Genomic DNA, 53,636 nt, shown 5'->3' with positions numbered 1-53,636 from the left:
CGATCTTCGCGTCGGTGTCGTCGAGACGGACAGGATGTCGCCGCGCTTCACCGGCTGGGTGTCGTCGACGAGCACCTCGCGCACGGGGCCGCCGACCAGCGGCGTCACCTGCGCGACATTGGCGCCGACATAGGCATTGTCGGTCTCGACATGCTGCGACGCGACGAGCGCGTCATAGGCATAATAGCCGGCGCCGAGCACCGCCACGCCGGCGGCAAGCCCGAGAACAATCGCTTGCGCTTGCCCTTGCGCGCGGTCTCATCCTCGGGCCTTCCTCCTCGATGATGGTATGGACGTCATGCTCGATGATATGGGTGGTCTTGGACATGGAGTGCGTTCCTTCAAGATCGGAAGCCGCCGCCGAGCGCGCGGATGAGCGCGACATCGAGCGCGAAGGCACGGGTCTGGAGCGAGGCGACGGCGCGGCGGGCGGCAATCAGCGCATCCTCGGCGACAAGCACGTCGAGATAGGTGGCAAGGCCGCCGCGATAGCGATTGTTGGCCACAGTACAGGCGGCGCTGGCGGCGCGTTCGGCCTCCTGCGCCCGGTCCAGCCGCTCTCCGAGCGCCCGCTCGCTCGCCGCTGCATCTGCCACCTCGCGAAGGGCCTGCGCGAGCGTCCCGTCATACTGGGCAACCGCGATCGCGTAATCGGCTTCGGCCGCGCGATACTGACCGCGCAGCCTGCCGCCATCGAAGATCGGCAGGCTGATCGCCGGGCCGACCGTGCCGAGGTTGAACCGGATTTGAACACATTGTCGACGCCGAGCGCCTGCAGGCCGATCAGGCCGGCGAGATTGACGTTCGGGTAGAAGGGGCGCGGGCTTGCTTGATCCGGCTTGCCGCGCTTCGGCGCGGAGCCGCGCGGCGATGATATCGGGCCGCCGCCCGATCAACTCGGCCGGCAGATTGGCGGGGAGCCCGAAGACACTGCTCGCCGCCGGCGCCGGCCGTTCGACGGAAAGCCCGCGGTCGGGACCGGCGCCGAGCAGAACGGCGATGCGGTTGCGGGTGAGCGCGAGGCTTTCCGCCAGGGCGGCCAGTTCGCTCTGCGCGGACGCCAGGGCCGAGCGCGCACGCTCGACGGCGCCGTCATTCTCGAGGCCCTGCGACTTGCGGCCCGCAATCAGCTCGAGCGTGCGGCGCGCACCCGCACCGCGTCGGCCGCGGCGTCCTGCTCGGCGTAAAGACCGGCGAGATCGGCATAGGCTCCGGCGATCCCCGCCGACACGGCGAGACGCGCGGCGGCCGCCTCGGCGGCAGCCGCTCGGCCTCCGAGCGGGCCGCGGCGAGCGCGGCGCGGTTCTTGCCCAGAAATCGAGATCCCAGTCGAGACTGAGTGCGCCCTGACCATAATCGGGCCAGCCGCGCGGCGAGAAGTCGCCGGGGATCAGATAATTGTAGCTCTGCTTGGTGGCGCCTGCCTGCGCGTCCGCGGACAGCGACGGCAGCAGCCGGCTGCGCGTCTGACGGACCAGTGCGTCGGCCTTGGCGAAGCGCGCTTCGGCAACGCGAAGATCGGTCGCGCTGGCAAGGCCCTCCGCGATCAGGCGGTCGAGCTGCGGATCGCCAAACTGCGCCACCAGCCGTCCGATGGCCATGCTGCTTGGGCGGCGGCAAGGCTTCGGCCACTCGCCATCTGCTCGGGCCGGGACATCGGACGCAATTCGGTCCTCGACGGCAGAGTTGCGCAGCCGCTGAGCAGCGCGGCGAGCACGAGCCCGGCCGCTCCCTCAACAACCGAGCGCCCAAATCGGGTCGATCCTAGCAAGAAGCAATCCCCTGCGAAGTCTAAACTGTACAGGACGGTCGGCTATCAATCGAGCCTTGCAGCGTCAAGCGAAAGCTGTACAATGCGGTTCATAAAAGGAGGATGCAGAGGGTGCGATCACGGCCGGACGAAAAGCGCAGGGCCATCCTCGACGTCGCGACGGTGCTGTTTCGCGAGACCGGCTACGAGCGGGCGACCATGGCGGAGATCTCGGCGCGCGTGGGCGGCTCGAAGGCCACGCTCTATGGCTATTTCAAGTCGAAGGAAGAGCTGTTCGTTGCCGCGATGATCGAGGCATTGGGCGAACAGAGCCAGGTCATGCTCGACCTGCTCGATCCATCGGTTCCGCAGGTCGATCGGGTTTTGCGGCGGTTCGGCGAAGCCTATCTCGACTTCATCATGCGCCCCGACGTTCTCGCGGTGACGCGCGCCGCGGTCGCGGAGGGGGCACATGTCGAAGTGGGCGCGCTGCTTTACGAGCGCGGTCCAAGCGCGGCTGGGAGGCGATGCGCGCCTATCTCGCGGATTTACGCGAGAAGGGCGCCATTCGCGCGGTCGATCCTAGTCTCGCCGCCGGGCATCTCAAGGGCATGCTCGAGGCTGGCATCGTCGAGCCCATGCTGTTCGGGGCCGGACCGCATATCGGACGCAAGCAGGCCGTCGCAGGCGCGGTCGAGCCTTTTTGCGCGCCTATGGCGCCACCGATTAGGACCGGGTCCACTCACCTGCATAGGTGAAGAAGGCATCGAGGAAATGGGCGGCTGATGCTTTCATGCGCCTTGAGATGTGGCGCTTCCGCATAGCCTTTCGCCCGGTAACCGCTCGGCGAGCGCAGCGGCCATTTCCTCCTTGGAGGCGAAATTATAATAGAGGTTCGCACGGGCCATTCCTGCGCGGTCCGCGATCTCGCCCATGGTCGCATTGCGCACGCCCATCAGGCTGAAAGCTTCACTAGCAGCATCTAGAATCGCGGTCACAGTGCGCTGGCGGCGGTGGGGCTTGATAGCGTCCTCAAATTTCGACTCACGTCTTAAAATCAGACTATCATCTGAAACCGTAACTTTCGTTGTGGAAGGCCAATGTTGCCCAATGTGACGGATGCCGGATTTCCGCGTTCATCTATGTGTGATAATGTCCTTTATCACACATTCAAAAGGATGCCGGCATGATCGAGGATGAGGACGAGGCTTTCGCCGACAACTACGCCGAGCGCGACCAGGCCAGGGCGCTGCGCGAGCAGGCCCGCGCGGGCGGGCCTGCGCTTCGAGGCGTATTTACCCCCCTGCCCTGGCCGACTGGCTGTTTGGATCATATCGAGCGCGGCATGTTCGCCGATCCTTCCGAGGCGGTGTTCGCGATCGTCGGCAACTTCCGCGACCTGGGAACCGCACCAGGATTTGCGGAACGAGCTGCTACGCCGGATGCTGGACGTATCGGCCGCCAAGCTGGAATCGGCTCGATCGGGCGAAACGGTGTTCGCCGAGCTGCGCGAGAAGATGGCCGCGCCGCGCCCCGAGGCGGCGCGCTGGGAGAAAGTCCAGCGGTGAACCAGCTCGCCCCCCTGCCCTCGCCCGAGCTGGCGTTGCCGGCCCTGGTCGCGGCGGCCGACGATCGCGCGCGGCTTTCGTTTCCTTGAGTTTTTCGCCGTCACCATTCGCAACCCGCATACGCGCCGCGCCTATATGCGCGCGGCGGGCGACTTCCTGGCCTGGTGCGAGCTGCACGGCGTCGCCTCGCTCGCTGGCGTGCAGCCGCTTCACGTCGCGGCCTGGGTCGAGTCGCAAGGGGGCGAGTTTGGCCCCGCCCAGCGTCAAGCAGCAGCTCGCCGGCGTGCGCGGCCTGTTCGACTGGCTGGTGACGGGCCCAGGTGGTGCCGGTGAACCCCGCCGCATCGGTGCGCGGGCCGGCCTATAGCCAGCGGCGCGGCAAGACGCCGGTGCTGGTGCCCGATGAGGCGCGGCTAGTGCTCGATACGATCGACGTTGCCACCGATGCCGGCTTGCGCGACCGCGCCTTGATCGGGTTGATGGTCTATAGCTTCGCGCGGATCGGCGCGGCGATCACCATGCATCGTCGAGGATGCTTTCGTGCAGAACCGTCGCCTATGGGTGCGGCTGCACGAAAAGGGCGGCAAGCGCCACGAAATGCCGTGCCACCACAATCTAGAGGAATATCTGTTGGCCTATATCGACGGGTGCGGCTTGCGCGACGATCGCAAGGGGCCGCTGTTCCGCACGATCGACAAGCGGACTAAGCGACTAAGCGACAGGCCCCTCCCCCCAAGCCAATGCCTTCGCGATGGTGCGCCGGCGCGCGGCCGCTGCCGCATCGGCACGGCGATCGGCAATCACTCATTCCGCGCGACCGGGATCACCACCTATTTGAAGAACGGCGGCACCTTGGAGACGGCCGCGACGATGGCGAACCACAGCTCGACGGCGCACCACCCAGCTCTATGACCGCCGCCCCGATGACGTGACGCTGGACGAGGTGGAGCGGGTGTTGATCTAGGCGGCGAGCGCCGGCGCACAGGCCCAGCAATCGCCCTGCCAATGTAACCCTACCCGTTCCGCGTTGGCGACGACCGGCGGTGCGCCATCGCGCCAGAAAGCGCGCATCCTGGCGCGATCGTCCAGCCCGGTTTCCGTGGCGATCGAGCGCGCGGCCTGGATGAACTGCCCATGCCCGAACAGATAGACCAGCACGGCGGGCGGGAGTGCGGCCAGGTGCGCTAGGGTGCCTTCCACGCGCCGGAGGAAGCCGGCGAAGCTCTCCGCCCCTTCCCCGTCGCAATGATCGGGGTCGGCCGCCGTCCAGTAGCGTTCGACATGGGGCCGCCGATCGGCGGCGGCCGTGCCGTTCCAGCGCGCGGGTTGCAGATAGGTGAACTCCGCAATGTTCCACGTCTCCACCGGCACGCCGGGAAAGCGGGCGATGGTCGGCGCGGCCGTCTGCCGGGTGCGCTGGAACGGCGATGTGACGATCAGCGACGGCGTTTCGATCCATTCCCGCGCGAGCTGGCCCGCCTGCCCTGCCCCGCGCTCCGTTAGCGCGATCGACGCCACATCGGCGCTGGCAAGGCCGGTGTTGGCGGTGCTTTCCCCATGCCGGATGAAATACGGCCCTCATGCTGGTTACTGGCGCAGGCGATCGGGCGTCCAGCCTTCGGGCAATTCGTCGCCTGGCTCGGGCAGCCGATTGGGCACCTTGTCGAGAATACGGCCCAGGCCGCTGCCGGTGCGGCCCTTCGCGCGGCGCGTGAAGAACTCGGCCGCCGTCTCGACAGCGCCGATCTTCTGCGCGACCGCCGTTGCGATCCATTGATTGAGGCTTACGCCATCTTCTTTTGCCAGTCGCGCCGCTGCTGCCTTGATCGAGGTTGGCAGCTTGAGCGGGTAAGTCGCCTTGCTCATTGTCATAACTCCTTCAACAGTTCGGCGGGCTGCATCAACCGGATTCCGAAGCGCGGGGCCGCGCCCCTGAAATCACGATATTGTAGGTCACAAGCGCATCGGCTCGCCCGTAATAGCCGCTTCCAACACCATTTCGTCGTCCGGGTCGCGCAGTTGCGGCCGCCATAGCAAATGAACCTCCACCGGCTCGACAAGCGCCGCCAGTTCGTCCAGCAGCTCATTCACGTCCTGCAATGACAGCCCCGTCACTTGCCGTTGTTCTGGCCTTTTCAGCACGTCCTCATATTCGAGGAACAGCGACGGCGTGGCCAGTATCTTCAAGCGGCCATACTCGACGGCCCCGCAGCAGGGCGAAGCTGGCTCCCGTTTGGCTCCGCAGCGCCGTGGCGATAACCGAGGTGTCCAATACGACTCTTTTCATCGCCGCCAATGTAACATCCTATGGGATGTTTTTCTAGACCGGCTTGGAGCGCCCTCCCCTTCCCGGCGCAATCCTCATACTCAGCAAATAACCGACTAAGCGATTAAGCGCTTGCCGCTGGCGCAGCACCGTGGCCGTACTCGCTACGCTCCCCAAGCCCGCAAGCGGTCTTGGCCCAAGGTGACGACCCACATGGCGGGGCGAGATCGCAAGCGGATCTCGCGAGCGATTTGCCGGCATGCGCCGGCGCGTCGTTCGTTTGGGCGGGGAGAGAGCTTCCGCCCCCTCTCCCACGCAACGACAATCAGCGGGACCGAGGCTCAGTCGCTTCGCTCCCTGCGCCCGCACCACTCCCGCAGATTCTCGCTATACCGTGAGGACCGCGCGCAAGTGGCTTGAGCTGGCCGGAGCGCCGCTTTGCCCGATCGAGGATCATGGCCGGATGGAGCATGAGCCGCTGGACGATGACGCGAGCGAGGACGGGGAGGATTAAGCGCCGCCGCCCTTTCATTCGGCCGCAATTCGCCCTATGGCCACATGCAAACATGCGATCATGTAAGGACATTCACATGCCAACAATCGCGATTATCAGTCAGAAAGGCGGCGCGGGGAAAACCACCCTCGCCTTGCACCTGGCCGCCGCCGCCGAGGATTCCGGGCATACCGCGCTGGTGATCGACCTAGACCCGCAGGCGACGGCGAGCCAATGGGCGCATGGCGGCAGGATGCGCCCCCGGTCGTGATCGACAGCGCGCCCCCTCGCCTCGCCGCCAAGATCGAAGCAGGCGACGGCGCAGGGCGCGCAGTTCATCGTGATCGACACCCCGCCCCATGCCGACAGCGCCGCCAGCGCCGCCGTCGAGGCGGCCGACCTGGTGTTGATCCCCTGTCGGCCTAGCGCGTTCGACCTAGCCGCGATCAAGACGACCGCCAGCCTTGTGAAAATGCGCGGCAAGCCCCGCTTTCGTGATCTTCACCGCAGGAAGCCCGACCGCGCCGCGCATGTATGAGGAAGCCGCGCAGTCGTTGCAGGATTATGGGCTGGACGCCTGCCCGCACCATATCGCGACCGCGCCGCCTTCCGCCATGCGGCGGCCGGAGGGGAAAACCGCAATGGAGATCGAGCCAAGCGGGAAAGCGGCCGACGAGGTGCAGCAGCTTTACAAGTGGACATGCGGGCATGTAAATATGCAAGCATCTAGGAAATGGAGGGCCAGTGCATGAGCCGGAAGGGATTCATTGCTTGCATTGCGGGATCGCGACCCCCGCGCCGTCGCCGGCGTCGGCCGAGCCGGAGGGGAGGGCGGTCGCGCCCGATCGCCGCCAGCACCGGCCCAGGCCCCGCCAGCAGCCCGGTTGCGCCGAGCCGTCAGGGCAAGAAGGCGATGACGGGCTATTTCAGCCCGGAAATGTCGTTCGCCATGCACATGACCGCCCGCAAGCATGGCATGAGTCTACAGGATGCAATGGCCGAGGCGTTCAACGACTGGCTGCGAAAGATGGGGGAAAGTCCTGTAGGCAAGTGAGCATATCACATGCAAACATGCGGACATGTGAACTTGCTCACTTGCCGGCAAAGGCCGGGATCAGCGCAATGGCTTGCGTTCGTGCCGTTTCTTGCAGAATCCGAGGAAGGCTCCGGCAGGGCTTTTGAGTTCGGGCTTGCCCATGTCGTGCCACCACGACACCCATTCGTCATAGAGCGCGTAAACGTCATAGCCTGGCGCGGCGGTCTTGGCGTCGTGCATGGTTTCCGAGTCGATATAGGGCGCATCGTCGCCGGCGCTGGCGCGATCGGCGGCGACGCCTTGAGGCCGGAGCGGTTGCGGAACAGGATCACGTCATCGTCCATCGTCACCGCATAGTCGGGAAAATGGCCGTGTTCCGCGTCATGCTCGCAGACCTTTTTGACCAAGGCCCGGAAAACCCGGATCGGGCTGTTGGAGCCGCATTTCTTCTGTAGCAGCTCTAGCCCGATCTTCCATTCGTCCTTCATGCCGCAATGCTTGCGGGCCAGCTCATACATGCGCCGCTCGAACGGCTTGCGGAGCCGGAAATAATCCCGGTGCAGGGTCAGGACGTTTTGCTGATAACAGAGCGATAGACCCATTCCGACAGGGTGATTTCAAGATCGAGCATCCGGCCATCGAATGTCTTGCGCGTGATCTTGGCTTCTTCGATCAGGCCGAAAATCCGCGTTTCCTCTATGCCGCCGGTCTGGATATTGGTCCGCACCGTGGTTCCGCGCAGGCGGGTGAGGGCGTCGGCCATCAGCCTATAGCCTTCACCGCTGGTTTGCCGGTTGGTGGCGACGAGCATGTCATAGGCTTGCAGGCGAACGGTGCGGCTAGGTTGCTCGCCCTGGTTCATCTTCGCGACGAGCTGCGAGATGCAGTAGATCAATATGTCCTTGTCATGGATCGTCGCCAGGCCCTTGCCCGAGGGGATAATCTCGATGACGTTGCCGTTATGCTCGTAGCGCCGTGTCCGGTTGTCGGGCTTGGTGGAGAGCGAGAACACCGGATGCTCCATCGAGGCCATGTCGTCCTTCGGGATCGCGTCCAGCACGTCGCAGATGAACAAGTCCTGGTTGGGATGCCGCACCGGCAGCAGGGGCGTGCGATCGTCGCCGTCCACGGCGGGGGGCGGGGTGTCGAACAGGGAAGGGGAGGGGTCTATCGTCATTTCAGTGACAGAGAGCTACTATCGTCATTTCACATACGCAAGCGGATATCGTCATTTCAGATTCAGGGGCCGTGCTATCGTCATTTCGATTACGCTTGCGGGGCAGGGGCGGTGCCTGGCGCTATCGTCAGAGTGGATTCGCCTTTTCGTCACTCTGGATTCGCTTTTTCGTCAGAGCTGATTCACCGCGAGGCAAAATCATCCCAAAAACCGAGGATTTCCGCGCCTTTCCGCGCATGGCAAATTTCCGTAACACATCACTAAACCCATATTTTAACACTCGGCGGGCTGTGGATAACTTTCCGGCGTCGTGGTTTCACCCACCGTCCCACCACAAAAGAAAGAAGAAAGCACCGCCTCTTGGGGCTTCGCCCCGCCGGCTCACGGCCTTCGGCCGCCCCGGATCGCTAAAGCGATCCTCCCACCCGGCATCCCCATAATGAGCCGGCTTTGCCGGCACGCTTTTTGTTGGTGTATGGGATTTGCCCAACCGCCGCGCCCATCCTGCCAGCTTCGCGCCCAGCTCCACCGTCGCGAATTGGCTTTCCAAGAAGCCGAGCGGAGAGGGCGGCGATCCATTCGAAAGGGCAGGGCAGGCGGAAACGTCGCGACTGGCGCGCTTCCGGGGCGCCCAGCCTCATTTCGGGCGTTTGGAAGGGTCGGGAAGGTCGAGCGTCCCATGCCGCTCTACGGGCTTCCCAGGGCAGGGCGCTTTTCTGCGTGTAGATCCTCGCCGCGCCGTTTAAACGCCGCCGCACCTGATCGAACCGGCCGCGAACTCGCGATCGGCATGATAGGCGAGCTTGGTGGCGACGATCGGGCGCTGGCCCGCGAGGAACAGGAGCTGCCAAGTCGGGCCGCAGCGTGCGGACTTCATCGGGGGTCAGCAGCGGGCGGCCGACATGCTGCACGCCGAACGAGATTCCGGTTTCCTCCGCATCAAGGCGCGGCTCATGGTCTCGAACATCACCGTTTCCTGGCCGAGCAGATCGGAGACGAGTTTCGCGCTGTCATGGTCATTGACGCTGAATATCTGCAATGCCCCGGCGTTCGAGAAGAAGGTGCCGGCGCGATCACGGTAGAGCGCGCGGAGCTGGTGAATATCCTGGCAGATCGGCCAGAGCTGGACGCCGTAGCCCGCCATCAGGCCCATAGCGCGTTCCACCGGATCGAGACGGCCGAGCGCGGCAAATTCATCGAGCAGGAACAGGACGGGGCGGGCAGGGGCCGCGCCGCCGCGCGACAGATCGGTGAGGGCTTGCGCGATCATCAGGCCGCAGCCAGCGGGCATAGGCGGCGATGCGATCGGGGGGCAGGACGAGGAACACGGTCGCCGGCGATGCCTTCATGTCGGCGAACGCGAAATCCGAGCGGCCGAGAACCTGGCCCATGCGTGGGGAATCGAGGAAATGGGTATGGCGCTGCGCGGCCGACAGCACGCCCGAGGCTTCCTTGTCGGACTTGCCGAGGTGGCGATTGGCGGGCGCGCGCGACCAGGCCGCCTTGTGCCTGCATGTCAGAGAGCAGGGCGGCGAAGGCTTGCGGGGCGAGCGTCAGATGATCGCGCAGCGTGGCGAGGGTGCGGGTCGCGGGCAGCTCGCTGGCGACGATATGGAGGATCAGGCCGGCGATCAGCGCCTTGGCTTCGTCGTTCCAATGCGCCTCGCCGGCTTCGCCGGGAGCGTCATAGACCAGCGCGTCAGCGAGCGTCATGGCGTCGTCGGCCAGATCGAGGCCGGCGGGGTCGATGCGATCGAGTGGATTGAACGCGGCCGAGGGTAGGCCGGTGATGCCGAACGGGTCGAGGACATGGACCGGGCCGAACCGGGCGCGCTCGCGCGCGGTGACGATCGCGTTCTCGCCCTTGGGGTCGATGCAGATGACCGGGCCGGGATAGTCGATCAGGTTGGGAATGATCGTGCCCACCCCCTTGCCGGTGCGCGTCGGCGCGATCGTCAGCAGATGGGCGGTGCCGGGATAGCGCAGCAGCTTGCGGGTTTTCATGTCGCGGCCGATCAGCAGGCCGGTATCGGCGCGGGCGAGGGCGCGTGTCTCGTTCGCCGTGGCGAAGCGGGCCGAGCCGTGGGTGTCGTCGCTGTCGGGACCGCCATAGCGCAGGATCAGCGGTTGAAAGAGGGCGCGCAGGGTGACGAGGATCACGACCAGGCCGGTGAGCATCATCACCGGCTGATAGATCAGGGAGTCGCGCGGCAGGCCGAGCAGCTTGCCGAGCAGGAGCGGCATCCCGAGGCCCAGCACCAGGCCGACGATCAGGAACAGCATCGCCACGCCGAACAGGTGCCGAATGAGCGCGATCGGGCTAAGGGTCAGGGCGGTGATCGCCCATATCGGATTGCGGCGCGATAGGCGGGCGACGTTGCGGAGCGCGCGGCCGAGCTGGCGGAACCATTCCACGACTATCACGATGCCCCCCGTTCATCGTGCGCGTCGGCTTCCGCATCGAACGCGCGTTTGCCCCGCCGCTTCCACAGCGCCAGCGTGTTGCCATCCTCGCGCGCCCGCGCCCTGGCGGCAAGATCGAGCATCGCGCCGTAGAGCGTCGCGCGATCGTCGTCGGTGAGATCGACCAGGCCGGCTTTCTGGACGAGGCCGCCCAGCTCTATGAGGTGGCGGGTGCGTTCGCGTCGGGCCACGACCCATCCCCTCGTATCGGTGCGGCGCGCGGCAGCTTCAACGCGGTACGTCGCCTGTCGCAGCTTCGCCGCCGCCTTGTCGGTTGCCAGCATCGCCCTTGCGAGCCTTGCGCCCGCGCCGCTGAAAAAAGGCCGCGCCCTTCACGCGCCACGCCTCCTTTCGTCCGCGCTGGTCGATTCCACGGCGGCGATGAGCGCGCCGGCCAGCGTGTCGAGGTCGAGCGCATCGGCCCCGGTGAACGTGACCAGCTCGCCGAGCTGCTGCACCTTCTTCGCCTTGAGCGTGCGCGCCTTGTCGTTCAGCGCCCGCAGCTCTGCGTCATAGTCGCGCACCTTCCGCATCTTCTCTCCCTCGCGCTCATGAACAAGAAGCCGCAGCGTAGCACGGTCGCGCGCGCTAGGAGCGTTTCGATTAAGAAATGCGGCGAAGTCAATCATGCGAACAGCAGAGAGTTTGAGTGCGCGCTTATACGTCGTTGCCGACGTGCGCTAAGAAGGGCAGTATGGTTGCCATCATGGCGATCTACCATTTCTCGGCCAAGATCATCAGCCGCGCCAACGGATCGAGCGCCGTTGCCAGCGCGGCCTATCGCGCGGCGGAACGGCTGCACGATGACCGACTCGGGCGCGACCATGATTTCTCGAATAAGGCCGGCGTCGTTCATTCGGAAATCATGGCTCCGCAAGGTGCGCCAGAGCGTTTAAACGATCGCGCGACCTTGTGGAACGAGGTCGAGGCCCGCGAGAAGCGCAAGGACGCGCAGCTTGCCCGCGAGGTCGAGTTCTCGATTCCGCGCGAGCTGAACCAGCAGCAGGGCGTCCAGCTTGCCCGCGAGTTCGTCGAAAAGCAGTTCGTGGAACGCGGCATGGTCGCGGACATGAATGTGCATTGGGACCTGGGGAAGGACGGGCAACCCAAGCCGCACGCGCATGTCATGTTGTCGATGCGCGAAGTAGGGCCGGAGGGCTTCGGCCAGAAGGTGCGCGAGTGGAACAGCACGGCGCTCTTGCAAGAATGGCGCGAGGCCTGGGCCGATCACGTCAACGAGCGGTTGGCCGAGCTGGATATTGACGCCCGCATAGATCATCGGACGTTGGAGGCGCAGGGGATCGACCTAGAGCCGCAACACAAGATCGGGCCGGCTGCGTCGCGGATGCCCGACCAGGGGCTTGAGGCCGAGCGGGTCGAGGACCATGCCCGGATCGCGCGCGAGAATGGCGAGAAGATCATTGCGCGGCCCGAGATCGCATTGGATGCGATCTCGCGCCAACAGGCGACGTTCACCCGGCGCGACCTGGCGCAGTTCGCGTTCCGCCACAGCGACGGCAAGGATCAGTTCGATCAGGTGATGAGCGCGGTACGGACCTCGCCCGAGCTGGTGGCGCTGGGGAAGGATGGGCGCGGCGAGGATCGCTTTACCTCCCGCGACATGATCGACACCGAGCAACGGTTGGAGCGCGCCGGCGATCGGCTTGCAGGACGGGAGGCGCATGGTCTCCCGGCGATGGAGCAGTCCTTACGGTCCACCGCCGGGAGTGAGGGCCTTAAGCTGGGGAGCCAGCAGGAAGCCGCGCTGGCGCATATAACAGGGGGCAAGGATATTGCCATCGTCGTCGGCTATGCTGGCACCGGCAAATCGACCATGTTGGGCGTTGCGCGCGACGAATGGGAGCGGGCCGGCTATCAGGTACGCGGTGCGGCGCTGTCGGGGATCGCGGCCGAGGGCTTGGAAGGCGGCTCCGGCATCCAGTCGCGCACGATCGCCAGCATGGAATATCAGTGGGGCCAGGGCCGCGAGCTGCTAGGCCCGCGTGACGTGCTGGTGATAGACGAGGCCGGGATGATCGGCACGCGCCAGATGGAGCGCGTGCTGTCCGAGGCAAGCCAAGCAGGGGCGAAGGTGGTCCTTGTCGGCGACGCCGAGCAGTTGCAGGCGATCGAGGCCGGCGCGGCGTTCCGGTCCCTTGCCGAGCGCTACGGGGCGGCCGAGATCAACGAGGTTCGCCGCCAGCATGAGGACTGGCAACGCGACGCGACGCGGGCGCTGGCGACGGGTCGAACCGGCGAGGCGATCCATGCCTATGAGCAGCACGGCATGGTCCACGCGGCCGAGACGCGCGAGGCGGCGCGGGCCGAGCTGATCGACACATGGGACGCGCAGCGGCTTGCCGATCCCGACAAGACGCGGATCATCCTCACCCACACCAATGCCGAGGTTCGGGATTTGAACCTGGCCGCGCGCGATCGGCTGCGCGACGCCGGCGAGCTGGGGCAGGACGTGCGGATTTCGGCCGAGCGGGGCGTGCGGGAGTTCGCCAGCGGCGACCGCATCATGTTCCTCAAGAACGAGCGCGGACTAGGCGTGAAGAACGGCACGCTGGGCCAGGTCGTGCGCGTGTCGCCCGACAGCATGGCGGTGCGGCTTGACGATGGCCGCCGCGTCGCATTCGACCTGAAAGATTATGCCCATGTCGATCATGGCTATGCCGCGACCATCCACAAATCGCAGGGCGTGACGGTCGATCAGGGGCATGTGCTGGCGACGCCGGGGATGGACCGCCATTCCGCCTATGTGGCGCTGTCGCGGCACCGTGAGGGAGCGCAGATCCATTACGGCCGCGATGACTTCGCCGACGTGTCCCGGCTTGTCCGCACGCTGGGGCGCGAGCGGGCGAAGGATATGGCGTCTGACTATCCGATGTATCGGGACCGGGACGCCGAGGCGCAGTCGTTCGCCGATCAGCGCGGGCTGTCGGGCGAGATCCGCGTTGCGGATGCACCCGAGCGGAAGGGCGTGGAGCTTCTAGGTCCGCGGGCGGGCACCATGCGCCAGATGGGCGAAGATCCACGCGCGGTTCGCGATGCCGGCGACCGCGGCGCTGGCGATGCGAAGGCCGCGGCCGAGCGACAGCTGCGGCGCGGTATGTTCGGCGGGTTGAAGCTGTCGGCCGAGCGCCCAGCGCCGGCGCAAGAGCGCGCGCAGGGCGACAAGCCGAAACGCGGCATGTTCGCCGGCTTGAAGCTCGACGCGACGCCGGCGACGCCGGCGCCGGCCAAGGCCCACGAGCAGAACCAGGACCGCGCCTTTGTCCGCGCCGTCGAGTGGGCGTCGCGCTCGAGCGAGGCGGTTTTGCAATCCCGCGCATCGGGCGCGCCCGTCCTCGAGCATCAGAAAGTCGCGCTCGAGCGCGCGGTGCAGGCGCTCGACCAGATCAGGCCGGGAGCGTCGGACGATATGGTCGCGGCCTACAGGCGCGATCCAGTCTTGCTGCACGACGCAGCGGCGGGGCGCAGCGGCCCGATGATCGAGGCGATGCGCCAAGAAGCGCGCGTGCGCGCCGATCCTGCCTTGCGCGCCGATCGGTTCGTAGAACGCTGGCAACAGCTCTCCCAGGACCGCGACCGGCTTTATCGCGCCGGCGACATGACGGGCCGTGAGAAGGCGGGCAAGGAAATGGCGGGCATGGCGAAAAGCCTTGAGCGCGATCCACAGGTGGAATCGATCCTGCGCGACCGCTTGCGCGAGCTGGGGCTAGAGATCGGCATGAGCCAGAGCCGCGACCTTGGCCGCGAATTGTCGCGGGGGTTGGAGATCGGCCGCGATCGAGGAATGAGCCGATAGGGAGAGAAAACGGATATGGACGAGGATGACCGGGAAGGCGAGGATGGCGCGGCGCGTGCGTTCGCCCAGCTAGGGCGTGAGGTGTCGTTGCTGCGCGCGGCCGTGGAGGGATTGACCGCCGCGCGCGAGACTATCGACATTCCCGACTATGAGCCGACGCTGGAGCGCACCGAAAAGATATTGGTGGCGTTGGTCCACCAGATCGATGGCCTCGCCAAGAAGCCGGCGATGACGCTCACCCCGGAGACGATGGGGCAGCGTTTAAACGCTTCGGTCGCCGATGCGACACGGGAATTGCAGCACCAGGTTCAATCGGCGAAATCGGCGATGGCGGGTGCGGCGCACGACCTGCAAAACATGGTCGCATCCGCGCGCCGGGGCGACGAGCAGAATATGTGGCTGATATGGGCCGGCATGGGCGGCCTGGTGTTCGGATTATTCCTCTATGCGCTGATGGGCGGGCCGATCGCGCGTCTCGCGCCGGCGAGCTGGCAATGGCCCGAGCGTGTGGCGGCGCGCGTGCTGGACGAACCCTCGATATTCGATGCGGGACAGCATTTGATGCGAACCGCCAATGCGGACGGGTGGCGCGCGATCGTCGCCGGGGCCAATCTGGTGAAGGATAATAGCGAGGCGATCGACCGATGCCAGCAACAGGCCGCGAAGGCGAAGAAGGCGGTGCGCTGCACGATCGACGTGAAGGTGACGGAATAGGCATGGAGGTTTCCGCCGAATTGGACCGAACGACCTTGCCGGCGCTGATCGACCGGACGGTGCGCGCCGAGGCGCGGGAGGATGCGCCGCCCCAGGCCAAGCGCGGCGAGTGGATGTACGGCAGCGTCGAGCCCCTGGGGTTCACCGAACCCGACGCGCATGGCTGGATGGCAATCGCGCTCTCCGCCTCGCCCAAACGCTGGATACCGCGTGCGCTGTGCTTCTGGCGCGAGGTTGTGTCGATGGGTGCGAACGTCAGTTTGGAGCAGATGGCGCACCCCGCGCACGCGCCGGCGCGCTGGCCGGGGATCGAGCGGGCGGTGCTGGCCTATATCGCTGCATCCTTCCCTCCTCTTGCCCTCACTGATTCAGCGGGTGAATCAATCACGCGCCACTGCTTCAAATAAGTCGTCGGACTTCGCGGACGCGATTTTGTAGGCTTTGCGCCATGAAAGGCGCAATTCTCCCTGACCCGATCGAGTTGGTGGCGCTCGATCCGGCACGCAACATCCGGCGGCGTTACAGCATTGTGGCTAGGTTCGACCTGTTCGGCATGATCGTGGTCGAAACCCGCTGGGGCCGGGTTGGGGCGCGTGGTCAGGCCCAGCACCATGCCTTCGACGATCATGCGGCGGCCGACCGTCATATCGCCGCGACCTTGCGCCGGCGCGGCACCGCCGAGAACCGGATCGGGGTGGTCTATAAGACTATGACACCCGCCAGCGGTTCGGCCGAGGCCGGCTAAGCCCGCTCGGCGGAGGATCCAAGAGGGCATAGCGTGGATGGTACGCTAAACAACGCTAAGGGCGAACAATCAGCGAACGCTTAGGCGGCGCGGCTATCCGGCGGCAGATTGAGGGCCTTGCGGCCAGCGGAAGCGGCTGCTCGATCCCAGAGGAAATCGCCCGAGAAAGCAATATGCTCCCAACCTACTGGGGACGTATGGGCGAGTAGATCATCAGGCACCGCGACCGATGTTGATCGTAGATGCTGGGCGGCGGCATCCATGTAGATCGTGTTCCAATAGACGATCGCGGCGACGAGCAGATTGAGGCCGGACGCCCGATATTGCTGCGCCTCGTGGCTGCGGTCGATGATGCGGCCCTGGCGGAATGTGTAGATCGCCTGCGTCAGGGCATGGCGCTGCTCGCTGTTGTTGAGACCGGCATGGCATCGCCGGCGCAGATCGGGATTTTCTAGCCAGTCCAGCATGAACAGCGTCCGCTCGATCTTGCCGATTTCCTGTAGCGCGACATCGAGCTGGTTCTGCCGTTCGTAGGCAGCGAGCTTTCGCAGCATGACCGATGGCGCGACATGGCCGGCCTTGATCGACCCTACGAGGCGCAGCACGTCTTCCCATTGCTCACCGATGATGTCGGTGCGGATACGCTTGCCCAACAGCGGGGTGATGGACGGATAGGCCGTGACCGGCGCGATCGGCGCGAGCCGCCTGTCGGGGAAGTCGCGCAGGCGCGGGCAGAAGCGAAATCCCAGCATCGCGCACAGGGCGAAGACATGATCGGTCGCCCCGCCGGTGTCGGTGTAATGCTCGACGATCCTGAGATCGGTGCCGTGGCTGGTGAGGCCGTCGAGGACATAGGGCGCCTCATGCGTCGCGGCCGAGATCACTTTGACGTGGTAGGGCGCGCGCTGATCAGAATTATGGGTGTAGAAGCTGAAGCCATGATCGACGCCATAGCGGGCGTTGATATCGCCGCCCGACGCGCCGCGCTTCGCGGCCCTGAAGAACTGGCCATCGGAACTGGACGTGGTGCCGTCGCCCCATACTGGCCCAGTCGGCCCGAAGCTGCGATTTTGGCCATGTTGAAGAACAAAGATTGAACATGGCGATCTACCAGGCTCGCTCTTGTCCTCCAATCTCGTAAACATCGGTCTCGATCGAGCACCTGTAGCTCTCTGCGATGTTGAACATCTCTTGAGAACACCGGGAATAAAAGGGGCCACGGATCGGCCAGTCTCACCGGATTAAAAAGGGGCCAGTCCTGCTAGACCTCCGTTTTTGGGCGGAGGTGGAGGATGAAGAGAGTGGAGCTTTATCAGAAGGTCCGCCGCGCCGTGCTGATTGACGGGATGAGCCGTCGCGCTGCCGCCCGGTATTTTGGGATCAATCGCAAGACCGTCGACAAGATGCTGTGCTTTCCAGAGCCAGCAGCGCACGGCCGGAGCGGGCAAACCTACAGCCGCAAGCTGTCCGGATTTACCGACATCATTGACCAAATCCTGGTGGATGACCGCAAGGTTCACATCAAACAGCGACACACTGCCGCGCGTATTTTCGAGCGTCTGCGCGATGAACATGGCTTCACCGGCGGCATCACCATTGTTCGCGACTATGTGGCGGGCGCCAAGTTGCGCAGCCGCGAGGTGTTCATACCATTGAGCCACAAGCCGGGGCATGCGCAGGTGGATTTTGGTGAGGCGGACGGGATCATCGACGGCAAGTTGGTGCGGTTCCACTATTTCTGCATGGACCTGCCGCACAGCGATGCGCCGTTCGTTAAAGCCTATCCTGCCGAGGTGGCTGAGGCATTTTGCGAAGGGCACGTGGCGGCCTTTGCCTTCTTCGGCGGCATCCCGCAGTCGATCCTGTATGACAACACCAAGCTGGCAGTGGCGCAGATCCTGGGCGACGGGAAGCGCGAGCGCAGCCGGATGTTCTCGACCCTCCAGAGCCATTACCTGTTCGAAGACAAATTCGGGCGCCCCGGCAAGGGTAACGACAAGGGCAAGGTCGAGGGGCTGGTCGGTTATTCCCGGCGCCACTTCATGGTGCCGAGGCCAGAGGCGCCCAGCTTTGATGCGCTGAACGCGCGCTTTGTCGAACAATGCATGGAGCGACGACAGGCCATCTTGCGCGGGCATGAGCGCAGCATCGGTGACAGGCTGGTGGCTGATCTGGCGGCCTTTATGCCGCTACCGGCGGTGCCGTTCGATCCCTGCCATATGGTGACGGGGCGGGCCTCGTCGATGTCGCTGGTGCGCTATCGTACCAATGATTATTCGGTGCCGACGGCCTATGCCCACCAGGAGGTCGTAATCAAAGGCTATGTCGATCGGGTTGCGATCATCTGTGGCGGGGAGCTGATCGCAGTGCATCCGCGCAGCTATGAGCGGGAGGACTTCATTGCCAACCCGCTGCACTATCTGGCGCTGTTAGAACAGAAACCCCGCGCGCTTGATCAGGCAGCGCCGCTCGATGGCTGGGTGCTGGCTGAACCGATGCATCGCATCCGACGACTGATGGAGGCGCGCAGCGGCAAAGAGGGACGGCGCGAGTTCATCCAGGTGCTGCGGCTATGCGAACGCTTCGAGCAGTCCCTGGTGGAATGGGCAGTGGCCCGCGCGCTGGAGATGGGGGCAATCAGCTTCGATGCGATCAAGATGATCGCGCTGGCCCGCCTCGAACAGCGTGTGCCGCGCCTCGATCTGCAATTTTACCCGCATTTGCCGCGCGCGAATGTCGGGCGTACCGATCCGCGCACCTACATGGGCCTGCTCTCGCAGGCAGGCACTCCAGCGACGGGAGTGGCAGCATGAGTGATCCCATGATGCCGCTGCCAGCCATCGAGGCCGAACCCACCAGCGTGCCGCCCGCTGTACTACTGGCCAACCATCTCAAAGCGCTCAAGCTGCCCACCTTTGTGCGCGAGTATGAGAAGGTCGCCTTCGAGGCCGCGCAGGATCGGGCCGATTACCCCCGCTATCTGCTGCGCCTGTGCGAACTTGAACGGATTGATCGCGAGCGCCGGATGGTGGAGCGCCGTATCCGCATGGCTCGCTTCCCGCACACCAAGAGCTTTGACACCTTCGACTTTGCAGCCCAGCCATCACTGAACAAGGCCTTGGTTCTGGAACTGGCGCGCGGTGAATGGATCGAGCGGCGGCGTAATGTCATTGCGCTGGGCCCCAGCGGCACCGGTAAGACCCACACCGCCCTCGCGCTAGGACTGGCTGCGTGCCAGAAAGGGCACAGCGTGGCCTTCACAACGGCCGCGGCGTTGGTCCATGACCTGATGGAGGCTCGCGACGAGCGTCGCTTGCGCAGCCTGCAAAAGCATCTGGCATCTGTAAAGCTGCTGATCCTCGACGAGTTGGGATATGTACCATTCACCGCCGTGGGCGGCGAGTTGCTGTTCGAGGTACTCAGCCAGCGCTATGAACGCGGCAGCACGCTGATCACCAGCAATCTGCCCTTCGATGAATGGACATCGGTGTTCGGCTCCGAACGCCTGACCGGCGCCCTGCTCGACCGGCTGACACACCACGTCCACATTCTCGAGATGAATGGTGACAGCTTCCGTCTCGCCAGCAGCCGCAAGCGCCAGAAGGACAAGGGGGAGGATAAATGACCTAAGAACGGGCGGCCATCGGCAGCGGGAAATCGGCTTCCGCTCCGCTCCAGCCGCTTCCCCGCTGCCGATGCTGCCCAGCCTCAACCTTGGGGCTTTTTGTTCAAACCAACTGGCCCCATTTTAAACCGGTGCCTGGCCCGTTTTTATCCCGGCGTTGACATCTCTGTCTGGAGAGATGCGATCTCATCATCGAGGCTGACGCCATCGGCACCCTGATCATAGGCGACGGTCAGCGTGTAATCGCAGTTCCCGGTCTTTTGCATCTGGTAATCCCGCTCCAGCATCGCCTCAATGCGCTCGCGAGCGGGCTTTCTGCCACGACCATGCTTGTTGAAGTTCTCGATGGTCAGATGCAGGGCGATGGTGACAGAAGGCGGCTTTTCCGGCAGCCCGATCCTTGAAGGAATGACGTCAAGCGCCCGATAGACGGTCATTCTTGAGATCTTGAGGTCGCGCGCGACGCTGGCCTTGCTCGCGCCGGCGGTGATCCGGCGTCGGATTTCATCGTCATCGATGTTTTTCTTCCGGCCTTTGTAGACGCCTTCGGCGCGCGCCGCCTCGATCCCGGCGCGCTGCCGGTCCTTGATGAACGTCAGTTCCATGTCCGCGACCATGCCCAGAATGGTGATCACCATCCGCCCCATGCTTCCGGCCGTCGTCACCTCCGGCTCAAGCACCCGCAATGAGGCTCCCTTCTGGTCGAGTTCATGAACCAGATTGAGAACATCGCGTGTGGAGCGACCGAGCCGATCGAGACGCAGGACGACGAGTTCGTCATCGGCGCGCAGGAACTGCATGATCGTCTCAAGCTCCGTGCGTCCAGTGCGCGATGCGCCCGAGCCTGTTTCGGAGCGGAGGATTTCACAGCCCGCTGCCTTCAACCGGGCAACCTGGATGTCGAGATCCTGGTCGATGGTGCTGACGCGGGCGTAGCCGACGCGGGTCATGGGCAAATCCGTCACATTAGGGTGGCTTTGCCCTCGTACAGTAACATTGGTGACGGAACCACCCTTTTGTGACATGTCGTATATGTCACTTCCGATCGTCACGTTCGGGTGCACCCAAATGGTGCGAGCGGAAAGGCCCCGGTCAGGCAGCAAGCCGCCCAAAATCGATCCGGCTATTCAGATCGAGGTCGAAGCGGCCATAAGGATTGACGTGGCTGTAAATCAGCGGTGTGAGGCCGCGATAATCATCCGGCGTCATCCGGCCCGTCCATTTCGGTTCCACCAGCACGCTCTGAAGCATTCGGGTGTTCACATAGACAAGCGACGCTTGCAGCAAATGTAGCGCCAGGACCGAGAGCTGCTGCTCATCGATGCGGTTAGTGGCGATCTCGCCGCCCTTGCCGAAGAAAACGAACCCATTGGCACTGTTCCAGTTTTCAACGACATTCAGGCCTTCATGAATTTCGCGGCGGAAGGACTCCTCGCGCAGATACCGGCACAGGAAGATCGTCTTGACCGCGCGGCCCAGCTCACTCAACGCCTTGTAGGTCGGGTGCATCACCTCGGAGCGGCTAAACCGGCGCAGGATCGCCTCCGGGTCGGCGGTTTTTGTCTGCATCGCGGCTGCATATTTGACCATCTCGTCATATTGCTGCTCGATCTCATCCCAGTTGATCGGACTGGAGAGGATCGGCTGCAAGTGGGGAAGCCGCGTTCGCATGCCGACATCGGGAAGAGCCAGCTTCTGGCGAGCGATCGCTTTCAGGCGGGGTGCAAGCTCAAATCCGAGAAGCCGGCAAAATGCAAAGCCAACCGCGCTTTGGCCATGACTATCAACATATTGTCGCTGGATTTCCATGTCGGTGCAATGGCGCAGCACGCCCTCGATCATGGAGGCGACCTCGGAGGAAGAGCAGCGCTTGAGCTGGGAATAGACGCATGTCGCGCGTCGTTCGACATGCCAGTAGATCATGACGCCCCGTCCACCATAACGCGCATGCCATTCCGTCATCAGGTTGCGATCCCAGGCTCCGAACTTTGTGGAATCTGACGCACAGGCCGTGCCGGCGTCCCCCCAGACTGCAGCATTGCGGATTGCCAGGGTCGCATTCGCAACCCTGGCACACGCCTCCTTGAGCGCCGCGGCATGAACGAAGCGGCGATGGACATGCAGCAGCTCTTCATAGCTGACATCGGGGGTGGCGCCGGCGATCCGCTTGAGCCCGGCATTCGTTCCCAGGCCGTAGAGGCATAGCAGGAGACGTTGATCCAGCGCGGTTTTCGGCAGTGCAACACGCGAGGCCGATGTTTCGAACGCTTCGAGAAGTCCCGTATCAAGGGCAGCCTCCTTCAGTACGTCGAGCAGCCCGGTCATCGGCCAGCGTTGGCCGATCTCGGTCTTGATCGAGGCGAGACCCCTGGGTTCGGGCAAGGGTTTGAACGGGGTGAGAGATATACGGTTCTCGCCGCGCCACAGCAGCCGAACCTTGTCGTTCCGGGGAATATTGGCATTGAGGAGCAACAGTTCCTGAGCAAGCTCTTCCCGGATGGCGCTTGAAAATGCACGCGCATCCGCCGTCAGGTTCAATCCTGTGTAATATGCTTCTCGCCGCGCATCGAAGTCCTTGGGAAGATCGTCATCGGGATTGCGGTATCGGTCCGCCCCGACAACCCAGATTTCCTTAGAACGGATGCGATCGCGCAGTTGCGCGAGGACACAAAGCTCATAACTGATCCGGTTTACGCGCCCCTCTTCATCAATGACGGAACTGCGCCATCTCGCCGGAATGACCTCGTCGACCGGCACTGCGTGCGGCGGCACGTAGCGGCATCCATCATCCACTTTGCTTCTGATCCAGTCCAGGGCCGCCAGCACCGGACGCCACACGGCGTTGTTCGACCGGAACTCCAGTGCCGAAAGCAGGCTTGGCAGCATACGGCGATAATGATTGGCCCATGACCTCCGCATCACCTTGTAGATCCGCCGATCCAAGGCGCCCTTTGCCTGGCTTTCCTTGATGATCGCCGCCAGTTTGTCCTTGCCGGCGATTGGGAAAATGACATCGCAGATGCGCCCGGATGGATCGTCGATCGAAGCGCTGGCAATCTCGACCAGGAGTCGCTCCTTGCCATAGACCCGCTCGATGTCTTTCGCGATATCGCCCACCACCTTGCGTTTCGAGCGCGATCCGATCTTATGGACCGTCTCGATCAGCAGGTCGACCATCGCATCCGTAAGCTGAGCTTCCCGCGCCATCAGATAAACGGCATAGAGCCCGAGCTGGCGCGCCGGTACATGCCGGCGCATCTCCGAGGCTTTCTCGCCGGCAACCCGGCGAACGATCTGATCGACCCATGCCTTGCCCGTGACCGATAGGAAATCTCGGGGAAGAGCAAGCCGTTGGATAAAGGCGAGTTTGGCGGTCACGCCAAGAATGTTTTCGAGCGTCGCCTGACCTGCATCCCCCTTCATCGTGTTGAAGCCGGTCGGGCCATCGGGATCGGCGAGCGAGGCTTCCAGCAAGGCGACCGCATCCGGCGCAAGCCGATCGCGGACTCGGGCCAACAGGGCCTCCAGATAGAGGTGTCGTTGCGAACGGACGAGGCGTTCCAGCTCCTTGCGCGACGGCCCATAGATACGGCGGTCGCGGCACCACAGGAAAACATGCTCGAGCATGGCATTGATCGGCTGCCCGCCCGCACAAAGATCGTCGGAAATCCACCTCGACAACGCCCTGCGATCCGTCTGCGTCATACGGCGGAACCCGAGATGCCGCAAAATCTCCGCGCAATGCCGGCGGGCGGTGCGCCCGGAAAAATCATAGTGGTTCACGGATTTGGCATCGAGACCAAGTTGCTCCGCCAGATACAAGACACCGTCGGAGGGTATCGACGCATGATCCGGCACAAAGAAGCCATGCCCGGCGAAAAATCTAAGCTGAACCGCCAATCCCAGTCGTGCCGTCTCCGCTTTGCCGGTCACGAACGCGATGTCCGAAAAACTCAGGCTCCAGGAGCCGATCAGATCCCCACTCGAAACGCCAAGGCTCATAACGCCGCTCCCTTATCGGAGCGGAACGTCGTTCCTCGCATGGGCGATCGTCAACAACAACCAGCCCGTTCCCGACGTGTTCTCCAAGATGACCAAAATCGCAGCTTCGGGCCGACTGGGCCATACTCGTGAGAATGGCAGGCGGTGGTGCGCGTTGATGAGGAGGGCCAGCGCCGCGCGGTAGCTGTCGTCGCGGATATAGGCGTCATGGGTCCAGAGGAGCTGATCGCGCGTGACGCCCTGACTCGCCGCCGCCATGCGCGACAGGCCGAGATTGGTCGCATCGGCGAGGATCGTGGCGAGCAGCGCGTTTTCATTGGGACACGGCTCGCCGGTACGCAGGTTGGTGAACGCCGCAAGAAAGCCGGTTTCCTGCGCCACCTCATGCAGTAGCTCGGTGATGCGGATGCGTGGCATCATGGCATCGAGCCGGTCGGCCAGCGCTTCGGCGTCGGGCGTCGCGATCGTGCGAACGGGGGATATCTGGAGGCGGTCGTCGCGATATCGCACACCCTCCAGAGCGTCGCGCTTCAGGCGCTGGGCAAATTTCTTAAGCCGCCAGTCAAGTTCGCGGCCCCGCTGTTCGAGCCATTCGCCGGCTGTGGGTGGCAGACCGAGAGCCGACACGATCGGCTTCGCCTGGGGTTCGCTGAGCAGGTAGCTGTCGAACCGGCGGTATCCTGCCGATCGCTCCACCCAGACATCCCCGGAACGCAGCTTGTTGCGCAGATGCGCGATCGTCGCGATTTCCCAGAGACGCCGGTTGATCTTGCCGTCATCGCCCACGACGATTTTCCGCCATTCCTTGCGGAAGGGCATCGGAGCGTCGGCAGGCAGATCGCGTTTGCCCGACCTGTTGAGGTCGCGCAGCATCTCGATGGCGGCGATCGTTTTTGCACTGCCCTTTCCGGCCCTGAACTGGAGCGCCTCAAGCAGGTCGGGGGCGAACTTGCGCAACGTCGCATAGCGGTCGGCCGCCACCGTCAGCGGATCAAGGTTGGCGGTTTCCGCGATTGTCGCCACTTCTGGCCTCGCCTTCAGGAGGGTGTTCCACCCGACCGATGCGTCCAGGGCCTCCATTGGATCTTCGCCGGTATCGACCGCATCGGTCAATGCGTCGATTGTCCTGCGAAAGATCAGCATCAGCCGCGCCACATTCTTTGACGTGGTGGCATAGCTGCGCGCCTGGGCGTTCTTCGCGCGGGTGAAGATGCTGCCGATCAGCTTGTCCGCCATCTCCAAGGCGCTGTCGGTCAGTCGTTCCTCGAGGTCGAGCAGGAACGCAACCAGCGTAGCGCGCCGTCGGGAGGGAATATATCGCTCGATCATATAGGCAGGCGAAGCGCGGCCTTCCCTGACATATTGCCGAAATCGGTCGGCATGGATGCGGCCAGCCACGTCCGGGGAGATGCCGATCTTCCGCACTTGCCGCAGGCGGTCGAGAATCTGGCGGATGTGATCGGGCCTGGCCGCAACGGGAATGGTCTTGAGCGAAGCGAGTTGGCTCATGCCGCCGGCGTCGTCAAAGACCTGGTCGAGGGCGTGGACCTGTTCGGCGCTAAGATCAGCGATCAGGGCGTAGGCAGCCTGCTTGCGGGCACGCGCGCGTCCCGCACTACTGGCGCGTTCGATGGTGGAGATGGACGGCAGTAGAATCCGGGCCTCGCGAAGGGCGGTGACAACGCCGATCGCTATCGTCATCCCCTTGTCGGTCGCCCATGCCGTTTTCGCGGCCGCTTCGATCATGAAGGGAATGTCGGCGCGGGTTGGTCCACGAAGGCCCGCTCGCATCGCCAGCTCGCGGGCATGGTCCGTCATCGTCTGATCCCGCGCTGCATAGTTGGCCAGGTCGGTTACGTGTAGACCAAGTTGTTCCGCGACGAAGGCGGCGAGATCATGGGGTATCGCTCCCTTGTCCTGTATCAACTGCGCCAGTGTGATGCCCGGGTGCCGCAAGAGCGCGAGTTGCAGCGCGACACCCAACTGGTTCCGTCGCTCCCGTCGTGCGCCGATGATCTCGATGTCCGAAGGCTCGAAGGTGTAGAGCCGGGCTAGATGGTCGCGCTCGCTCGGGATGGCGAGGATCTGATCGCGTTCGCTCTCGGTCAGGAGTTGATGCTTACGCTTCGTCATTCCGATTCCCGTCCACAAAAGGTCATCTGGGCCTATGGACAGCCATGAGTAAAGAGACATAGTATGTGGACGGATATGGATGGGGCGAAGCGATCGCCCTTCAGATCGTCCACAGAACGACCGTTTGGGAGACGCACGGGATGGGCGATATTCTGGGTTATGCCCGCGTCAGCACCGGCGATCAGGACGTGGCTGGACAGACCATGCGTCTGGAGGAGGCCGGCGCGATCAAGGTGTTCACCGACGTCATGTCGGGCAAGAGCATGGAGCGGCCCGGTCTGGCCGAACTGATCGCCTATGCCCGCAAGGGCGACACGCTGGCGGTGGTCCGCCTCGATCGGCTTGGGCGCTCGCTCGCCGAATTGCTCACCACGGTCGAGACGCTACGCGGCCAGGGCATCGCGCTCCTGAGTCTTGAGGAAAAGATCGACACATCGTCGGCCGCCGGCGAACTCATCTTCCATGTGTTCGGGGCCATCGCCCATTTCGAGCGGAGACTGATCTCCGAGCGAACCAGGGATGGGATCGCCGCCGCGCGCGCCAAAGGCAAGTTGCCCGGCCGTCAGCCGCTCGACATGTCCAAGGTACATGCCGCCATCAAACTGGTCGAAGCGAGCATCTCGCCGACAGAAGCAGCACGACAACTCGGCATCGGCCGATCGACCATCTATCGAGAAATGCGCCGCCTCGGCGTGGAAAGGCCCATCTGAATGTCCAGATCGAAATCGGCTCACGATCTTTCCGGCCTGATGAAATATGCGGATCGCGCGCCATGGGATGAGGCATTGGCCGAAATGCTGTCCGCGCATCTCGATCCGGCGAGCGAAGCGACCGGACTCGAGCCTGACGCCATATTCGAGATAATTGGCGATCACTGGCAAGGGCCGCTATGGGGCTGCGCCTTTGAAGATCTGCTTACGCAGGAACTGGAACCCGACGGTCGCAATCTGGTCGATGACTATCTCAAGCGCCGGGGCTGGAACGAAAAGGCGCCGAACAAGGCCTATATGCGCGCGTTACGCGATACGGTCATGTCGCTCTATGAGGTCAGCGAAGTCGTGCCTGGTCAGTCGATGACCTTGCGCGATCTGCTGCGCGACGTTGCTCCGGTGACGGTGCGCGAACACGGTGCAACCCAGACCCTGGTCAACTGGGACAAGATCGCCGCAAGGGTTGTCGACGTGAACGGGCGCCATGGCATTTCCGGAGCGCTGTTGCCGTTCAGCGCTGAGGGCGCCGTGCGAGTGGTCGATGCATTTTCCCGACTTGCCGACGAAACTCAGGACACTGCGGAATTGGACCCGTCCGATCGGGACGCGCTTCTGGGAGCATCGGGACCGATGTTCACGAACATGTGGCTGCTCGACTGTCTGGGCAAGGCCATGCCCGGCAGCGCGCCGGATATGGTCAACGCCGACGGCGATGACCTGGTGTTCCACCGTATCGTTTTTCCGCTGGCGAAAGGCGTGGTCGGCAAGAGCCTGATCCGAAGGCTGAACGCGGCACAATGGCTGGAACCTGCCAGCGACAGTTTCTGGAACTGGCTGGCACCAGCGACGAAGAACAAGAAGCCGCAAGCGACCAAAGGCAAGCGGGCCTTCGTCACGACCATGGATGACGGCACGCCGGTTTTTGCCAATGTGGAACTGGCAGGGCGCAAGCTGATCGTCGAGGTAAACAGTGCCGCCCGCGCGGAGCGAGCAATTACCCAGATGGGCGAATGGCTTGGTGATTGCGTGAGCGCGCCTATGGCCGAAATCCGGACGCTCGATCAGGTTATGGCCGACGATGCCGCCCGCACGCCACAGGACGAGGCGCTGGATATTCCACCGCATGAAATGGAGCGCATCGTTCACGATATGCTGACCCGTGAATATACGAAAACGCTCGATGAGCCGGTCCCAGCCCTCAGCCACAAGACGCCACGCGTTCTGGCCTGTACAAAGGCGGGGCGGGTAAAGGTAGCCGACTGGCTCAAATATATCGAAAATGGCGCGGCAAAATCGGGCACCGCCGATCCGATGGGCACCTATGACTTTACATGGATGTGGGAAGAACTGGGGCTTAGCGACCTCCGGCGGTAACGGCCATCATACGGTTCTTGAAATGTTCTCGCTTAGCGTTGTCTGGCGTACCTTCCACGCGATGCCCTCTCCAAGGTTTCGGAGCCATCGAACGGGAATGTGACTAGCACCAGAGGGCCTTATCTCTGTCAAGCAGAAGGCATCGCCCCATCGTCGATCAAGCTCCAAAACCCGTACACCCTTCAGATCGGCGGGTGCGTCGGAGCCGTCACCGACCGGTTGGGCTGAAAGTGGTGGGCGGCTCGCCCTTCGACTGCTCCCTGACAAAGCGGGCGGCTGAGACGAGAAGCGGGGTGTCGAATGCGTGCCCATCCTCCTTTGCGTCGAGGCGGTCGCGGCAGGCACCTAGCCGCATCGCCAAGGCGCGGAGCGCTTCCAGGTGCGGGTTTGCGAGAGGAGGAAAACCGGCGTGCCCCAGGATCAGGCGGAGCAGCGCGGGGCGTCGATTGAGAGCAACGGGAGCACGGACCTTGTGCCTATTGCGCGCATCGTTGAGACCTACGAGCAGCGCCTGCCGCTCTGGCGGCGTCAGCGCCCTGCCGTCACTCATGTCTGATGGATCTTCGAGAGGAGCGCGACCTTGAGGTGGTTCCGGCGCGGGAAGGTACCTGCCAGCCGACCCCGGCGTTGGGGGGAGAAGCGCCGGGTGGGGGCGATTGTCGGCTGGCAGGTTGGCCGGAGCCGCCGTGGGGGAGTGCGGTGCGCCCCGTGCAACGGCGGACCTGCCAAGGACGAAGGTGGAGGACACGGGATGGTATTCCACCTAATGGGCTCCGCTCGTATCGATCGGACCGCTGGGCTTCGGAGCGAGCCAGATCAGCGTGGCGGCGAACGCGAAGCAAATCGTGATGGCGGCAAACATGTTCAGCGTGGCGAGCATCACGCTTTGATGTTCCACGATCCCGGTCAGGGCCGCGGTCGCGGCCTCATGCGACATGCCGCCGGCCATCATCTCCTGGAGCGTCGCCTCTCCCTGGTGCATGGCGCCGGCGAGCTCGGTCTGATTGCTGCGGGTCGCATTCGCCCAGCCGGTCTGGACGATCGACGTCGCGAAGGCGCCGCCGAGGGTGCGCATGAAGTTGGACAGACCGGCGGCGGTCGCCTGCTCGTCCGGCTCGACGCTCGCCATGGCAAGACCGGTGACGGGCACGAAGAACATCACCATGAACGGCCCCATGAGGAGCGTTGGCCAGGCCATCTGCAGGAACGTGACGTCGGAATTGAACATCATCCGCCAGGCGACGGTGAGGCCGAGGCCGAGGATGCCGAGCGAAATGATCAGCCTGGGATCGACCTTCTCCGCAAGCTTGCCGATGCTCGGCGCGGACAGGACCGCGAAGATGCCCATGATGCCGGTCGCATAGCCGGCCCAGGTCGCGGTATAGCCCATGTTCTGCTGGAGCCAGAGCGGCAGCAGGACGATCGCCGCGAAGAAGGCGCCGAACGCGACCGAATAGGTGACCGATGCCGCGACGAAGCCGCGATGGCGGAAGATGCGCAGGTCGACGATCGGGTTCTTCTCGGTCAGTTCCCAGATCAGAAAGGCGGCGAAGCCGATGGCGGCGATCGCGGCGAGCCAGCGAATCTCGGCGGCAGCGAACCAGTCGTGGTTGCGGCCTTCGTCGAGCATGATCTGCAGCGCGCCGACCCACAGGATCAGGAGCGCGAGCCCGACCTTGTCGATCACCGCATGGGCGGTGGGGTCCGGCTGTCCGCGCAGGAAATAGAAGACCGTGAGGCCGCCGGCCACCGCGGCCGGCACCTTGATGAAGAAGATCCACGGCCAGCCGATGCTGTCGCAGATGATGCCGCCAAGGATCGGACCGGCGACCGGCCCGACCAGCGTGGTCATCGCCCAGATGACGGTGGCGAGCGTCGCCTTCCGGGGCGGAAAGATGCGCAGCAGCAGCATCTGCGAGAGCGGCATGATCGGCCCGCCGAACAGGCCGAGCAGGACGCGTCCGCCGATCAGCATGCCGAGCGAGCCCGCAAGGCCGCAGAGCAGCGAAATCACGGCGAAGGCAAGATAGCAGGTGATGAACACGCGCTGCGCGCCGAACCGCTTGGCGAGCCAACCGGTCAGCGGGACGGTGATCGCCTCCGCCACCGCATAGGAGGTGATGACCCAGGTCCCTTGCGACGAGGAAACCCCGAGCGATCCGGCGATGGTCGGCACCGACACATTGGCGATCGTCGTGTCGAGCACGACCAGGAAATTGCCGAGGCCGACGGCGATCGCGGCGATGATGAGCCTGGCGCCGGTCAATGGCCCGGCGGGTTCGGTCGCTGCACGGGCGGCTAGGGCTGTGGCCATGGCGTCGGGCCTCCGCGATCAGTGGGAGAGGTCGATATCGGCGGTCATGGAGAGACCGACGCGTAGCGGATGCTCGGCGAGTTGCCGGGGCTCGAGCGCGATCCGCACCGGCAGGCGCTGCACCACCTTGATCCAGTTGCCGGTTGCGTTCTGCGCCGGCACCACGGCGAAGGCGGCGCCAGTGCCGCCGGAGAAGCCGACCACGCGCCCGCGATACTCGACCGCATCGCCGTAGAGGTCCGAGATCAGTCTGACATGCTGACCGGGCTTGACCCTTGCGAGCTGCACTTCCTTGAAGTTGGCGTCGACAAAGGCACCTTGGACCGGCACCACGACCATCAGCGCCTGTCCTGGCTGCACCCGCTGCCCGACCTGCACCTGCCGCTTGGAGATGATGCCGTCGATCGGCGCGCGCAGGACCATGCGCTCGAGATCGACCCGCGCCTGGTCGCGCGCTGCCATGGCGGCGAGAACTTCGGGATTGGTCTGCGGCGTCGCATCCTCGATCAGCACCTTGTTGGCGTCGCGGCTGCCGACCGCGGCGGTGCGATTGGCGTTTGCCTGTGCCCGCGCCGCCTCGGCCGCCTTCAGATTGGCGAGCGCGGTGCTGTAGGCGTTGCGCGCGACGGTGAGCTCGTCGCCGGAGACCGAGCCGGAGGCGGCGAGCGCCTCGCGCCGGTCCTTGTCGATGCGCGCCTTGTCGAGGTCGGCCCTGGCCGCGGCGAGCTGCGCTTCGGCGCGCGCCTGATCGGCGACGCGGGCGGCGATCTGCGCGCCGAGGCCGGTGTCGGTGGCGACGAGGCCGCGGACGCGGCGGATCGTCAACGCCAGGTCGGCCTCGGCGCGGGCAAGCGCGATCTTCGCGTCGGTGTCGTCGAGACGGACCAGGATGTCGCCGCGCTTCACCGGCTGGGTGTCGTCGACGAGCACCTCGCGCACGGGGCCGCCGACCAGCGGCGTCACCTGCGCGACATTGGCGCCGACATAGGCATTGTCGGTCTCGACATGCTGCGACGCGACGAGCGCGTCATAGGCATAATAGCCGGCGCCGAGCACCGCCACGCCGGCGGCAAGCCCGAGGAACAATCGCTTGCGCTTGCCCTTGCGCGCGGTCTCATCCTCGGGGCCTTCCTCCTCGATGATGGTATGGACGTCATGCTCGATGATATGGGTGGTCTTGGACATGGAGTGCGTTCCTTCAAGATCGGAAGCCGCCGCCGAGCGCGCGGATGAGCGCGACATCGAGCGCGAAGGCACGGGTCTGGAGCGAGGCGACGGCGCGGCGGGCGGCAATCAGCGCATCCTCGGCGACAAGCACGTCGAGATAGGTGGCAAGGCCGCCGCGATAGCGATTGTTGGCCACAGTACAGGCGGCGCTGGCGGCGCGTTCGGCCTCCTGCGCCCGGTCCAGCCGCTCTCCGAGCGCCCGCTCGCTCGCCGCTGCATCTGCCACCTCGCGAAGGGCCTGCGCGAGCGTCCCGTCATACTGGGCAACCGCGATCGCGTAATCGGCTTCGGCCGCGCGATACTGACCGCGCAGCCTGCCGCCATCGAAGATCGGCAGGCTGATCGCCGGGCCGACCGTGCCGAAGGTTGAACCGGATTTGAACACATTGTCGACGCCGAGCGCCTGCAGGCCGATCAGGCCGGCGAGATTGACGTTCGGGTAGAAGGCGGCGCGGGCTTGCTTGATCCGGCTTGCCGCCGCTTCGGCGCGGAGCCGCGCGGCGATGATATCGGGCCGCCGCCCGATCAACTCGGCCGGCAGATTGGCGGGGAGCCCGAAGACACTGCTCGCCGCCGGCGCCGGCCGTTCGACGGAAAGCCCGCGGTCGGGACCGGCGCCGAGCAGAACGGCGATGCGGTTGCGGGTGAGCGCGAGGCTTTCCGCCAGGGCGGCCAGTTCGCTCTGCGCGGACGCCAGGGCCGAGCGCGCACGCTCGACGGCGCCGTCATTCTCGAGGCCCTGCGACTTGCGGCCCGCAATCAGCTCGAGCGTGCGGCCGCGCACCCGCACCGCGTCGGCCGCGGCGTCCTGCTCGGCGTAAAGACCGGCGAGATCGGCATAGGCTCCGGCGATCCCCGCCGACACGGCGAGACGCGCGGCGGCCGCCTCGGCGGCAGCCGCCTCGGCCTCCGAGCGGGCCGCGGCGAGCGCGGCGCGGTTCTTGCCCCAGAAATCGAGATCCCAGTCGAGACTGAGTGCGCCCTGACCATAATCGGGCCAGCCGCGCGGCGAGAAGTCGCCGGGGATCAGATAATTGTAGCTCTGCTTGGTGGCGCCTGCCTGCGCGTCCGCGGACAGCGACGGCAGCAGCCGGCTGCGCGTCTGACGGACCAGTGCGTCGGCCTTGGCGAAGCGCGCTTCGGCAACGCGAAGATCGGTCGCGCTGGCAAGGCCCTCCGCGATCAGGCGGTCGAGCTGCGGATCGCCAAACTGCGCCCACCAGCCGTCCGATGGCCATGCTGCTTGGGCGGCGGCAAGGCTTCGGCCACTCGCCATCTGCTCGGGCCGGGACATCGGACGCAATTCGGTCCTCGACGGCAGAGTTGCGCAGCCGCTGAGCAGCGCGGCGAGCACGAGCCCGGCCGCTCCCTCAACAACCGAGCGCCCAAATCGGGTCGATCCTAGCAAGAAGCAATCCCCTGCGAAGTCTAAACTGTACAGGACGGTCGGCTATCAATCGAGCCTTGCAGCGTCAAGCGAAAGCTGTACAATGCGGTTCATAAAAGGAGGATGCAGAGGGTGCGATCACGGCCGGACGAAAAGCGCAGGGCCATCCTCGACGTCGCGACGGTGCTGTTTCGCGAGACCGGCTACGAGCGGGCGACCATGGCGGAGATCTCGGCGCGCGTGGGCGGCTCGAAGGCCACGCTCTATGGCTATTTCAAGTCGAAGGAAGAGCTGTTCGTTGCCGCGATGATCGAGGCATTGGGCGAACAGAGCCAGGTCATGCTCGACCTGCTCGATCCATCGGTTCCGCAGGTCGATCGGGTTTTGCGGCGGTTCGGCGAAGCCTATCTCGACTTCATCATGCGCCCCGACGTTCTCGCGGTGACGCGCGCCGCGGTCGCGGAGGGGGCACATGTCGAAGTGGGCGCGCTGCTTTACGAGCGCGGTCCCAAGCGCGGCTGGGAGGCGATGCGCGCCTATCTCGCGGATTTACGCGAGAAGGGCGCCATTCGCGCGGTCGATCCTAGTCTCGCCGCCGGGCATCTCAAGGGCATGCTCGAGGCTGGCATCGTCGAGCCCATGCTGTTCGGGGCCGGACCGCATATCGGACGCAAGCAGGCCGTCGCAGGCGCGGTCGAGGCCTTTTTGCGCGCCTATGGCGCCACCGATTAGGACCGGGTCCACTCACCTGCATAGGTGAAGAAGGCATCGAGGAAATGGGCGGCTGATGCTTCATGCGCCTTGAGATGTGGCGCTTCCGCATAGCCTTTCGCCCGGTAACGCTCGGCGAGCGCAGCGGCCATTTCCTCCTTGGAGGCGAAATTATAATAGAGGTTCGCACGGGCCATTCCTGCGCGGTCCGCGATCTCGCCCATGGTCGCATTGCGCACGCCCATCAGGCTGAAAGCTTCACTAGCAGCATCTAGAATCGCGGTCACAGTGCGCTGGCGGCGGTGGGGCTTGATAGCGTCCTCAAATTTCGACTCACGTCTTAAAATCAGACTATCATCTGAAACCGTAACTTTCGTTGTGGAAGGCCAATGTTGCCCAATGTGACGGATGCCGGATTTCCGCGTTCATCTATGTGTGATAATGTCCTTTATCACACATTCAAAAGGATGCCGGCATGATCGAGGATGAGGACGAGGCTTTCGCCGACAACTACGCCGAGCGCGACCAGGCCAGGGCGCTGCGCGAGCAGGCCCGCGCGGGCGGCCTGCGCTTCGAGGCGTATTTACCCCCTGCCCTGGCCGACTGGCTGTTGGATCATATCGAGCGCGGCATGTTCGCCGATCCTTCCGAGGCGGTGTTCGCGATCGTCGGCAACTTCCGCGACCTGGAACCGCACCAGGATTTGCGGAACGAGCTGCTACGCCGGATGCTGGACGTATCGGCCGCCAAGCTGGAATCGGCTCGATCGGGCGAAACGGTGTTCGCCGAGCTGCGCGAGAAGATGGCCGCGCCGCGCCCCGAGGCGGCGCGCTGGGAGAAAGTCCAGCGGTGAACCAGCTCGCCCCCCTGCCCTCGCCCGAGCTGGCGTTGCCGGCCCTGGTCGCGGCGGCCGACGATCGCGCGCGGCTTCGTTTCCTTGAGTTTTTCGCCGTCACCATTCGCAACCCGCATACGCGCCGCGCCTATATGCGCGCGGCGGGCGACTTCCTGGCCTGGTGCGAGCTGCACGGCGTCGCCTCGCTCGCTGGCGTGCAGCCGCTTCACGTCGCGGCCTGGGTCGAGTCGCAAGGGGGCGAGTTGGCCCCGCCCAGCGTCAAGCAGCAGCTCGCCGGCGTGCGCGGCCTGTTCGACTGGCTGGTGACGGGCCAGGTGGTGCCGGTGAACCCCGCCGCATCGGTGCGCGGGCCGGCCTATAGCCAGCGGCGCGGCAAGACGCCGGTGCTGGTGCCCGATGAGGCGCGGCTAGTGCTCGATACGATCGACGTTGCCACCGATGCCGGCTTGCGCGACCGCGCCTTGATCGGGTTGATGGTCTATAGCTTCGCGCGGATCGGCGCGGCGATCACCATGCACGTCGAGGATGCTTTCGTGCAGAACCGTCGCCTATGGGTGCGGCTGCACGAAAAGGGCGGCAAGCGCCACGAAATGCCGTGCCACCACAATCTAGAGGAATATCTGTTGGCCTATATCGACGGGTGCGGCTTGCGCGACGATCGCAAGGGGCCGCTGTTCCGCACGATCGACAAGCGGACTAAGCGACTAAGCGACAGGCCCCTCCCCCAAGCCAATGCCTTCGCGATGGTGCGCCGGCGCGCGGCCGCTGCCGGCATCGGCACGGCGATCGGCAATCACTCATTCCGCGCGACCGGGATCACCACCTATTTGAAGAACGGCGGCACCTTGGAGACGGCCGCGACGATGGCGAACCACAGCTCGACGCGCACCACCCAGCTCTATGACCGCCGCCCCGATGACGTGACGCTGGACGAGGTGGAGCGGGTGTTGATCTAGGCGGCGAGCGCCGGCGCACAGGCCCAGCAATCGCCCTGCCAATGTAACCCTACCCGTTCCGCGTTGGCGACGACCGGCGGTGCGCCATCGCGCCAGAAAGCGCGCATCCTGGCGCGATCGTCCAGCCCGGTTTCCGTGGCGATCGAGCGCGCGGCCTGGATGAACTGCCCATGCCCGAACAGATAGACCAGCACGGCGGGCGGGAGTGCGGCCAGGTGCGCTAGGGTGCCTTCCACGCGCCGGAGGAAGCCGGCGAAGCTCTCCGCCCCTTCCCCGTCGCAATGATCGGGGTCGGCCGCCGTCCAGTAGCGTTCGACATGGGGCCGCCGATCGGCGGCGGCCGTGCCGTTCCAGCGCGCGGGTTGCAGATAGGTGAACTCCGCAATGTTCCACGTCTCCACCGGCACGCCGGGAAAGCGGGCGATGGTCGGCGCGGCCGTCTGCCGGGTGCGCTGGAACGGCGATGTGACGATCAGCGACGGCGTTTCGATCCATTCCCGCGCGAGCTGGCCCGCCTGCCCTGCCCCGCGCTCCGTTAGCGCGATCGACGCCACATCGGCGCTGGCAAGGCCGGTGTTGGCGGTGCTTTCCCCATGCCGGATGAATACGGCCCTCATGCTGGTTACTGGCGCAGGCGATCGGGCGTCCAGCCTTCGGGCAATTCGTCGCCTGGCTCGGGCAGCCGATTGGGCACCTTGTCGAGAATACGGCCCAGGCCGCTGCCGGTGCGGCCCTTCGCGCGGCGCGTGAAGAACTCGGCCGCCGTCTCGACAGCGCCGATCTTCTGCGCGACCGCCGTTGCGATCCATTGATTGAGGCTTACGCCATCTTCTTTTGCCAGTCGCGCCGCTGCTGCCTTGATCGAGGTTGGCAGCTTGAGCGGGTAAGTCGCCTTGCTCATTGTCATAACTCCTTCAACAGTTCGGCGGGCTGCATCAACCGGATTCCGAAGCGCGGGGCCGCGCCCCTGAAATCACGGATATTGTAGGTCACAAGCGCATCGGCTCGCCCGTTAATAGCCGCTTCCAACACCATTTCGTCGTCCGGGTCGCGCAGTTGCGGCCGCCATAGCAAATGAACCTCCACCGGCTCGACAAGCGCCGCCAGTTCGTCCAGCAGCTCATTCACGTCCTGCAATGACAGCCCCGTCACTTGCCGTTGTTCTGGCCTTTTCAGCACGTCCTCATATTCGAGGAACAGCGACGGCGTGGCCAGTATCTTCAAGCGGCCATACTCGACGGCCCGCAGCAGGGCGAAGCTGGCTCCCGTTTGGCTCCGCAGCGCCGTGGCGATAACCGAGGTGTCCAATACGACTCTTTTCATCGCCGCCAATGTAACATCCTATGGGATGTTTTTCTAGACCGGCTTGGAGCGCCCTCCCCTTCCCGGCGCAATCCTCATACTCAGCAAATAACCGACTAAGCGATTAAGCGCTTGCCGCTGGCGCAGCACCGTGGCCGTACTCGCTACGCTCCCCAAGCCCGCAAGCGGTCTTGGCCCAAGGTGACGACCCACATGGCGGGGGCGAGATCGCAAGCGGATCTCGCGAGCGATTTGCCGGCATGCGCCGGCGCGTCGTTCGTTTGGGCGGGGAGAGAGCGTTCCGCCCCCTCTCCCCACGCAACGACAATCAGCGGGACCGAGGCTCAGTCGCTTCGCTCCCTGCGCCCGCACCACTCCCGCAGATTCTCGCTATACCGTGAGGACCGCGCGCAAGTGGCTTGAGCTGGCCGGAGCGCCGCTTTGCCCGATCGAGGATCATGGCCGGATGGAGCATGAGCCGCTGGACGATGACGCGAGCGAGGACGGGGAGGATTAAGCGCCGCCGCCCCTTTCATTCGGCCGCAATTCGCCCTATGGCCACATGCAAACATGCGATCATGTAAGGACATTCACATGCCAACAATCGCGATTATCAGTCAGAAAGGCGGCGCGGGGAAAACCACCCTCGCCTTGCACCTGGCCGCCGCCGCCGAGGATTCCGGGCATACCGCGCTGGTGATCGACCTAGACCCGCAGGCGACGGCGAGCCAATGGGCGGCATGGCGGCAGGATGCGCCCCCGGTCGTGATCGACAGCGCGCCCCCTCGCCTCGCCGCCAAGATCGAGCAGGCGACGGCGCAGGGCGCGCAGTTCATCGTGATCGACACCCCGCCCCATGCCGACAGCGCCGCCAGCGCCGCCGTCGAGGCGGCCGACCTGGTGTTGATCCCCTGTCGGCCTAGCGCGTTCGACCTAGCCGCGATCAAGACGACCGCCAGCCTTGTGAAAATGCGCGGCAAGCCCGCTTTCGTGATCTTCACCGCAGGAAGCCCGACCGCGCCGCGCATGTATGAGGAAGCCGCGCAGCTCGTGCAGGATTATGGGCTGGACGCCTGCCCGCACCATATCGCCGACCGCGCCGCCTTCCGCCATGCGGCGGCCGAGGGGAAAACCGCAATGGAGATCGAGCCAAGCGGGAAAGCGGCCGACGAGGTGCAGCAGCTTTACAAGTGGACATGCGGGCATGTAAATATGCAAGCATCTAGGAAATGGAGGGCCAGTGCATGAGCCGGAAGGGATCATTGCTTGCATTGCGGGATCGCGACCCCGCGCCGTCGCCGGCGTCGGCCGAGCCGGAGGGGAGGGCGGTCGCGCCGATCGCCGCCAGCACCGGCCCAGGCCCCGCCAGCAGCCCGGTTGCGCCGAGCCGTCAGGGCAAGAAGGCGATGACGGGCTATTTCAGCCCGGAAATGTCGTTCGCCATGCACATGACCGCCCGCAAGCATGGCATGAGTCTACAGGATGCAATGGCCGAGGCGTTCAACGACTGGCTGCGAAAGATGGGGGAAAGTCCTGTAGGCAAGTGAGCATATTCACATGCAAACATGCGGACATGTGAACTTGCTCACTTGCCGGCAAAGGGCCGGGATCAGCGCAATGGCTTGCGTTCGTGCCGTTTCTTGCAGAATCCGAGGAAGGCTCCGGCAGGGCTTTTGAGTTCGGGCTTGCCCATGTCGTGCCACCACGACACCCATTCGTCATAGAGCGCGTAAACGTCATAGCCTGGCGCGGCGGTCTTGGCGTCGTGCATGGTTTCCGAGTCGATATAGGGCGCATCGTCGCCGGCGCTGGCGGCGATCGGCGGCGACGCCTTGAGGCCGGAGCGGTTGCGGAACAGGATCACGTCATCGTCCATCGTCACCGCATAGTCGGGAAAATGGCCGTGTTCCGCGTCATGCTCGCAGACCTTTTTGACCAAGGCCCGGAAAACCCGGATCGGGCTGTTGGAGCCGCATTTCTTCTGTAGCAGCTCTAGCCCGATCTTCCATTCGTCCTTCATGCCGCAATGCTTGCGGGCCAGCTCATACATGCGCCGCTCGAACGGCTTGCGGAGCCGGAAATAATCCCGGTGCAGGGTCAGGACGTTTTTGCTGATAACAGAGCGATAGACCCATTCCGACAGGGTGATTTCAAGATCGAGCATCCGGCCATCGAATGTCTTGCGCGTGATCTTGGCTTCTTCGATCAGGCCGAAAATCCGCGTTTCCTCTATGCCGCCGGTCTGGATATTGGTCCGCACCGTGGTTCCGCGCAGGCGGGTGAGGGCGTCGGCCATCAGCCTATAGCCTTCACCGCTGGTTTGCCGGTTGGTGGCGACGAGCATGTCATAGGCTTGCAGGCGAACGGTGCGGCTAGGTTGCTCGCCCTGGTTCATCTTCGCGACGAGCTGCGAGATGCAGTAGATCAATATGTCCTTGTCATGGATCGTCGCCAGGCCCTTGCCCGAGGGGATAATCTCGATGACGTTGCCGTTATGCTCGTAGCGCCGTGTCCGGTTGTCGGGCTTGGTGGAGAGCGAGAACACCGGATGCTCCATCGAGGCCATGTCGTCCTTCGGGATCGCGTCCAGCACGTCGCAGATGAACAAGTCCTGGTTGGGATGCCGCACCGGCAGCAGGGGCGTGCGATCGTCGCCGTCCACGGCGGGGGGCGGGGTGTCGAACAGGGAAGGGGAGGGGTCTATCGTCATTTCAGTGACAGAGAGCTACTATCGTCATTTCACATACGCAAGCGGATATCGTCATTTCAGATTCAGGGGCCGTGCTATCGTCATTTCGATTACGCTTGCGGGGCAGGGGCGGTGCCTGGCGCTATCGTCAGAGTGGATTCGCCTTTTCGTCACTCTGGATTCGCTTTTTCGTCAGAGCTGATTCACCGCGAGGCAAAATCATCCCAAAAAACCGAGGATTTCCGCGCCTTTCCGCGCATGGCAAATTTCCGTAACACATCACTAAACCCATATTTTAACACTCGGCGGGCTGTGGATAACTTTCCGGCGTCGTGGTTTCACCCACCGTCCCACCACAAAAGAAAAGAAGAAAGCACCGCCTCTTGGGGCTTCGCCCCGCCGGCTCACGGCCTTCGGCCGCCCCGGATCGCTAAAGCGATCCTCCCACCCGGCATCCCCATAATGAGCCGGCTTTGCCGGCACGCTTTTTGTTGGTGTATGGGATTTGCCCAACCGCCGCGCCCATCCTGCCAGCTTCGCGCCCAGCTCCACCGTCGCGAATTGGCTTTCCAAGAAGCCGAGCGGAGAGGGCGGCGATCCATTCGAAAGGGCAGGGCAGGCGGAAACGTCGCGACTGGCGCGCTTCCGGGGCGCCCAGCCTCATTTCGGGCGTTTGGAAGGGTCGGGGAAGGTCGAGCGTCCCATGCCGCTCTACGGGCTTCCCAGGGCAGGGCGCTTTTCTGCGTGTAGATCCTCGCCGCGCCGTTTAAACGCGCCGCACCTGATCGAACCGGCCCGCGAACTCGCGATCGGCATGATAGGCGAGCTTGGTGGCGACGATCGGGCGCTGGCCCGCGAGGAACAGGAGCTGCAAGTCGGGCCGCAGCGTGCGGACTTCATCGGGGGTCAGCAGCGGGCGGCCGACATGCTGCACGCCGAACGAGATTCCGGTTTCCTCCGCATCAAGGGCGCGGCTCATGGTCTCGAACATCACCGTTTCCTGGCCGAGCAGATCGGAGACGAGTTTCGCGCTGTCATGGTCATTGACGCTGAATATCTGCAATGCCCCGGCGTTCGAGAAGAAGGTGCCGGCGCGATCACGGTAGAGCGCGCGGAGCTGGTGAATATCCTGGCAGATCGGCCAGAGCTGGACGCCGTAGCCCGCCATCAGGCCCATAGCGCGTTCCACCGGATCGAGACGGCCGAGCGCGGCAAATTCATCGAGCAGGAACAGGACGGGGCGGGCAGGGGCCGCGCCGCCGCGCGACAGATCGGTGAGGGCTTGCGCGATCATCAGGCGCAGCCAGCGGGCATAGGCGGCGATGCGATCGGGGGGCAGGACGAGGAACACGGTCGCCGGCGATGCCTTCATGTCGGCGAACGCGAAATCCGAGCGGCCGAGAACCTGGCCCATGCGTGGGGAATCGAGGAAATGGGTATGGCGCTGCGCGGCCGACAGCACGCCCGAGGCTTCCTTGTCGGACTTGCCGAGGTGGCGATTGGCGGCGCGCGCGACCAGGCCGCCTTGTGCCTGCATGTCAGAGAGCAGGGCGGCGAAGGCTTGCGGGGCGAGCGTCAGATGATCGCGCAGCGTGGCGAGGGTGCGGGTCGCGGGCAGCTCGCTGGCGACGATATGGAGGATCAGGCCGGCGATCAGCGCCTTGGCTTCGTCGTTCCAATGCGCCTCGCCGGCTTCGCCGGGAGCGTCATAGACCAGCGCGTCAGCGAGCGTCATGGCGTCGTCGGCCAGATCGAGGCCGGCGGGGTCGATGCGATCGAGTGGATTGAACGCGGCCGAGGGTAGGCCGGTGATGCCGAACGGGTCGAGGACATGGACCGGGCCGAACCGGGCGCGCTCGCGCGCGGTGACGATCGCGTTCTCGCCCTTGGGGTCGATGCAGATGACCGGGCCGGGATAGTCGATCAGGTTGGGAATGATCGTGCCCACCCCCTTGCCGGTGCGCGTCGGCGCGATCGTCAGCAGATGGGCGGTGCCGGGATAGCGCAGCAGCTTGCGGGTTTTCATGTCGCGGCCGATCAGCAGGCCGGTATCGGCGCGGGCGAGGGCGCGTGTCTCGTTCGCCGTGGCGAAGCGGGCCGAGCCGTGGGTGTCGTCGCTGTCGGGACCGCCATAGCGCAGGATCAGCGGTTGAAAGAGGGCGCGCAGGGTGACGAGGATCACGACCAGGCCGGTGAGCATCATCACCGGCTGATAGATCAGGGAGTCGCGCGGCAGGCCGAGCAGCTTGCCGAGCAGGAGCGGCATCCCGAGGCCCAGCACCAGGCCGACGATCAGGAACAGCATCGCCACGCCGAACAGGTGCCGAATGAGCGCGATCGGGCTAAGGGTCAGGGCGGTGATCGCCCATATCGGATTGCGGCGCGATAGGCGGGCGACGTTGCGGAGCGCGCGGCCGAGCTGGCGGAACCATTCCACGACTATCACGATGCCCCCCGTTCATCGTGCGCGTCGGCTTCCGCATCGAACGCGCGTTTGCCCCGCCGCTTCCACAGCGCCAGCGTGTTGCCATCCTCGCGCGCCCGCGCCCTGGCGGCAAGATCGAGCATCGCGCCGTAGAGCGTCGCGCGATCGTCGTCGGTGAGATCGACCAGGCCGGCTTTCTGGACGAGGCCGCCCAGCTCTATGAGGTGGCGGGTGCGTTCGCGTCGGGCCACGACCCATCCCCTCGTATCGGTGCGGCGCGCGGCAGCTTCAACGCGGTACGTCGCCTGTCGCAGCTTCGCCGCCGCCTTGTCGGTTGCCAGCATCGCCCTTGCGAGCCTTGCGCCCGCGCCGCTGAAAAAAGGCCGCGCCCTTCACGCGCCACGCCTCCCTTTCGTCCGCGCTGGTCGATTCCACGGCGGCGATGAGCGCGCCGGCCAGCGTGTCGAGGTCGAGCGCATCGGCCCCGGTGAACGTGACCAGCTCGCCGAGCTGCTGCACCTTCTTCGCCTTGAGCGTGCGCGCCTTGTCGTTCAGCGCCCGCAGCTCTGCGTCATAGTCGCGCACCTTCCGCATCTTCTCTCCCTCGCGCTCATGAACAAGAAGCCGCAGCGTAGCACGGTCGCGCGCGCTAGGAAGCGTTTCGATTAAGAAATGCGGCGAAGTCAATCATGCGAACAGCAGAGAGTTTGAGTGCGCGCTTATACGTCGTTGCCGACGTGCGCTAAGAAGGGCAGTATGGTTGCCATCATGGCGATCTACCATTTCTCGGCCAAGATCATCAGCCGCGCCAACGGATCGAGCGCCGTTGCCAGCGCGGCCTATCGCGCGGCGGAACGGCTGCACGATGACCGACTCGGGCGCGACCATGATTTCTCGAATAAGGCCGGCGTCGTTCATTCGGAAATCATGGCTCCGCAAGGTGCGCCAGAGCGTTTAAACGATCGCGCGACCTTGTGGAACGAGGTCGAGGCCCGCGAGAAGCGCAAGGACGCGCAGCTTGCCCGCGAGGTCGAGTTCTCGATTCCGCGCGAGCTGAACCAGCAGCAGGGCGTCCAGCTTGCCCGCGAGTTCGTCGAAAAGCAGTTCGTGGAACGCGGCATGGTCGCGGACATGAATGTGCATTGGGACCTGGGGAAGGACGGGCAACCCAAGCCGCACGCGCATGTCATGTTGTCGATGCGCGAAGTAGGGCCGGAGGGCTTCGGCCAGAAGGTGCGCGAGTGGAACAGCACGGCGCTCTTGCAAGAATGGCGCGAGGCCTGGGCCGATCACGTCAACGAGCGGTTGGCCGAGCTGGATATTGACGCCCGCATAGATCATCGGACGTTGGAGGCGCAGGGGATCGACCTAGAGCCGCAACACAAGATCGGGCCGGCTGCGTCGCGGATGCCCGACCAGGGGCTTGAGGCCGAGCGGGTCGAGGACCATGCCCGGATCGCGCGCGAGAATGGCGAGAAGATCATTGCGCGGCCCGAGATCGCATTGGATGCGATCTCGCGCCAACAGGCGACGTTCACCCGGCGCGACCTGGCGCAGTTCGCGTTCCGCCACAGCGACGGCAAGGATCAGTTCGATCAGGTGATGAGCGCGGTACGGACCTCGCCCGAGCTGGTGGCGCTGGGGAAGGATGGGCGCGGCGAGGATCGCTTTACCTCCCGCGACATGATCGACACCGAGCAACGGTTGGAGCGCGCCGGCGATCGGCTTGCAGGACGGGAGGCGCATGGTCTCCCGGCGATGGAGCAGTCCTTACGGTCCACCGCCGGGAGTGAGGGCCTTAAGCTGGGGAGCCAGCAGGAAGCCGCGCTGGCGCATATAACAGGGGGCAAGGATATTGCCATCGTCGTCGGCTATGCTGGCACCGGCAAATCGACCATGTTGGGCGTTGCGCGCGACGAATGGGAGCGGGCCGGCTATCAGGTACGCGGTGCGGCGCTGTCGGGGATCGCGGCCGAGGGCTTGGAAGGCGGCTCCGGCATCCAGTCGCGCACGATCGCCAGCATGGAATATCAGTGGGGCCAGGGCCGCGAGCTGCTAGGCCCGCGTGACGTGCTGGTGATAGACGAGGCCGGGATGATCGGCACGCGCCAGATGGAGCGCGTGCTGTCCGAGGCAAGCCAAGCAGGGGCGAAGGTGGTCCTTGTCGGCGACGCCGAGCAGTTGCAGGCGATCGAGGCCGGCGCGGCGTTCCGGTCCCTTGCCGAGCGCTACGGGGCGGCCGAGATCAACGAGGTTCGCCGCCAGCATGAGGACTGGCAACGCGACGCGACGCGGGCGCTGGCGACGGGTCGAACCGGCGAGGCGATCCATGCCTATGAGCAGCACGGCATGGTCCACGCGGCCGAGACGCGCGAGGCGGCGCGGGCCGAGCTGATCGACACATGGGACGCGCAGCGGCTTGCCGATCCCGACAAGACGCGGATCATCCTCACCCACACCAATGCCGAGGTTCGGGATTTGAACCTGGCCGCGCGCGATCGGCTGCGCGACGCCGGCGAGCTGGGGCAGGACGTGCGGATTTCGGCCGAGCGGGGCGTGCGGGAGTTCGCCAGCGGCGACCGCATCATGTTCCTCAAGAACGAGCGCGGACTAGGCGTGAAGAACGGCACGCTGGGCCAGGTCGTGCGCGTGTCGCCCGACAGCATGGCGGTGCGGCTTGACGATGGCCGCCGCGTCGCATTCGACCTGAAAGATTATGCCCATGTCGATCATGGCTATGCCGCGACCATCCACAAATCGCAGGGCGTGACGGTCGATCAGGGGCATGTGCTGGCGACGCCGGGGATGGACCGCCATTCCGCCTATGTGGCGCTGTCGCGGCACCGTGAGGGAGCGCAGATCCATTACGGCCGCGATGACTTCGCCGACGTGTCCCGGCTTGTCCGCACGCTGGGGCGCGAGCGGGCGAAGGATATGGCGTCTGACTATCCGATGTATCGGGACCGGGACGCCGAGGCGCAGTCGTTCGCCGATCAGCGCGGGCTGTCGGGCGAGATCCGCGTTGCGGATGCACCCGAGCGGAAGGGCGTGGAGCTTCTAGGTCCGCGGGCGGGCACCATGCGCCAGATGGGCGAAGATCCACGCGCGGTTCGCGATGCCGGCGACCGCGGCGCTGGCGATGCGAAGGCCGCGGCCGAGCGACAGCTGCGGCGCGGTATGTTCGGCGGGTTGAAGCTGTCGGCCGAGCGCCCAGCGCCGGCGCAAGAGCGCGCGCAGGGCGACAAGCCGAAACGCGGCATGTTCGCCGGCTTGAAGCTCGACGCGACGCCGGCGACGCCGGCGCCGGCCAAGGCCCACGAGCAGAACCAGGACCGCGCCTTTGTCCGCGCCGTCGAGTGGGCGTCGCGCTCGAGCGAGGCGGTTTTGCAATCCCGCGCATCGGGCGCGCCCGTCCTCGAGCATCAGAAAGTCGCGCTCGAGCGCGCGGTGCAGGCGCTCGACCAGATCAGGCCGGGAGCGTCGGACGATATGGTCGCGGCCTACAGGCGCGATCCAGTCTTGCTGCACGACGCAGCGGCGGGGCGCAGCGGCCCGATGATCGAGGCGATGCGCCAAGAAGCGCGCGTGCGCGCCGATCCTGCCTTGCGCGCCGATCGGTTCGTAGAACGCTGGCAACAGCTCTCCCAGGACCGCGACCGGCTTTATCGCGCCGGCGACATGACGGGCCGTGAGAAGGCGGGCAAGGAAATGGCGGGCATGGCGAAAAGCCTTGAGCGCGATCCACAGGTGGAATCGATCCTGCGCGACCGCTTGCGCGAGCTGGGGCTAGAGATCGGCATGAGCCAGAGCCGCGACCTTGGCCGCGAATTGTCGCGGGGGTTGGAGATCGGCCGCGATCGAGGAATGAGCCGATAGGGAGAGAAAACGGATATGGACGAGGATGACCGGGAAGGCGAGGATGGCGCGGCGCGTGCGTTCGCCCAGCTAGGGCGTGAGGTGTCGTTGCTGCGCGCGGCCGTGGAGGGATTGACCGCCGCGCGCGAGACTATCGACATTCCCGACTATGAGCCGACGCTGGAGCGCACCGAAAAGATATTGGTGGCGTTGGTCCACCAGATCGATGGCCTCGCCAAGAAGCCGGCGATGACGCTCACCCCGGAGACGATGGGGCAGCGTTTAAACGCTTCGGTCGCCGATGCGACACGGGAATTGCAGCACCAGGTTCAATCGGCGAAATCGGCGATGGCGGGTGCGGCGCACGACCTGCAAAACATGGTCGCATCCGCGCGCCGGGGCGACGAGCAGAATATGTGGCTGATATGGGCCGGCATGGGCGGCCTGGTGTTCGGATTATTCCTCTATGCGCTGATGGGCGGGCCGATCGCGCGTCTCGCGCCGGCGAGCTGGCAATGGCCCGAGCGTGTGGCGGCGCGCGTGCTGGACGAACCCTCGATATTCGATGCGGGACAGCATTTGATGCGAACCGCCAATGCGGACGGGTGGCGCGCGATCGTCGCCGGGGCCAATCTGGTGAAGGATAATAGCGAGGCGATCGACCGATGCCAGCAACAGGCCGCGAAGGCGAAGAAGGCGGTGCGCTGCACGATCGACGTGAAGGTGACGGAATAGGCATGGAGGTTTCCGCCGAATTGGACCGAACGACCTTGCCGGCGCTGATCGACCGGACGGTGCGCGCCGAGGCGCGGGAGGATGCGCCGCCCAGGCCAAGCGCGGCGAGTGGATGTACGGCAGCGTCGAGCCCCTGGGGTTCACCGAACCCGACGCGCATGGCTGGATGGCAATCGCGCTCTCCGCCTCGCCCAAACGCTGGATACCGCGTGCGCTGTGCTTCTGGCGCGAGGTTGTGTCGATGGGTGCGAACGTCAGTTTGGAGCAGATGGCGCACCCCGCGCACGCGCCGGCGCGCTGGCCGGGGATCGAGCGGGCGGTGCTGGCCTATATCGCTGCATCCTTCCCTCCTCTTGCCCTCACTGATTCAGCGGGTGAATCAATCACGCGCCACTGCTTCAAATAAGTCGTCGGACTTCGCGGACGCGATTTTGTAGGCTTTGCGCCATGAAAGGCGCAATTCTCCCTGACCCGATCGAGTTGGTGGCGCTCGATCCGGCACGCAACATCCGGCGGCGTTACAGCATTGTGGCTAGGTTCGACCTGTTCGGCATGATCGTGGTCGAAACCCGCTGGGGCCGGGTTGGGGCGCGTGGTCAGGCCCAGCACCATGCCTTCGACGATCATGCGGCGGCCGACCGTCATATCGCCGCGACCTTGCGCCGGCGCGGCACCGCCGAGAACCGGATCGGGGTGGTCTATAAGACTATGACACCCGCCAGCGGTTCGGCCGAGGCCGGCTAAGCCCGCTCGGCGGAGGATCCAAGAGGGCATAGCGTGGATGGTACGCTAAACAACGCTAAGGGCGAACAATCAGCGAACGCTTAGGCGGCGCGGCTATCCGGCGGCAGATTGAGGGCCTTGCGGCCAGCGGAAGCGGCTGCTCGATCCCAGAGGAAATCGCCCGAGAAAGCAATATGCTCCCAACCTACTGGGACGTATGGGCGAGTAGATCATCAGGCACCGCGACCGATGTTGATCGTAGATGCTGGGCGGCGGCATCCATGTAGATCGTGTTCCAATAGACGATCGCGGCGACGAGCAGATTGAGGCCGGACGCCCGATATTGCTGCGCCTCGTGGCTGCGGTCGATGATGCGGCCCTGGCGGAATGTGTAGATCGCCTGCGTCAGGGCATGGCGCTGCTCGCTGTTGTTGAGACCGGCATGGCATCGCCGGCGCAGATCGGGATTTTCTAGCCAGTCCAGCATGAACAGCGTCCGCTCGATCTTGCCGATTTCCTGTAGCGCGACATCGAGCTGGTTCTGCCGTTCGTAGGCAGCGAGCTTTCGCAGCATGACCGATGGCGCGACATGGCCGGCCTTGATCGACCCTACGAGGCGCAGCACGTCTTCCATTGCTCACCGATGATGTCGGTGCGGATACGCTTGCCCAACAGCGGGGTGATGGACGGATAGGCCGTGACCGGCGCGATCGGCGCGAGCCGCCTGTCGGGGAAGTCGCGCAGGCGCGGGCAGAAGCGAAATCCCAGCATCGCGCACAGGGCGAAGACATGATCGGTCGCCCCGCCGGTGTCGGTGTAATGCTCGACGATCCTGAGATCGGTGCCGTGGCTGGTGAGGCCGTCGAGGACATAGGGCGCCTCATGCGTCGCGGCCGAGATCACTTTGACGTGGTAGGGCGCGCGCTGATCAGAATTATGGTGTAGAAGCTGAAGCCATGATCGACGCCATAGCGGGCGTTGATATCGCCGCCCGACGCGCCGCGCTTCGCGGCCCTGAAGAACTGGCCATCGGAACTGGACGTGGTGCCGTCGCCCCATACTGGCCCAGTCGGCCCGAAGCTGCGATTTTGGCCATGTTGAAGAACAAAGATTGAACATGGCGATCTACCAGGCTCGCTCTTGTCCTCCAATCTCGTAAACATCGGTCTCGATCGAGCACCTGTAGCTCTCTGCGATGTTGAACATCTCTTGAGAACACCGGGAATAAAGGGGCCACGGATCGGCCAGTCTCACCGGATTAAAAAGGGGCCAGTCCTGCTAGACCTCCGTTTTTGGGCGGAGGTGGAGGATGAAGAGAGTGGAGCTTTATCAGAAGGTCCGCCGCGCCGTGCTGATTGACGGGATGAGCCGTCGCGCTGCCGCCCGGTATTTTGGGATCAATCGCAAGACCGTCGACAAGATGCTGTGCTTTCCAGAGCCAGCAGCGCACGGCCGGAGCGGGCAAACCTACAGCCGCAAGCTGTCCGGATTTACCGACATCATTGACCAAATCCTGGTGGATGACCGCAAGGTTCACATCAAACAGCGACACACTGCCGCGCGTATTTTCGAGCGTCTGCGCGATGAACATGGCTTCACCGGCGGCATCACCATTGTTCGCGACTATGTGGCGGGCGCCAAGTTGCGCAGCCGCGAGGTGTTCATACCATTGAGCCACAAGCGGGGCATGCGCAGGTGGATTTTGGTGAGGCGGACGGGATCATCGACGGCAAGTTGGTGCGGTTCCACTATTTCTGCATGGACCTGCCGCACAGCGATGCGCCGTTCGTTAAAGCCTATCCTGCCGAGGTGGCTGAGGCATTTTGCGAAGGGCACGTGGCGGCCTTTGCCTTCTTCGGCGGCATCCCGCAGTCGATCCTGTATGACAACACCAAGCTGGCAGTGGCGCAGATCCTGGGCGACGGGAAGCGCGAGCGCAGCCGGATGTTCTCGACCCTCCAGAGCCATTACCTGTTCGAAGACAAATTCGGGCGCCCCGGCAAGGGTAACGACAAGGGCAAGGTCGAGGGGCTGGTCGGTTATTCCCGCGCCACTTCATGGTGCCGAGGCCAGAGGCGCCCAGCTTTGATGCGCTGAACGCGCGCTTTGTCGAACAATGCATGGAGCGACGACAGGCCATCTTGCGCGGGCATGAGCGCAGCATCGGTGACAGGCTGGTGGCTGATCTGGCGGCTTTATGCCGCTACCGGCGGTGCCGTTCGATCCCTGCATATGGTGACGGGGCGGCCTCGTCGATGTCGCTGGTGCGCTATCGTACCAATGATTATTCGGTGCGACGGCCTATGCCACCAGGAGGTCGTATCAAAGGCTATGTCGATCGGGTTGCGATCATCTGTGCGGGGAGCTGATCGCAGTGCATCCGCGCAGCTATGAGCGGGAGACTTCATTGCCAACCCGCTGCACTATCTGGCGCTGTTAGAACAGAAACCCCGCCGCTTGATCAGGCAGCGCCGCTCGATGGCTGGGTGCTGGCTGAACCGATGCATCGCATCCGACGACTGATGGAGGCGCGCAGCGCAAAGAGGGACGGCGCGATTCATCCAGGTGCTGCGGCTATGCGAACGCTTCGGCAGTCCCTGGTGGAATGGCAGTGCCCGGCGCTGGAGATGGGGGCAATCAGCTTCGATGCGATCAGATGATCGCGCTGGCCCGCCTCGAACAGCGTGTGCCGCGCCTCGATCTGCAATTTTACCCGCATTTGCCGCGCGCGAATGTCGGGCGTACCGATCCGCGCACCTACATGGGCCTGCTCTCGCAGGCAGCACTCCAGCGACGGGAGTGGCAGCATGAGTGATCCCATGATGCCGCTGCCAGCCATCGAGGCCGAACCCACCAGCGTGCCGCCGCTGTACTATGGCCAACCATCTCAAAGCGCTCAGCTGCCCACCTTTGTGCGCGAGTATGAGAAGGTCGCCTTCGAGGCCGCGCAGGATCGGGCCGATTACCCCGCTATCTGCTGCGCCTGTGCGAACTTGAACGGATTGATCGCGAGCGCCGGATGGTGGAGCGCCGTATCCGCATGGCTCGCTTCCCGCACACCAAGAGCTTGACACCTTCGACTTTGCAGCCCAGCCATCACTGAACAAGGCCTTGGTTCTGGAACTGGCGCGGTGAATGGATCGAGCGGCGGCGTAATGTCATTGCGCTGGGCCCCAGCGGCACCGGTAAGACCCACACCGCCCTCGCGCTAGGACTGGCTGCGTGCCAGAAAGGGCACAGCGTGGCCTTCACAACGGCCGCGGCGTTGGTCCATGACCTGATGGAGGCTCGCGACGAGCGTCGCTTGCGCAGCCTGCAAAAGCATCTGGCATCTGTAAAGCTGCTGATCCTCGACGAGTTGGGATATGTACCATTCACCGCCGTGGGCGGCGAGTTGCTGTTCGAGGTACTCAGCCAGCGCTATGAACGCGCAGCACGCTGATCACCAGCAATCTGCCCTTCGATGAATGGACATCGGTGTTCGGCTCCGAACGCCTGACCGGCGCCCTGCTCGACCGGCTGACACACCACGTCCACATTCTCGAGATGAATGGTGACAGCTTCCGTCTCGCCAGCAGCCGCAAGCGCCAGAAGGACAAGGGGAGGATAAATGACCTAAGAACGGCGGCCATCGGCAGCGGGAAATCGGCTTCCGCTCCGCTCCAGCCGTTCCCCGCTGCCGATGCTGCCCAGCCTCAACCTTGGGGCTTTTTGTTCAAACCAACTGGCCCCATTTTAAACCGGTGCCTGGCCCGTTTTTATCCCGGCGTTGACAAGCGTAGGCTTCTACGGCAAACCCTGCGGTCCGCAACGTGAAACTTAGTGCTTTTCGTATTGTCTCTTCGTCATCGACGATATGCACGACGCGCTTGTTCCCCATAGCCCCGAGATCGATCAATACGCAGTGCCGCGAGGGCAGCGCTTCAAGGGATACTTCTCTGCACGTTGGACTATGGTCCCAGGTCAAGAGTAAAAATTTGGCGAGGCAAAACGGCGAAGGACAGCGAAACTGTGAGGGTTCGGCTACTCCGCTCACACCAATGCCGCGGTCGCTGCGGCTCATTGCCGGGTCTCTGCTCCGGACGATGCATGCGAGTTGCCCGCGCCGCCCTCGGCGCGATCGAGCCATCGCTACGCTTCCATCACATCGTCGACCGGCAGCGGGTTACTGGCGCCCGGCGGGCGAGGGGGCGGGTTGGCCCTTGACGGCTGCGCGATCGGACGCCCAGGATAGCAGGGTGGCGCGCTTTACTTCGGGCTCAAGCTTCAGGTGCCCAGCAACGTCGAGGGGATCGATGAACGAGCGTGTGTGCGACACGACATATCCTCCTTCCCTGCCGCGATTTTCTCCGAAAGGGAGATCTCAGGAGATTGGTTCGGACTCGTTTAGGGTCAATGGATGAGGACGCGCACAGCGTTTGCCGGGCGTTCATTTCCGTCTTAGAACTGACGCGCAGCACGCCATTCAATCCGGTGGCGAACGGCCTCCGCGATCGCTGGCATGACGTCTATATCATTCGACGCATGTGCAACCGCGTTCGTGCTGACGATCCTTTCGACAAGCCCACCCAGAACCTGCGCTGCATCGCCGGCAAAAAGCGGATGCACGACCACGCAATCCGGTCGCGCGAACCCATGCCGACCAGTTGGCGCGCCGCCTCGGTGAGGGTCCGACCGGATGAGGCGATATCGTCGACCAGCACCGGCTGGCGATCGAGAAACGCTGGGCATTCGGAATCGAGATGGTGACGTGACGGTCGCCGGATCGGATTTTCTCGCACACGAGAAACGGAGCATCGGCATCGGCCGCCACCTGCGAGACCCACTGTTCGCTTTCCAGGTCGGACCGATGATCAGCGGGCGAGCGACATTGCGCTTGATCCACGAGGCCAAAAACGGCGCGGCATGAACAACCTGGGTTGGGATGCGGTAGATTTCCGACAATTCATGGTAGCGATGGAGATGCGGATCGACCGTCACCAGCCAGTCGAGATGGCGAGACAGGATCGCAGCAAAGGTTCGCGACGTCACCGCCTCGCCGGCATGGAAGCGTATGTCCTGGCGCATGTAAGCGAGGTAAGGGGCGACGAGCCCGATCCTGCGAGCGCCAAGATCGCGCGCGGTGTCGGCTGCGAACAGCAGCGGCAACAGCTTGGCGTCCGGATGATCGAGACTGGACAGCAGGATGACCTCGCGGTCGCTGACGTCGTTTCCGACCCTGAGATAGGTTTCCCCGTCAGGAAACTGACGATGCTCGATCGTGCCGACCTCTGCATCGAGCGCGGCGGATAGCGGCTGTGCCAGGGCCTCGCTGCCAGGCAGCGCGAACAGGACGGGACGGTTCATAGCGCTTCAATCCCGAAGATCGGCCCGTCGCTCACGGCATAGGCCGCCGCATAGTCGAGCTCGCCGGCTCTCGGCATGAATGCTACACAAGGGAGCCCCGGCATCCACCATCTGGTTCAGCCGACACTGCAGTGCGACGCCAGCGGCCTTGGCCACCGGCGCGCCGGCGAGCTTCGCGACCGTCGCGAGCTTGCGATTGTCGATACTCACCAGGCGGCCGCTATAGGGAGCGATCATATCCTGCTGAAACCGGGCGACCGGTGGAGCCCGCATGCCGCCCTGCGCTTCGCAGATACGTTGGAACTTGGCCCAGGCCCCGCCGCTTTCGAGACACGCCCGCGCACGCGCATAGCCTTCGCCGGCCGGGGCCGCGTCAGCGAGCTCAAGCAGTCCTCCCGCCAGCTCGCAGGCCCGGTGGGCGAGATCCTCGGCGCCCGGCTGCCCTGGAGGACGGCAAGGATATCCTGCGCCTCGAGCGCCGGGCCGATGCCCCGTCCGATCGGCTCCGCGCCGGGGCCGCGCATCACGCGCGTGCGAAGCCCGAAGGCTTGGGCGACCGAGCTCAGCGCGCGCTCGAGCGTATCGGCGGCATCGGTTCCGCGTACCTTGGCGGTCGGCCCGACCGGGATATCGATGACCAGATGGGTCGCACCGGCCGCGATTTTCTTGGACAGCACCGAGGCGACCATCTGCCCTACGGCATCGATATCGAGCACTCGTTCAACGCCGATGATCACATCGTCGGCCGGGCTGAGATTGACGGCGCCGCCCAGGCGATGCAGCCGCCTTCGCGCTCGACCACCTTGCGGATGGCGGAAACGTCGAGGTCGACAGGTGCAAGCACCTCCATCGTGTCCGCCGTGCCGGCCGGCGAGGTGATCGCCCGCGACGATGTCTTGGGCATGATCAGGCCCTCCGCGGCCATGATCGAGACGATGATCGGCGTGGTGCGATTGCCCGGCAATCCACCGACGCTATGCTTGTCGACGATGACCGCTCCGGACCACTGCAATCGCTCGCCGACATCGACCATCGCCCTGGTCAGGCTGATCGTTTCGTCCGTATCGAGCGGGACCGCTGAGCATGCCGTGATGAACGCCGAGAGATGGACATCGCTATAGCGTCGCTCGGCGATGTCGGTCATGATCGCTGAAAAAGCCCCTTCACTGAGACGATTGCCATAGATGCGCCGACGCACTTCGGCGAGCGAGGCGAGAGGCTGGGCGTGCGCGATCTCGAC

37 protein-coding genes and 18 pseudogenes are annotated in these 53,636 nt (G+C 64.5%); 26 read left to right on the top strand and 29 right to left on the bottom strand.

Going from position 1 to position 53,636, the window contains the following annotated elements:
- Positions 1-341: 341 nt before the first annotated feature.
- Positions 342-1,601 carry a TolC family protein gene (locus tag CMV14_RS26360; protein WP_331251151.1) on the bottom strand — a complete coding sequence of 420 codons (1,260 nt, stop codon included), beginning with the start codon at positions 1,599-1,601 and terminating at the stop codon, positions 342-344.
- Between the two features lie 272 nt (positions 1,602-1,873).
- Here CMV14_RS26360 and CMV14_RS26355 point away from each other — a divergent pair.
- Positions 1,874-2,508: pseudogene (locus tag CMV14_RS26355) on the top strand (TetR/AcrR family transcriptional regulator).
- 33 nt (positions 2,509-2,541) lie between these two features.
- Here CMV14_RS26355 and CMV14_RS26350 read toward each other — a convergent pair.
- Positions 2,542-2,748, bottom strand: coding sequence for a TetR family transcriptional regulator (locus tag CMV14_RS26350; RefSeq protein WP_153046172.1), 207 nt, complete (start codon positions 2,746-2,748; stop codon positions 2,542-2,544).
- A 188-nt stretch (positions 2,749-2,936) separates the two neighbouring features.
- On the opposite strand from CMV14_RS26350, the pseudogene CMV14_RS27680 reads away from it, so the two are divergent.
- Together CMV14_RS27680 and CMV14_RS26340 are read left to right on the top strand one after the other, a co-directional pair.
- A pseudogene (locus tag CMV14_RS27680) lies at positions 2,937-3,318 on the top strand (CopG family transcriptional regulator).
- Positions 3,315-4,282 (top strand): annotated as a pseudogene (locus CMV14_RS26340) (tyrosine-type recombinase/integrase). Before CMV14_RS27680 ends, CMV14_RS26340 begins: the two co-directional pseudogenes overlap by 4 nt.
- Here CMV14_RS26340 and CMV14_RS26335 read toward each other — a convergent pair.
- The 3 genes from CMV14_RS26335 to CMV14_RS27520 form a co-directional block, all read right to left on the bottom strand.
- Positions 4,279-4,836, bottom strand: coding sequence for a histidine phosphatase family protein (locus tag CMV14_RS26335; RefSeq protein WP_238147346.1), 558 nt, complete (start codon positions 4,834-4,836; stop codon positions 4,279-4,281). The pseudogene CMV14_RS26340 and the gene CMV14_RS26335 overlap by 4 nt on opposite strands.
- Positions 4,837-4,905: 69 nt before the next feature.
- On the bottom strand, positions 4,906-5,184 hold the full coding sequence (locus CMV14_RS26330) for a toxin-antitoxin system HicB family antitoxin (RefSeq protein ID WP_066969776.1): 279 nt from the start codon (positions 5,182-5,184) through the stop codon (positions 4,906-4,908).
- Between the two features lie 87 nt (positions 5,185-5,271).
- Positions 5,272-5,505 (bottom strand): PIN domain-containing protein, encoded by a 234-nt coding sequence (locus CMV14_RS27520; RefSeq protein ID WP_331251150.1) that lies wholly within the window; start codon positions 5,503-5,505, stop codon positions 5,272-5,274.
- A gap of 464 nt (positions 5,506-5,969) precedes the next feature.
- Between CMV14_RS27520 and CMV14_RS26980 the strand changes: the two are divergent.
- From CMV14_RS26980 to CMV14_RS26310, 3 pseudogenes are all read left to right on the top strand, one after another.
- A pseudogene (locus tag CMV14_RS26980) lies at positions 5,970-6,098 on the top strand (transcription elongation protein SprT); the annotation flags it as partial.
- A 76-nt stretch (positions 6,099-6,174) separates the two neighbouring features.
- A pseudogene (gene parA, locus CMV14_RS26315) lies at positions 6,175-6,829 on the top strand (ParA family partition ATPase).
- A pseudogene (locus tag CMV14_RS26310) lies at positions 6,826-7,131 on the top strand (ribbon-helix-helix domain-containing protein). Before parA (CMV14_RS26315) ends, CMV14_RS26310 begins: the two co-directional pseudogenes overlap by 4 nt.
- Before the next feature lie 60 nt (positions 7,132-7,191).
- Here CMV14_RS26310 and CMV14_RS26305 read toward each other — a convergent pair.
- The 4 genes and pseudogenes from CMV14_RS26305 to traD (CMV14_RS26285) form a co-directional block, all read right to left on the bottom strand.
- A pseudogene (locus CMV14_RS26305) lies at positions 7,192-8,290 on the bottom strand (replication initiator protein A).
- 742 nt (positions 8,291-9,032) lie between these two features.
- Positions 9,033-10,705: pseudogene (locus CMV14_RS26295) on the bottom strand (type IV secretory system conjugative DNA transfer family protein).
- 5 nt (positions 10,706-10,710) lie between these two features.
- The gene (gene traD, locus CMV14_RS26290) at positions 10,711-10,944 is read right to left on the bottom strand and encodes a conjugal transfer protein TraD (RefSeq protein ID WP_066969765.1); all 234 of its coding nucleotides are present in this window, start codon (positions 10,942-10,944) and stop codon (positions 10,711-10,713) included.
- Positions 10,945-10,981: 37 nt separating this feature from the next.
- Positions 10,982-11,286, bottom strand: a pseudogene (gene traD, locus CMV14_RS26285) (conjugal transfer protein TraD).
- Positions 11,287-11,459: 173 nt separating this feature from the next.
- Between traD (CMV14_RS26285) and traA (CMV14_RS26280) the strand changes: the two are divergent.
- From traA (CMV14_RS26280) to CMV14_RS26265, 4 genes are read left to right on the top strand one after another with little or no spacing between them, the layout of a single operon-like run.
- Positions 11,460-14,567, top strand: coding sequence for a Ti-type conjugative transfer relaxase TraA (gene traA, locus CMV14_RS26280; RefSeq protein WP_066969796.1), 3,108 nt, complete (start codon positions 11,460-11,462; stop codon positions 14,565-14,567).
- A gap of 15 nt (positions 14,568-14,582) precedes the next feature.
- On the top strand, positions 14,583-15,281 hold the full coding sequence (locus tag CMV14_RS26275) for a DUF6118 family protein (RefSeq protein WP_066969761.1): 699 nt from the start codon (positions 14,583-14,585) through the stop codon (positions 15,279-15,281).
- Between the two features lie 2 nt (positions 15,282-15,283).
- Positions 15,284-15,688: a hypothetical protein gene (locus tag CMV14_RS26270; RefSeq protein ID WP_066969759.1), complete on the top strand. Its 405-nt coding sequence runs from the start codon at positions 15,284-15,286 to the stop codon at positions 15,686-15,688.
- 41 nt (positions 15,689-15,729) lie between these two features.
- Positions 15,730-16,026, top strand: coding sequence for a WGR domain-containing protein (locus CMV14_RS26265; RefSeq protein WP_066969757.1), 297 nt, complete (start codon positions 15,730-15,732; stop codon positions 16,024-16,026).
- Between the two features lie 80 nt (positions 16,027-16,106).
- On the opposite strand, the pseudogene CMV14_RS26260 reads toward CMV14_RS26265, so the two are convergent.
- Positions 16,107-17,081, bottom strand: a pseudogene (locus tag CMV14_RS26260) (Tn3 family transposase); the annotation flags it as partial.
- 237 nt (positions 17,082-17,318) lie between these two features.
- Here CMV14_RS26260 and istA (CMV14_RS26255) point away from each other — a divergent pair.
- The gene (istA, locus tag CMV14_RS26255) at positions 17,319-18,839 is read left to right on the top strand and encodes an IS21 family transposase (RefSeq protein ID WP_096367681.1); all 1,521 of its coding nucleotides are present in this window, start codon (positions 17,319-17,321) and stop codon (positions 18,837-18,839) included.
- 11 nt (positions 18,840-18,850) lie between these two features.
- A complete protein-coding gene (gene istB, locus CMV14_RS26250; protein ID WP_066970386.1) occupies positions 18,851-19,651 on the top strand; it encodes an IS21-like element helper ATPase IstB in 801 nt (266 codons plus the stop codon).
- A 146-nt stretch (positions 19,652-19,797) separates the two neighbouring features.
- On the opposite strand, the gene CMV14_RS26245 is transcribed toward istB (CMV14_RS26250), so the two are convergent.
- The 3 genes and pseudogenes from CMV14_RS26245 to CMV14_RS26235 form a co-directional block, all read right to left on the bottom strand.
- Positions 19,798-20,601 (bottom strand): recombinase family protein, encoded by an 804-nt coding sequence (locus CMV14_RS26245; protein WP_096367885.1) that lies wholly within the window; start codon positions 20,599-20,601, stop codon positions 19,798-19,800.
- 142 nt (positions 20,602-20,743) lie between these two features.
- The gene (locus tag CMV14_RS26240) at positions 20,744-23,653 is read right to left on the bottom strand and encodes a Tn3 family transposase (protein WP_006961814.1); all 2,910 of its coding nucleotides are present in this window, start codon (positions 23,651-23,653) and stop codon (positions 20,744-20,746) included.
- 120 nt (positions 23,654-23,773) lie between these two features.
- Positions 23,774-25,786, bottom strand: a pseudogene (locus tag CMV14_RS26235) (Tn3 family transposase); the annotation flags it as partial.
- A 140-nt stretch (positions 25,787-25,926) separates the two neighbouring features.
- Here CMV14_RS26235 and CMV14_RS26230 point away from each other — a divergent pair.
- Both CMV14_RS26230 and CMV14_RS26225 read left to right on the top strand, forming a co-directional pair.
- Positions 25,927-26,496 (top strand): recombinase family protein, encoded by a 570-nt coding sequence (locus CMV14_RS26230; RefSeq protein ID WP_013849886.1) that lies wholly within the window; start codon positions 25,927-25,929, stop codon positions 26,494-26,496.
- A complete protein-coding gene (locus CMV14_RS26225) occupies positions 26,497-27,870 on the top strand; it encodes a DUF7986 domain-containing protein (protein ID WP_062734668.1) in 1,374 nt (457 codons plus the stop codon).
- A gap of 208 nt (positions 27,871-28,078) precedes the next feature.
- On the opposite strand, the gene CMV14_RS26220 is transcribed toward CMV14_RS26225, so the two are convergent.
- The 4 genes from CMV14_RS26220 to CMV14_RS26205 form a co-directional block, all read right to left on the bottom strand.
- Positions 28,079-28,420, bottom strand: coding sequence for a hypothetical protein (locus tag CMV14_RS26220; RefSeq protein ID WP_066969792.1), 342 nt, complete (start codon positions 28,418-28,420; stop codon positions 28,079-28,081).
- A 213-nt stretch (positions 28,421-28,633) separates the two neighbouring features.
- A complete protein-coding gene (locus CMV14_RS26215) occupies positions 28,634-30,184 on the bottom strand; it encodes a DHA2 family efflux MFS transporter permease subunit (RefSeq protein WP_066969789.1) in 1,551 nt (516 codons plus the stop codon).
- 18 nt (positions 30,185-30,202) lie between these two features.
- Entirely contained in the window at positions 30,203-31,369 is a 1,167-nt protein-coding gene (locus CMV14_RS26210; RefSeq protein WP_083216162.1) for an HlyD family secretion protein, read from the bottom strand.
- 13 nt (positions 31,370-31,382) lie between these two features.
- The gene (locus tag CMV14_RS26205) at positions 31,383-32,819 is read right to left on the bottom strand and encodes an efflux transporter outer membrane subunit (protein WP_083216161.1); all 1,437 of its coding nucleotides are present in this window, start codon (positions 32,817-32,819) and stop codon (positions 31,383-31,385) included.
- A 111-nt stretch (positions 32,820-32,930) separates the two neighbouring features.
- Between CMV14_RS26205 and CMV14_RS26200 the strand changes: the two genes are divergently transcribed.
- Entirely contained in the window at positions 32,931-33,530 is a 600-nt protein-coding gene (locus CMV14_RS26200) for a TetR/AcrR family transcriptional regulator (protein ID WP_066969800.1), read from the top strand.
- Here the strand turns inward: CMV14_RS26200 and CMV14_RS26195 are convergent.
- Positions 33,527-33,754 (bottom strand): TetR family transcriptional regulator, encoded by a 228-nt coding sequence (locus tag CMV14_RS26195; protein ID WP_066969784.1) that lies wholly within the window; start codon positions 33,752-33,754, stop codon positions 33,527-33,529. The genes CMV14_RS26200 and CMV14_RS26195 overlap by 4 nt on opposite strands.
- 230 nt (positions 33,755-33,984) lie before the next feature.
- Here CMV14_RS26195 and CMV14_RS26190 point away from each other — a divergent pair, with 230 nt between their 5' ends.
- Positions 33,985-34,362, top strand: coding sequence for a CopG family transcriptional regulator (locus CMV14_RS26190; RefSeq protein WP_066969782.1), 378 nt, complete (start codon positions 33,985-33,987; stop codon positions 34,360-34,362).
- On the top strand, positions 34,359-35,321 hold the full coding sequence (locus CMV14_RS26185) for a tyrosine-type recombinase/integrase (RefSeq protein WP_066969780.1): 963 nt from the start codon (positions 34,359-34,361) through the stop codon (positions 35,319-35,321). Before CMV14_RS26190 ends, CMV14_RS26185 begins: the two co-directional genes overlap by 4 nt.
- On the opposite strand, the gene CMV14_RS26180 is transcribed toward CMV14_RS26185, so the two are convergent.
- From CMV14_RS26180 to CMV14_RS26170, 3 genes are read right to left on the bottom strand one after another with little or no spacing between them, the layout of a single operon-like run.
- On the bottom strand, positions 35,318-35,938 hold the full coding sequence (locus CMV14_RS26180) for a histidine phosphatase family protein (RefSeq protein WP_066969778.1): 621 nt from the start codon (positions 35,936-35,938) through the stop codon (positions 35,318-35,320). The genes CMV14_RS26185 and CMV14_RS26180 overlap by 4 nt on opposite strands.
- Positions 35,939-35,943: 5 nt before the next feature.
- Complete coding sequence (locus tag CMV14_RS26175) at positions 35,944-36,222, bottom strand: toxin-antitoxin system HicB family antitoxin (protein ID WP_066969776.1); 279 nt, start codon at positions 36,220-36,222, stop codon at positions 35,944-35,946.
- 2 nt (positions 36,223-36,224) lie between these two features.
- Positions 36,225-36,644 (bottom strand): putative toxin-antitoxin system toxin component, PIN family, encoded by a 420-nt coding sequence (locus CMV14_RS26170; protein WP_066969774.1) that lies wholly within the window; start codon positions 36,642-36,644, stop codon positions 36,225-36,227.
- Between the two features lie 289 nt (positions 36,645-36,933).
- On the opposite strand from CMV14_RS26170, the pseudogene CMV14_RS27675 reads away from it, so the two are divergent.
- The 3 genes and pseudogenes from CMV14_RS27675 to CMV14_RS26160 form a co-directional block, all read left to right on the top strand.
- A pseudogene (locus CMV14_RS27675) lies at positions 36,934-37,140 on the top strand (transcription elongation protein SprT); the annotation flags it as partial.
- A 77-nt stretch (positions 37,141-37,217) separates the two neighbouring features.
- Positions 37,218-37,871 (top strand): ParA family partition ATPase, encoded by a 654-nt coding sequence (gene parA / locus CMV14_RS26165; protein WP_066969772.1) that lies wholly within the window; start codon positions 37,218-37,220, stop codon positions 37,869-37,871.
- Entirely contained in the window at positions 37,868-38,170 is a 303-nt protein-coding gene (locus CMV14_RS26160) for a ribbon-helix-helix domain-containing protein (protein WP_066969798.1), read from the top strand. The genes parA (CMV14_RS26165) and CMV14_RS26160 overlap by 4 nt, the downstream gene beginning before the upstream one ends.
- A gap of 62 nt (positions 38,171-38,232) precedes the next feature.
- Here CMV14_RS26160 and CMV14_RS26155 read toward each other — a convergent pair whose 3' ends face one another.
- The 4 genes from CMV14_RS26155 to traD (CMV14_RS26135) form a co-directional block, all read right to left on the bottom strand.
- Positions 38,233-39,333, bottom strand: coding sequence for a replication initiator protein A (locus CMV14_RS26155; RefSeq protein ID WP_066969769.1), 1,101 nt, complete (start codon positions 39,331-39,333; stop codon positions 38,233-38,235).
- Positions 39,334-40,078: 745 nt separating this feature from the next.
- Entirely contained in the window at positions 40,079-41,749 is a 1,671-nt protein-coding gene (locus CMV14_RS26145) for a type IV secretory system conjugative DNA transfer family protein (RefSeq protein WP_066969767.1), read from the bottom strand.
- A 5-nt stretch (positions 41,750-41,754) separates the two neighbouring features.
- Positions 41,755-41,988: a conjugal transfer protein TraD gene (gene traD / locus CMV14_RS26140; protein ID WP_066969765.1), complete on the bottom strand. Its 234-nt coding sequence runs from the start codon at positions 41,986-41,988 to the stop codon at positions 41,755-41,757.
- Between the two features lie 37 nt (positions 41,989-42,025).
- Entirely contained in the window at positions 42,026-42,331 is a 306-nt protein-coding gene (gene traD, locus CMV14_RS26135; protein ID WP_066969763.1) for a conjugal transfer protein TraD, read from the bottom strand.
- Positions 42,332-42,505: 174 nt separating this feature from the next.
- Between traD (CMV14_RS26135) and traA (CMV14_RS26130) the strand changes: the two genes are divergently transcribed.
- The 4 genes from traA (CMV14_RS26130) to CMV14_RS26115 all read left to right on the top strand — a co-directional run bounded on the left by traA (CMV14_RS26130) (position 42,506) and on the right by CMV14_RS26115 (position 47,071).
- On the top strand, positions 42,506-45,613 hold the full coding sequence (gene traA / locus CMV14_RS26130; RefSeq protein WP_066969796.1) for a Ti-type conjugative transfer relaxase TraA: 3,108 nt from the start codon (positions 42,506-42,508) through the stop codon (positions 45,611-45,613).
- Positions 45,614-45,628: 15 nt separating this feature from the next.
- Positions 45,629-46,327 carry a DUF6118 family protein gene (locus CMV14_RS26125; protein ID WP_066969761.1) on the top strand — a complete coding sequence of 233 codons (699 nt, stop codon included), beginning with the start codon at positions 45,629-45,631 and terminating at the stop codon, positions 46,325-46,327.
- A gap of 112 nt (positions 46,328-46,439) precedes the next feature.
- A complete protein-coding gene (locus tag CMV14_RS26120) occupies positions 46,440-46,733 on the top strand; it encodes a hypothetical protein (RefSeq protein ID WP_096367895.1) in 294 nt (97 codons plus the stop codon).
- 41 nt (positions 46,734-46,774) lie between these two features.
- Positions 46,775-47,071, top strand: a complete 297-nt coding sequence (locus CMV14_RS26115; RefSeq protein ID WP_066969757.1) for a WGR domain-containing protein — start codon at positions 46,775-46,777, stop codon at positions 47,069-47,071.
- Positions 47,072-47,151: 80 nt separating this feature from the next.
- Here CMV14_RS26115 and CMV14_RS26110 read toward each other — a convergent pair.
- Positions 47,152-48,123 (bottom strand): annotated as a pseudogene (locus tag CMV14_RS26110) (Tn3 family transposase); the annotation flags it as partial.
- 236 nt (positions 48,124-48,359) lie between these two features.
- Between CMV14_RS26110 and istA (CMV14_RS26105) the strand changes: the two are divergent.
- Positions 48,360-49,865: pseudogene (istA, locus tag CMV14_RS26105) on the top strand (IS21 family transposase).
- A 7-nt stretch (positions 49,866-49,872) separates the two neighbouring features.
- Positions 49,873-50,644 (top strand): annotated as a pseudogene (gene istB / locus CMV14_RS26100) (IS21-like element helper ATPase IstB); the annotation flags it as partial.
- Between the two features lie 181 nt (positions 50,645-50,825).
- Here istB (CMV14_RS26100) and fixJ read toward each other — a convergent pair.
- The 3 pseudogenes from fixJ to CMV14_RS26080 form a co-directional block, all read right to left on the bottom strand.
- Positions 50,826-50,930 (bottom strand): annotated as a pseudogene (gene fixJ / locus CMV14_RS27340) (DNA-binding response regulator); the annotation flags it as partial.
- A gap of 560 nt (positions 50,931-51,490) precedes the next feature.
- A pseudogene (locus CMV14_RS26085) lies at positions 51,491-52,396 on the bottom strand (ribose-phosphate diphosphokinase).
- A pseudogene (locus tag CMV14_RS26080) lies at positions 52,393-53,636 on the bottom strand (thymidine phosphorylase); the annotation flags it as partial. The pseudogenes CMV14_RS26085 and CMV14_RS26080, both read right to left, overlap by 4 nt.

Origin of the sequence: Rhizorhabdus dicambivorans (genome assembly GCF_002355275.1) — a bacterium.
In the GTDB taxonomy this organism is placed as follows: domain Bacteria; phylum Pseudomonadota; class Alphaproteobacteria; order Sphingomonadales; family Sphingomonadaceae; genus Rhizorhabdus; species Rhizorhabdus dicambivorans.
This window is presented reverse-complemented; position numbering and strand designations above follow the sequence as displayed.

Coding starts and splice junctions, on each gene's coding strand:
- CMV14_RS26240 (WP_006961814.1), bottom strand. CDS start 23,653: ATGAGCCTTGGCGTTTCGAGTGGGGATCTGATCGGCTCCTGGAGCCTG.
- CMV14_RS26270 (WP_066969759.1), top strand. CDS start 15,284: ATGGAGGTTTCCGCCGAATTGGACCGAACGACCTTGCCGGCGCTGATC.
- CMV14_RS26190 (WP_066969782.1), top strand. CDS start 33,985: ATGATCGAGGATGAGGACGAGGCTTTCGCCGACAACTACGCCGAGCGC.
- CMV14_RS26225 (WP_062734668.1), top strand. CDS start 26,497: ATGTCCAGATCGAAATCGGCTCACGATCTTTCCGGCCTGATGAAATAT.
- CMV14_RS26195 (WP_066969784.1), bottom strand. CDS start 33,754: ATGGGCGTGCGCAATGCGACCATGGGCGAGATCGCGGACCGCGCAGGA.
- CMV14_RS26265 (WP_066969757.1), top strand. CDS start 15,730: ATGAAAGGCGCAATTCTCCCTGACCCGATCGAGTTGGTGGCGCTCGAT.
- CMV14_RS26360 (WP_331251151.1), bottom strand. CDS start 1,601: ATGGCCATCGGACGGCTGGTGGCGCAGTTTGGCGATCCGCAGCTCGAC.
- traA (WP_066969796.1), top strand. CDS start 11,460: ATGGCGATCTACCATTTCTCGGCCAAGATCATCAGCCGCGCCAACGGA.
- CMV14_RS26175 (WP_066969776.1), bottom strand. CDS start 36,222: ATGAGCAAGGCGACTTACCCGCTCAAGCTGCCAACCTCGATCAAGGCA.
- istB (WP_066970386.1), top strand. CDS start 18,851: ATGCCGCTGCCAGCCATCGAGGCCGAACCCACCAGCGTGCCGCCCGCT.
- parA (WP_066969772.1), top strand. CDS start 37,218: ATGCCAACAATCGCGATTATCAGTCAGAAAGGCGGCGCGGGGAAAACC.
- istA (WP_096367681.1), top strand. CDS start 17,319: ATGAAGAGAGTGGAGCTTTATCAGAAGGTCCGCCGCGCCGTGCTGATT.
- CMV14_RS26330 (WP_066969776.1), bottom strand. CDS start 5,184: ATGAGCAAGGCGACTTACCCGCTCAAGCTGCCAACCTCGATCAAGGCA.
- CMV14_RS26275 (WP_066969761.1), top strand. CDS start 14,583: ATGGACGAGGATGACCGGGAAGGCGAGGATGGCGCGGCGCGTGCGTTC.
- traD (WP_066969763.1), bottom strand. CDS start 42,331: ATGCGGAAGGTGCGCGACTATGACGCAGAGCTGCGGGCGCTGAACGAC.
- CMV14_RS26245 (WP_096367885.1), bottom strand. CDS start 20,601: ATGACCCGCGTCGGCTACGCCCGCGTCAGCACCATCGACCAGGATCTC.
- CMV14_RS26115 (WP_066969757.1), top strand. CDS start 46,775: ATGAAAGGCGCAATTCTCCCTGACCCGATCGAGTTGGTGGCGCTCGAT.
- CMV14_RS26120 (WP_096367895.1), top strand. CDS start 46,440: ATGTACGGCAGCGTCGAGCCCCTGGGGTTCACCGAACCCGACGCGCAT.
- CMV14_RS26210 (WP_083216162.1), bottom strand. CDS start 31,369: ATGTCCAAGACCACCCATATCATCGAGCATGACGTCCATACCATCATC.
- CMV14_RS26170 (WP_066969774.1), bottom strand. CDS start 36,644: ATGAAAAGAGTCGTATTGGACACCTCGGTTATCGCCACGGCGCTGCGG.
- CMV14_RS26215 (WP_066969789.1), bottom strand. CDS start 30,184: ATGGCCACAGCCCTAGCCGCCCGTGCAGCGACCGAACCCGCCGGGCCA.
- CMV14_RS26160 (WP_066969798.1), top strand. CDS start 37,868: ATGAGCCGGAAGGGATCATTGCTTGCATTGCGGGATCGCGACCCCGCG.
- CMV14_RS26180 (WP_066969778.1), bottom strand. CDS start 35,938: ATGAGGGCCGTATTCATCCGGCATGGGGAAAGCACCGCCAACACCGGC.
- CMV14_RS26230 (WP_013849886.1), top strand. CDS start 25,927: ATGGGCGATATTCTGGGTTATGCCCGCGTCAGCACCGGCGATCAGGAC.
- CMV14_RS26220 (WP_066969792.1), bottom strand. CDS start 28,420: ATGAGTGACGGCAGGGCGCTGACGCCGCCAGAGCGGCAGGCGCTGCTC.
- traA (WP_066969796.1), top strand. CDS start 42,506: ATGGCGATCTACCATTTCTCGGCCAAGATCATCAGCCGCGCCAACGGA.
- CMV14_RS26155 (WP_066969769.1), bottom strand. CDS start 39,333: ATGACGATAGACCCCTCCCCTTCCCTGTTCGACACCCCGCCCCCCGCC.
- CMV14_RS26125 (WP_066969761.1), top strand. CDS start 45,629: ATGGACGAGGATGACCGGGAAGGCGAGGATGGCGCGGCGCGTGCGTTC.